Source organism: Acetobacter pasteurianus subsp. pasteurianus LMG 1262 = NBRC 106471, from assembly GCF_000285275.1.
Classification (GTDB): Bacteria; Pseudomonadota; Alphaproteobacteria; order Acetobacterales; family Acetobacteraceae; genus Acetobacter; species Acetobacter pasteurianus.
Map to the genome: position 1 here is coordinate 1 of NZ_CADO01000007.1, position 50,094 is coordinate 50,094.

At 52.8% G+C, this 50,094-nt stretch carries 43 protein-coding genes, 3 pseudogenes and 2 riboswitches; of the genes and pseudogenes, 27 read left to right on the plus strand and 19 right to left on the minus strand.

All coding sequences use genetic code 11. From position 1 onward, the window contains the following. Positions 1-322 precede the first annotated feature (322 nt). Positions 323-1,687, plus strand: coding sequence for a glycosyltransferase (locus APA10_RS02570; protein ID WP_035366805.1), 1,365 nt, complete (start codon positions 323-325; stop codon positions 1,685-1,687). Positions 1,688-1,787: 100 nt separating this feature from the next. Continuing rightward, positions 1,788-1,973: pseudogene (locus APA10_RS15320) on the plus strand (transposase); the annotation flags it as partial. Here APA10_RS15320 and APA10_RS15325 read toward each other — a convergent pair. After that, positions 1,958-2,338 (minus strand): annotated as a pseudogene (locus APA10_RS15325) (type IIL restriction-modification enzyme MmeI); the annotation flags it as partial. The pseudogenes APA10_RS15320 and APA10_RS15325 sit on opposite strands and share 16 nt — an antisense overlap. 149 nt (positions 2,339-2,487) lie before the next feature. Here APA10_RS15325 and APA10_RS14400 point away from each other — a divergent pair. The 3 genes and pseudogenes from APA10_RS14400 to APA10_RS02585 form a co-directional block, all read left to right on the plus strand. Next, positions 2,488-2,649, plus strand: a pseudogene (locus APA10_RS14400) (IS3 family transposase); the annotation flags it as partial. 296 nt (positions 2,650-2,945) lie between these two features. Next, positions 2,946-4,325 carry an ammonium transporter gene (locus tag APA10_RS02580; RefSeq protein ID WP_050923507.1) on the plus strand — a complete coding sequence of 460 codons (1,380 nt, stop codon included), beginning with the start codon at positions 2,946-2,948 and terminating at the stop codon, positions 4,323-4,325. A gap of 132 nt (positions 4,326-4,457) precedes the next feature. Next, a complete protein-coding gene (locus APA10_RS02585; protein WP_174714342.1) occupies positions 4,458-4,985 on the plus strand; it encodes a hypothetical protein in 528 nt (175 codons plus the stop codon). Between the two features lie 54 nt (positions 4,986-5,039). Here the strand turns inward: APA10_RS02585 and APA10_RS02590 are convergent, their stop codons facing one another. From APA10_RS02590 to APA10_RS02600, 3 genes are read right to left on the minus strand one after another with little or no spacing between them, the layout of a single operon-like run. After that, entirely contained in the window at positions 5,040-5,975 is a 936-nt protein-coding gene (locus tag APA10_RS02590) for a retropepsin-like aspartic protease (RefSeq protein WP_035365926.1), read from the minus strand. Next, positions 5,972-6,958 carry a prolyl aminopeptidase gene (gene pip, locus APA10_RS02595; protein WP_003630076.1) on the minus strand — a complete coding sequence of 329 codons (987 nt, stop codon included), beginning with the start codon at positions 6,956-6,958 and terminating at the stop codon, positions 5,972-5,974. Before pip ends, APA10_RS02590 begins: the two co-directional genes overlap by 4 nt. 7 nt (positions 6,959-6,965) lie before the next feature. Continuing rightward, positions 6,966-7,913, minus strand: coding sequence for a tyrosine recombinase XerC (locus APA10_RS02600; protein ID WP_003624534.1), 948 nt, complete (start codon positions 7,911-7,913; stop codon positions 6,966-6,968). A gap of 83 nt (positions 7,914-7,996) precedes the next feature. Between APA10_RS02600 and APA10_RS02605 the strand changes: the two genes are divergently transcribed. Continuing rightward, on the plus strand, positions 7,997-10,267 hold the full coding sequence (locus APA10_RS02605) for a primosomal protein N' (protein ID WP_003630075.1): 2,271 nt from the start codon (positions 7,997-7,999) through the stop codon (positions 10,265-10,267). Between the two features lie 27 nt (positions 10,268-10,294). Here APA10_RS02605 and yajC read toward each other — a convergent pair whose 3' ends face one another. Continuing rightward, positions 10,295-10,660 carry a preprotein translocase subunit YajC gene (yajC, locus tag APA10_RS02610; protein ID WP_014457073.1) on the minus strand — a complete coding sequence of 122 codons (366 nt, stop codon included), beginning with the start codon at positions 10,658-10,660 and terminating at the stop codon, positions 10,295-10,297. A 148-nt stretch (positions 10,661-10,808) separates the two neighbouring features. Between yajC and APA10_RS02615 the strand changes: the two genes are divergently transcribed. The 3 genes from APA10_RS02615 to mutT all read left to right on the plus strand — a co-directional run bounded on the left by APA10_RS02615 (position 10,809) and on the right by mutT (position 13,898). Next, a complete protein-coding gene (locus tag APA10_RS02615; protein ID WP_003630072.1) occupies positions 10,809-11,678 on the plus strand; it encodes an ATP-binding protein in 870 nt (289 codons plus the stop codon). Positions 11,679-11,794: 116 nt separating this feature from the next. After that, complete coding sequence (locus APA10_RS02620) at positions 11,795-12,913, plus strand: aromatic ring-hydroxylating oxygenase subunit alpha (protein ID WP_003624538.1); 1,119 nt, start codon at positions 11,795-11,797, stop codon at positions 12,911-12,913. Then, positions 12,906-13,898 carry an 8-oxo-dGTP diphosphatase MutT gene (gene mutT / locus APA10_RS15490; RefSeq protein WP_003630070.1) on the plus strand — a complete coding sequence of 331 codons (993 nt, stop codon included), beginning with the start codon at positions 12,906-12,908 and terminating at the stop codon, positions 13,896-13,898. Before APA10_RS02620 ends, mutT begins: the two co-directional genes overlap by 8 nt. Before the next feature lie 45 nt (positions 13,899-13,943). Here the strand turns inward: mutT and APA10_RS02630 are convergent, their stop codons facing one another. After that, positions 13,944-15,443 (minus strand): mannose-1-phosphate guanylyltransferase/mannose-6-phosphate isomerase, encoded by a 1,500-nt coding sequence (locus tag APA10_RS02630; RefSeq protein WP_003630069.1) that lies wholly within the window; start codon positions 15,441-15,443, stop codon positions 13,944-13,946. Positions 15,444-15,537: 94 nt separating this feature from the next. Then, positions 15,538-15,617: riboswitch (SAM riboswitch) on the plus strand. Positions 15,618-15,727: 110 nt separating this feature from the next. On the opposite strand from APA10_RS02630, the gene metZ reads away from it, so the two are divergent. From metZ to folE, 3 genes are all read left to right on the plus strand, one after another. Then, positions 15,728-16,936 (plus strand): O-succinylhomoserine sulfhydrylase, encoded by a 1,209-nt coding sequence (metZ, locus tag APA10_RS02640; protein ID WP_003630068.1) that lies wholly within the window; start codon positions 15,728-15,730, stop codon positions 16,934-16,936. Positions 16,937-17,056: 120 nt separating this feature from the next. Then, positions 17,057-17,527, plus strand: a complete 471-nt coding sequence (apaG, locus tag APA10_RS02645; RefSeq protein WP_003624542.1) for a Co2+/Mg2+ efflux protein ApaG — start codon at positions 17,057-17,059, stop codon at positions 17,525-17,527. A gap of 40 nt (positions 17,528-17,567) precedes the next feature. Next, the gene (gene folE / locus APA10_RS02650) at positions 17,568-18,179 is read left to right on the plus strand and encodes a GTP cyclohydrolase I FolE (protein WP_003630067.1); all 612 of its coding nucleotides are present in this window, start codon (positions 17,568-17,570) and stop codon (positions 18,177-18,179) included. Positions 18,180-18,234: 55 nt separating this feature from the next. Here the strand turns inward: folE and APA10_RS02655 are convergent, their stop codons facing one another. Together APA10_RS02655 and moaB are read right to left on the minus strand one after the other, a co-directional pair. Next, a complete protein-coding gene (locus tag APA10_RS02655; RefSeq protein WP_003630066.1) occupies positions 18,235-18,813 on the minus strand; it encodes a DJ-1/PfpI family protein in 579 nt (192 codons plus the stop codon). Beyond that, positions 18,806-19,444, minus strand: a complete 639-nt coding sequence (gene moaB / locus APA10_RS02660; RefSeq protein ID WP_003630065.1) for a molybdenum cofactor biosynthesis protein B — start codon at positions 19,442-19,444, stop codon at positions 18,806-18,808. Before moaB ends, APA10_RS02655 begins: the two co-directional genes overlap by 8 nt. 134 nt (positions 19,445-19,578) lie before the next feature. Between moaB and APA10_RS02665 the strand changes: the two genes are divergently transcribed. Continuing rightward, entirely contained in the window at positions 19,579-21,045 is a 1,467-nt protein-coding gene (locus tag APA10_RS02665) for a carbohydrate porin (protein WP_003630064.1), read from the plus strand. Here APA10_RS02665 and APA10_RS02670 read toward each other — a convergent pair. Beyond that, positions 21,029-23,734, minus strand: coding sequence for an AAA family ATPase (locus APA10_RS02670; RefSeq protein WP_003630063.1), 2,706 nt, complete (start codon positions 23,732-23,734; stop codon positions 21,029-21,031). The two genes, APA10_RS02665 and APA10_RS02670, sit on opposite strands and share 17 nt — an antisense overlap. Further along, on the minus strand, positions 23,731-24,879 hold the full coding sequence (locus APA10_RS02675; RefSeq protein WP_003630062.1) for a metallophosphoesterase family protein: 1,149 nt from the start codon (positions 24,877-24,879) through the stop codon (positions 23,731-23,733). The genes APA10_RS02670 and APA10_RS02675 overlap by 4 nt, the downstream gene beginning before the upstream one ends. Before the next feature lie 313 nt (positions 24,880-25,192). Here APA10_RS02675 and APA10_RS02680 point away from each other — a divergent pair, with 313 nt between their 5' ends. The 6 genes from APA10_RS02680 (at position 25,193) to APA10_RS02705 (ending at position 30,963) form a co-directional block, all read left to right on the plus strand. Then, entirely contained in the window at positions 25,193-27,277 is a 2,085-nt protein-coding gene (locus APA10_RS02680; RefSeq protein ID WP_003630061.1) for an FUSC family protein, read from the plus strand. Between the two features lies 1 nt (position 27,278). Beyond that, positions 27,279-27,479, plus strand: coding sequence for a DUF1656 domain-containing protein (locus tag APA10_RS02685; protein WP_003624554.1), 201 nt, complete (start codon positions 27,279-27,281; stop codon positions 27,477-27,479). Positions 27,480-27,494: 15 nt separating this feature from the next. Beyond that, positions 27,495-28,457: an efflux RND transporter periplasmic adaptor subunit gene (locus tag APA10_RS02690; RefSeq protein ID WP_003630060.1), complete on the plus strand. Its 963-nt coding sequence runs from the start codon at positions 27,495-27,497 to the stop codon at positions 28,455-28,457. 42 nt (positions 28,458-28,499) lie between these two features. Continuing rightward, positions 28,500-29,264: a hypothetical protein gene (locus tag APA10_RS02695; RefSeq protein ID WP_003630058.1), complete on the plus strand. Its 765-nt coding sequence runs from the start codon at positions 28,500-28,502 to the stop codon at positions 29,262-29,264. A gap of 101 nt (positions 29,265-29,365) precedes the next feature. Next, positions 29,366-29,602 (plus strand): DUF3297 family protein, encoded by a 237-nt coding sequence (locus APA10_RS02700; RefSeq protein ID WP_003624557.1) that lies wholly within the window; start codon positions 29,366-29,368, stop codon positions 29,600-29,602. Between the two features lie 101 nt (positions 29,603-29,703). Next, positions 29,704-30,963 (plus strand): NAD(P)/FAD-dependent oxidoreductase, encoded by a 1,260-nt coding sequence (locus APA10_RS02705; protein WP_003624558.1) that lies wholly within the window; start codon positions 29,704-29,706, stop codon positions 30,961-30,963. Between the two features lie 102 nt (positions 30,964-31,065). Here APA10_RS02705 and APA10_RS02710 read toward each other — a convergent pair whose 3' ends face one another. The 6 genes from APA10_RS02710 to ribD all read right to left on the minus strand — a co-directional run bounded on the left by APA10_RS02710 (position 31,066) and on the right by ribD (position 38,341). Continuing rightward, entirely contained in the window at positions 31,066-33,660 is a 2,595-nt protein-coding gene (locus tag APA10_RS02710) for an MMPL family transporter (protein ID WP_003630057.1), read from the minus strand. A 114-nt stretch (positions 33,661-33,774) separates the two neighbouring features. Further along, a complete protein-coding gene (locus tag APA10_RS02715) occupies positions 33,775-34,785 on the minus strand; it encodes a lysylphosphatidylglycerol synthase domain-containing protein (protein ID WP_035365922.1) in 1,011 nt (336 codons plus the stop codon). Between the two features lie 69 nt (positions 34,786-34,854). Next, positions 34,855-35,340, minus strand: coding sequence for a 6,7-dimethyl-8-ribityllumazine synthase (ribH, locus tag APA10_RS02720; RefSeq protein ID WP_003630055.1), 486 nt, complete (start codon positions 35,338-35,340; stop codon positions 34,855-34,857). Positions 35,341-35,376: 36 nt separating this feature from the next. Further along, complete coding sequence (locus APA10_RS02725; RefSeq protein ID WP_003630054.1) at positions 35,377-36,690, minus strand: bifunctional 3,4-dihydroxy-2-butanone-4-phosphate synthase/GTP cyclohydrolase II; 1,314 nt, start codon at positions 36,688-36,690, stop codon at positions 35,377-35,379. A gap of 14 nt (positions 36,691-36,704) precedes the next feature. After that, positions 36,705-37,307, minus strand: a complete 603-nt coding sequence (locus APA10_RS02730; protein WP_035365920.1) for a riboflavin synthase — start codon at positions 37,305-37,307, stop codon at positions 36,705-36,707. Beyond that, complete coding sequence (gene ribD / locus APA10_RS02735) at positions 37,289-38,341, minus strand: bifunctional diaminohydroxyphosphoribosylaminopyrimidine deaminase/5-amino-6-(5-phosphoribosylamino)uracil reductase RibD (protein ID WP_003630052.1); 1,053 nt, start codon at positions 38,339-38,341, stop codon at positions 37,289-37,291. The genes APA10_RS02730 and ribD overlap by 19 nt, the downstream gene beginning before the upstream one ends. Before the next feature lie 99 nt (positions 38,342-38,440). Next, positions 38,441-38,587, minus strand: a riboswitch (FMN riboswitch). Positions 38,588-38,817: 230 nt separating this feature from the next. Between ribD and APA10_RS02740 the strand changes: the two genes are divergently transcribed. The 6 genes from APA10_RS02740 to APA10_RS02765 all read left to right on the plus strand — a co-directional run bounded on the left by APA10_RS02740 (position 38,818) and on the right by APA10_RS02765 (position 44,477). Then, positions 38,818-40,236 carry a cytochrome b gene (locus APA10_RS02740; protein ID WP_035365928.1) on the plus strand — a complete coding sequence of 473 codons (1,419 nt, stop codon included), beginning with the start codon at positions 38,818-38,820 and terminating at the stop codon, positions 40,234-40,236. Then, positions 40,236-41,009, plus strand: coding sequence for a cytochrome c1 (locus tag APA10_RS02745; RefSeq protein WP_003630050.1), 774 nt, complete (start codon positions 40,236-40,238; stop codon positions 41,007-41,009). The genes APA10_RS02740 and APA10_RS02745 overlap by 1 nt, the downstream gene beginning before the upstream one ends. 18 nt (positions 41,010-41,027) lie before the next feature. Next, positions 41,028-41,666 (plus strand): ubiquinol-cytochrome c reductase iron-sulfur subunit, encoded by a 639-nt coding sequence (gene petA, locus APA10_RS02750; protein WP_003630049.1) that lies wholly within the window; start codon positions 41,028-41,030, stop codon positions 41,664-41,666. 184 nt (positions 41,667-41,850) lie between these two features. Beyond that, positions 41,851-42,402: a flavodoxin family protein gene (locus APA10_RS02755; RefSeq protein WP_003630047.1), complete on the plus strand. Its 552-nt coding sequence runs from the start codon at positions 41,851-41,853 to the stop codon at positions 42,400-42,402. 42 nt (positions 42,403-42,444) lie between these two features. Next, positions 42,445-43,032 carry a hypothetical protein gene (locus APA10_RS02760; RefSeq protein WP_003630046.1) on the plus strand — a complete coding sequence of 196 codons (588 nt, stop codon included), beginning with the start codon at positions 42,445-42,447 and terminating at the stop codon, positions 43,030-43,032. 128 nt (positions 43,033-43,160) lie between these two features. Further along, positions 43,161-44,477 (plus strand): outer membrane beta-barrel protein, encoded by a 1,317-nt coding sequence (locus APA10_RS02765; RefSeq protein ID WP_003630044.1) that lies wholly within the window; start codon positions 43,161-43,163, stop codon positions 44,475-44,477. 48 nt (positions 44,478-44,525) lie between these two features. Here APA10_RS02765 and APA10_RS02770 read toward each other — a convergent pair whose 3' ends face one another. After that, entirely contained in the window at positions 44,526-45,884 is a 1,359-nt protein-coding gene (locus APA10_RS02770; RefSeq protein WP_035365916.1) for an NCS2 family permease, read from the minus strand. Positions 45,885-46,109: 225 nt separating this feature from the next. Here APA10_RS02770 and APA10_RS02775 point away from each other — a divergent pair, with 225 nt between their 5' ends. Continuing rightward, positions 46,110-46,352 (plus strand): hypothetical protein, encoded by a 243-nt coding sequence (locus APA10_RS02775; RefSeq protein WP_003624576.1) that lies wholly within the window; start codon positions 46,110-46,112, stop codon positions 46,350-46,352. A gap of 101 nt (positions 46,353-46,453) precedes the next feature. After that, positions 46,454-47,158, plus strand: a complete 705-nt coding sequence (locus APA10_RS02780; protein ID WP_003630040.1) for a hypothetical protein — start codon at positions 46,454-46,456, stop codon at positions 47,156-47,158. Positions 47,159-47,209: 51 nt separating this feature from the next. On the opposite strand, the gene APA10_RS02785 is transcribed toward APA10_RS02780, so the two are convergent. Further along, positions 47,210-48,166, minus strand: a complete 957-nt coding sequence (locus tag APA10_RS02785; RefSeq protein ID WP_003624578.1) for an alpha/beta hydrolase — start codon at positions 48,164-48,166, stop codon at positions 47,210-47,212. Between the two features lie 352 nt (positions 48,167-48,518). Next, on the minus strand, positions 48,519-50,094 hold a 1,576-nt coding region (locus APA10_RS02790), incomplete at its 5' end, for a Hint domain-containing protein (protein ID WP_035367307.1).

The window sequence follows — 50,094 nt, forward strand, 5'->3', positions numbered from 1 at the left end:
TGGGTCAGAAAACTCTTGCATAACGGACGGTAACCACAGAAGAAATCCGCGTCATGATTGCGCCAAAGCTGGATATTCACCCTGACACGCTGTCAAAATGGACCCGTCTGCATGAGCGGGCCAATGCCCCTGCGGTAAGTGGCCCGCCTGATCGGGAGAAAATCAGGTCCAGGAACTAGTGATCAACACGACAAAAACCTGAAATCAGGCGAGTGGGAAATCAATCAACGGTTCTTCAAACCCTCCTCGTCGCCATAAAACAGAGACTTCTATTCCTGTAAAATTAGTTCTATATTGAATAATGTTAAATAGGAGTGTAACAATGCATGTAATAATAAACTGCCACCTTCAAGTTCTTGGCGCTGTAGATAATAAAAGTAACTACAAAGATATAAAATTATATAATATTAATGATGAATTCATACCAATTTTTGTAGATAAGGAAAAATTTTTCTTTTGTGGGGACGAGTATTTTTTTTCAGCTTATAATAAAAAAATTTTATTATCTGACCATCCGGGATGTTTCCCAATAGAAGTGAACTATTGCGGGAAGAATGAAATTTGTTTTTCTATCAATGGTGGGTTTGTTTCATCCAATACAACGTCTCTTTTTGTTCAACATTTTTGCGGAGAATGGGAGCGCTTTTATCTGATTGACGAAGATAATTTAAGAATAATACGCGAAGCTTTTAAAAATGGGGTTTATATTCAAGGAAAAAATACATATATCCCTCCAGAAAAATTAGAATATGACCATAAAAATATTAAATTTGATACTTATTGTTTTGATTTAAAAAGTATTATCAATGCCAAAAAAGTTGGCATGAATAAGTTGATACTGCCTAGAGAAGGTTTAGGATTGTTTATTATAGAATCTTTTAGGCCATTAGCATATTACTCATGTTTTGGGAATGAAGATATAATTTCTTGTATGGAAGAATCTATTTATTCTTTATTTAAATTTGGCAATTTCATTGGTGATATATTAGTTATAACAGATCGGGAAAAAATTACATTTTGTGAAAAACTACAGCCATATTTGAATAGAATACATTTGCAACAAGCAAATGCTTATGATTTTTTCGATTTTACGATATCTAGGTACATGGTCGACAATCTGCCGATAATGAAGAAATATTCTCCAATCATGTACATAGACTGTGATATAATTATAAACAACGACGTAAATAAAATTTTCCATAGTGCTATGGAGACAGATAAAATTTTATTTAGTATAGAATGGAATCTTAATACTGCCTCTCCTTGGTTTGGTGGTATACATTGGCACGAAGTAGGGCAAGATTACAAATTAATGGATTATGGAATAAACTCAGGTATTTTTCTGTTCAAGTCTATAGAAATAGCAAAAGAATTACTTTTTACTGTTGTTCAGTCCATGCTTCACTCTCAAAAAGTAAAAATGACTAGAGAGAAGCATGTTTTAGAAACTCTAGATCAACCCAATCTGAACTATGTTCTGATGGCTCATTTTCCTAATCTTTTTGATGTCGAAATACTCACTCAGTATGTATCGCATGCTGCTAATGAAAATTTCGCTAATATACCACTGGTGGGATTTGCCCATTTTAATGGAGGTCTCGGTAATTTTGAATCACGAGTAGAGCTAATACGTAAATATACGGAATATTTAAGCCTTGACGCGCCCACCGCAAATGCAACCATTTAAAAGTAGAGTCTGATCGAGAAAAATATGGACGAATGAAACGCAGTCGTTTTACGGAAGACCAGTTGGAGAGTTCTAAGAGCCTGTTTGTAAATTCGGCCGGATGGCCAAGATTAGCCGCAAGACGAAACGCTATACGTCCTAACATGACGGACGAAGAATGGGAGCAGATTGTTTACCGTTGATGCCAAGCCCTTGGCGTCGTGATCGTCCACGGGAGGTCAAATTCCGTGAAGAGATCAACGCGGTTCGCTATCTTGTTCATTCAGGTTGCAGTTGGCGGATATTGGGCACACTGGTGTAGTGCATCTTCAGATGCACTACACCGCGCCTCCCCTTCATCCGCAACTACCTAGATCATGGACCCGAAGATATCGGGGTTAATCTGGGCCCAGTTCACCTCACCGGCACGCAGCAGGTAGGTACGGACAGTTTACTGAGTTTCGGGCAATCCGTTGCTCCAAAGAACAGATTTCCGTTTACATACGGAAAATCCCTAGCCCAAAAATTAACCCCGCACTTTTCACGATCGTCATTGCGCGTACCCAAATCCATCGTCTGGAACAGTTCAGCCATGATATCATGCATCTGATCCGTAGCCTCTTCTGTCATGGTCTGGAGGGTTCTGGTAAACAGATTATTAATGAATTGCCCCGGGTTTTGTGGAGATAGAACGACCCGTGAGGTAGAAGTATAGTCATAAGTAACCAATCGAAGCGTTTTCCACCTGAGTTTCGTGAACGTGCAGCCCGCCTGATCGGGAGAAGATCAGGCAACTGGAGCGAGAGAACCGCGAACTGTGGCAGGGACCATGGAAAAATAAGGAAGCTGTTGAACTGACAACGCTTAAATGGGTCAACTGGTTCAATAATCGGCGGCTCCTGTTCTCCATTGGAAACATCCCGCCAGCAGAAGCTGAAGCACGCTTTTATGTGCAACAGAAATCACATGCATTAGCCGCTTAGTTCAGATAAAAAACGTCTCCACAAAACCCGGGGCAATTCAGTCCATCGCGAAAAGCCGCACAAGACATCATTTAACGGTTTTTCGATCAGTCCATCTGTCTGCCCCACACGCTATCGCGTGTTACCCAAAATGTTATTGCCGCTTGAAGCTTACATGCTCCAGACGTAAAAATAATTTATTCCGAACACGATATGTTATTGCCTGCAAGCTTTGAAAACCGCATAATTACATACCTAAAACACAAGGCCATTTCATCTTGGGATCGTCCGCCACCTATTAGGAGTGTAACGCTGCAATGATACAACATCGTTCCAAGTTTTTACGCCGCCCCCTCCTCATCTTAGGGGGCGCTGCTTTATCTTGGTCTGTGCCAATTTTATCAGCCCATGCGGCTGATAATGCACCAGCTATCGATACCGGTGATACAGCATGGATGTTGGTCAGCACCGCCCTTGTGCTGATGATGACAATCCCTGGTCTGGCCCTGTTTTATGCAGGCATGGTACGTAAGAAAAACGTGCTGGCAACGCTTATGCAGTCCTTTGCGCTGTGCTGCATTATCTCCATTGTCTGGATGGTTGCTGGATACTCCCTCGCCTTCACCACTGGGTCTCCGTGGATTGGCGGATTGGGCCGTATGTTCCTGAACGGTATTGGCGCCAACATTCACAATGGTGCGGATATCGGCTTTACCCTTGGCGCAGATTCCCCCAACGCCACGACAATGACCATTCCTGAGAGCATCTTCATGATGTTCCAGATGACATTCGCCATCATCACCCCGGCCCTAATCTCCGGTGCCTATGCTGAACGCATGAAGTTCAGCGCCATGTGCGTGTTCTCCATCATCTGGTCTCTCATTGTGTATGCCCCTATCGCCCATTGGGTCTGGAGCCCTATTGGTTGGCTGGGTGGCCTTGGCACGGCAGACTTTGCCGGTGGCACAGTCGTGCATATCAACGCGGGTGTTGCAGGTTTGGTGTGCGCTCTGGTGCTGGGCCGTCGCAAAGGTTACGGGCAGGATGATCTCTCTCCCTTCAATCTGACATATGCCGTTATCGGTGCTTCCCTGCTGTGGGTTGGCTGGTTTGGCTTCAATGCTGGTTCTGCTGTGGGTGCCAATGGGCGCGCAGGCATGGCCATGGCTGCCACCCAGATTGCTGCTGCTGGTGCTGGCGTATCCTGGATGCTGATTGAATGGCTGCGTTCGGGCAAACCAACTGTGCTAGGTGTCATTTCTGGTGCTGTTGGTGGTCTGGTTGCCATCACTCCTGCCGCTGGTTTTGTGCTGCCGGGCAGCGCGCTGATTATCGGCCTGATTACAGGCGTTGTCTGCTACTGGGGTGCCACATCCCTGAAGCACATGATGGGCTATGATGACAGCTTGGATGCCTTTGGCGTGCATGGCGTAGGCGGTATTGTTGGTGCGCTGCTGACCGGCCTGTTTGCCTATGGTCCGCTTTCTGCAACAGATTCAAATCCCTCCGGCATTACGGGGTCGGTGCATCAGCTTATTGTTCAGTCAGAAGCCGTGCTGGTGACCATTGTATGGTGTGCTGTTGTATCCTTCATTATCCTGAAAGTGGTTGATCTGGTTATCGGCCTACGCGTTACACCGGATGAAGAACTGGAAGGTCTGGATATGTCCCTGCATGGGGAACGTATTAACGACTAATCCTTCCAAACACTTTAGGCTCTACCAGTTATGCAAAGCCCTCTCCCGTCTATTCGGGAGGGGGTTTTGTTTTTCTTATAAAAATAGCATCCCCCATTCATTTCGCTGCCACAGTTTGCGATACTATTATTTATGGGAGTGAAAAACGGCATCGGGTCGTTTTTTGATTCGCCCCTTTGCATGAGGTTTTATTTTATGAACTTTTCTGCACGCACCGGCTTGGCTGCATTACTGCTTGGTTGCGCAACTGCTCTTGCCGCTCCTAGCGCCCATGCACTGACGGCCAAGGAGTGCCACGCCAAATTCAAGGAAGCCAAAGCGGAAAATACGCTTAACGGCCAGACATTTAAAGCATTTAAAGCCGCCAACTGTGATGCCACAACGGCAGAAACAGCTCCAGCCGCCGCCAGCAAACCAGCAGAAACCGCACCAGAAGCTGCCAAACCGGCTGCACCTGCTGCTGTAAGTGCTTCTGGCGCGACCTTCCCTTCTGCGGTCGATCCCCAGTATTCCAAGCTCAGCGCTGGTAAAGCCCGCATGAAAACCTGCCTGGATCAATACCACACCAACAAATCCAGCAATGCCAATGGCAACATGAAATGGATTCAGAAAGGCGGCGGTTATTACAGCGAATGCAACAAGCGCCTGAAAGGCGAATAATCTAAGAGCCAGGAGGCAGGAGAAATCATCTTCTTCTGCCTCTTGTTTTTTATATTAACGGTGCGCCTGCGGTGCTGGCATCACATACAGTGTATGTGTGCGATAAGATATCCAGACACGATGCGCGGCAAACCAGTCTGATCCCAAAAGCATATCTACGGTGTCATGCACGGGAGCAACCGTAAGAACCGGAGATTTTTCCTGTTCCTGCCCAATCTGGAACAGATGAAACTTGTGCCAGTGATAAATCTGCTGGTGCCCATCTACCCCGGTTGTCATTCCACCCGGATCAGCCGCCAAAGCTTGGCGAGAAACACCAATACGCTCAGCCGCACCTATTGAGACAATGCGGGATCGTGCCCCGCTATCCACCAGCGCCTTCAGCTTTGTGCCATCCAGCGTAACTTCCGCCACCACCCGCTGGCCTGCTGCCTGCAACGGCACCGCACGATAAATGTAACGCCACCCTTCCGGCCCATTACACTCTGCTGAATTGGCAGACCAGAAAGACAGTGTTCCTCCCGCGACATTGAATTCCACATCATAGCGGGAGAGCAGATCTCCCCCCATAAGGCCCTCTACTTCAGGCTCGGTTTGAGGCACTGCGGGCAATGTATCTACCGGAATGGAAACAGGGCCAAATTCAACATTCTGCGCACGGAAGGATCTTACGATCGCATTGGGTACAATCCGCCCAATCCCCCCGGTGCCCCGCACAACCGTGTGCACGCTTTTATCCCGCTGGGCAGCAAAAAGTGAGGCGGCCTCTGGTGAGATAAGGCTCCCCTCCGACCCTGTATCCACAATCATGCTGACAGCATGACCATTCACGCTGACAGGAATGTTCAGAAAGCCCTGATCATTCCGCAACGCCACCCGTGCTACCAGCTTATGGCATCCATCTGCGGCATAAGCTGCGGAAATACCACCAAGCGACACACTGGCCCCGCCACCTATTATAAGGGCGCACGCAATTATTTGGCGTTTCATGCCAACTCCCGCGCAAAGCGGTCTGTCGCATTCAGCAACGCCGTTAAAATACCGGGCTCAAACAACGCATGGCCTGCGGCGTCAATTAACTGGAAATCGGCTTCCGGCCATGCTTTGTGCAAATCCCACGCTGTGCGGACTGGTGTTGCCATATCGTAGCGCCCCTGCACAATCACTGTGGGGATATGGCGGATGCGCCCGACATCCCGAATAAGCTGGCCTTCTTCTAGCCAACCGCCGTGCACAAAGTAATGGTTTTCAATGCGGGAGAATGCGAGCGCGTAATCGGCTTCATCATGCTGCACTTCCATTTCCGGGCATGGCAGCAAGGTTAATGTGCGCCCTTCCCACAAGCTCCAGGCCCGGGCCGCTTCCAGACGAACAGCAGGATCATCAGATGTCAGGCGCTTGCGGTATGCCGCCATCATATCCCCACGCTCTGCGGGTGGAATCGGTGCCAGAAAGTCCTCCCACTTATCAGGGAACAGCCAGGAAGCACCTTCCTGATAATACCACAGCAGTTCCGCCCGCCGCAGGGTAAAGATACCACGAAGCATCAGCGCAGTTACGCAGTCTGGATGTGTTTCGGCATAAGCCAGCGCCAATGTAGAACCCCATGAGCCACCAAAGACGGCCCATTTCTCTACCCCGCACATTTCACGCAGGCGTTCAATATCTGCAACCAGATGCCATGTTGTGTTTGCTTCCAACGAAGCATGAGGGCGCGAACGGCCACATCCGCGCTGGTCAAACAGCACAATGCGGTAACGTGCCGGATCAAACAGCCGCCGTTGGGAGGGTGAACACCCCCCACCCGGTCCACCGTGCAGGAACACAACCGGCACACCATCCGGGTTGCCGCACTGCTCCCAATAGATCTGATGCCCTTCCCCCGTATCCAGATAACCATGGGCAGAGGGTTCGATTTCGGGCCACGGTGCACGCAACGCCTGTATCATGCCGGTGTGTTCCTTATTTTGCATTCTGGCCTCATTGTGCACGCGGATGCGCCCGCGTCCAGACATCCAGCAAGCGGGCCTCATCTGCCAGTGTGTAACGCTGTGTGGTGGAGAGACTGGCATGGCCCAGCAACTCCTGAATAACGCGTAAATCTGCCCCACCTTCCATCAGATGGGTTGCAAAGGAATGGCGTAGCGCGTGGGGTGTTACGTAATCTGGCAAGCCGGAAAGATGCCGCCATTCCCGCATGGCTTTCTGGGCGATAGCAGGTTGGAGGCGCTTGCCTCTTATTCCTACAAACAAAGGGGCATCCGGCGTTGGGGCTGGATGGCGTGTGCGCCACGCTTCCAGCGCCTGCTGCACAACAGGCAGCACTGGCACAAGCCGTTCCTTGCCGCCTTTGCCCAAAATACGCAGTACATTGCTGCTGCGCATGACATCCAGATCAGCAATATTCAGATTCAAAGCTTCGGAAATACGCAATCCGCACCCATATAAAAGCAGAAACAATGCGGCATCTCGCTGCTGCTCCATGGGCGTATGTGCCAGATCAGAAATATCTTCCGGAGCAGCCAGAGCCTGATCTTTGGCCAACGGGCGCGGCAGAGGCTTTTTGGTGCGCGGTGTGCTGAGTAACTGGATAGCCGGGTTTTCTACCCCCTGCCTGCGCGCCAGATACTTAAAGAACGACCGCACGGCAGAAACACGGCGTGCACGTGTGCGGGTAGCCTGATCTGATGAGGTTTTGCGGGCTGTTGGTTTGCTGGCCTCGGCTTGTTCATAAGCCAGCCATGCACGAAAATCCCGCAGGCTTATCAAGCCCAAGCCGATCATATCCGGCAGGCCATCCAGATGCGTAGTCATAAACCCCAAAAAACGGGCCAGATCGCCTTGATAGGCCTCAATTGTCAGGGGAGATGCCTGTTTTTCCACAGCCATCCACTCCAGAAATTTCTGAACAGCTTCTTCAGCAGTCATGATCTTCCTCTATCGGGCAGAAAGCTTGATGCGCTCTTTCTCCCCTGTTCTTTCCTTGTGGGCAGCATTACAACCAAATCCTGATGGCGCAGAAACCCTTCCCCAATATACCTATGCAAGATTCTGGCAACTTAACGGCCAGGGCTTGCAGCACCACACGCATTTCCGTGCTGCTGCCCATGCCTTTTGCCGGACCTTTTGATTACCGCGCCCCAGTAGATATGGATTTGCAACCCGGTGATATCGTTGTCGCCCCACTGGGGAAGCGGCAGGAAACCGGTGTGGTATGGGATGCAAGATCTTCACTTCCCGCCGATCTGGCCCCACCAGCCACAGAGAAAAAGGTGGATGCGGCACGCCTGCGCCCTGTGGTCTGCCGGCTTGATCTGCCGCCTTTATCTGCAGAACTGCGCCAGTTCATAGATTGGGTCGCTGCCTACACGCTTACCCCTCCGGGTATGGTGCTGGCCATGACCTTACGGTTGCATATGCGCGCAGCCCCTACCCCCACAATGGGATGGGCCTTGGCAGAAAACCCTGATCTGGAAGCTCTGCGCCTTACCCCTGCACGCCAAAAGGTGCTGGACCTTCTGGCAGATGGCAACCACCGCACCACCACAGATATTACCAATGCCACAAGTGTAAGTGCTGGCGTGGTAAAGGGGCTTGCCAATGCAGGCGTGCTACGCCCTGTTTCCTTGGGGCCAGAGCGCCCATTTGGCCAGCCTGATGCCCACTATAACCCACCCGTGCTGGAAGGTGAGCAGCAAACTGCCGCTGTGGCCTTACGCCAAACTGTTACGGAAAATCGTTTTTCCGTAACCCTGCTGGAAGGGGTCACCGGCTCTGGCAAAACAGAAATCTATCTGGAAGCCATTGCCGAATGTCTGGAACAAGGCAAACAAGTCCTTATTCTTCTGCCCGAAATTGCACTTTCCGCCCAATGGATGGAACGTTTTTCCCGCCGCTTTGGCGTGCAACCTGCTGTATGGCACTCCGAAATCGGGCAACGTGCCCGCAGGCTTACGTGGCTTGGAGCCGCAGATGGTTCTGCCTCTGTCATTGTGGGGGCCCGCTCCGCCCTGTTTCTGCCCTTCCATAATCTCGGCCTGATTATTGTGGATGAAGAGCACGAAGCCCTGTTCAAGCAGGAAGAAGGCGTGATCTACAATGCGCGAGATATGGCCGTGGTGCGTGGACGGCTGGCACGTTTTCCTGTTGTTGTGGTTTCCGCCACACCCAGCCTGGAAACACTGGCAAACGTAGAAGCTGGCCGGTATCGGCATCTTGTTCTGCCCACCCGGCACGGAGGGGCAGAATTGCCAGAAACCCGCGTGCTGGATTTGCGCGATCATCCCCCACCCAGAGGGCTTTTTCTCTCCCCCGAACTGGTGGAAGATATTGGCGCCACGCTGGAACGGCAGGAGCAGGTTATGCTGTTTCTCAACCGGCGCGGCTATGCACCTCTGACACTTTGCCGATCCTGCGGGCACCGTATGGAGTGCCCACATTGCACGGCGTGGCTGGTGGAACACCGTAACCGTAAGGTGCTCTCCTGCCACTATTGCGATCACACAGAACCCATGCCCCCCACCTGCCCGCAATGCGGATCAGACCACAGCCTGACCGCCATAGGCCCGGGGATTGAACGCATTACGGAAGAAGCACGGCAACTGTTCCCCGATGCCCGTTTGCTGGTGATGTCTAGCGATACACTTGGCGGCCCCGCCGCCACAGCAGAAGCCGTTGCCAAAATCTCGCGCCGGGAAGTGGACCTGATTATTGGCACACAGATTGTTGCCAAAGGGTGGCACTTTCCACATCTCACGCTTGTAGGTGTGGTGGATGCAGACCTTGGGCTTGGCGGGGCAGATTTGCGGGCTGGGGAACGTACCATCCAGCTTTTGCATCAGGTAGCAGGCCGTGCAGGCCGTGCGTCCTCCCCCGGGCGGGTTATTCTGCAAAGCTATGCGCCTGAACATCCGGTAATGCAGGCACTGCTTTCGGGGGATTTTGATGCCTTCATGCAGCAGGAGGCCGCACAGCGTAAACCGGGGTTTTGGCCCCCTTACGGGCGATTGGCCGCTTTAATTGTAAGTGCAGATACACCTGTTGCCGCAGATGAAGCCGCCGCCCAACTGGGCCACACTGCCCCTTATGGAGAGGGCATACAGGTGCTTGGCCCGGCCCCAGCACCGCTGGCCGTATTGCGTGGGCGCCACCGTAGGCGGCTGCTCTTGCGCACACACCGCAATATTGCGGTGCAACCTATCCTGCGCCGTTGGCTGGGGATGGTAAATCTGAGCAGAAACGCCAAAGTGGACGTAGATATAGACCCCGTTTCCTTTCTCTGACGTTTCTGCACATTAAGCGGGGAAAGCTTACTTTTTTGCGGTTGCTGTATCGTTTGCGGGCTTGGCGGTGCTGGTCAGCACTGTAGAAATTGTGCCGCGCAGCACCATAACACGCACGTTTGGTGCAATTTCCACTTCCACTTCTTCCGAATCTTCCTTGGCGCGCTGAACAATACCTACAACGCCACCAGCCGTTACAATACGGTCCCCACGGCGGAGGGCTTTCAGTTCTGCCTTAAGCTGCTTCTGCTGCTTTTGCTGCGGGCGGATCAGCAAAAAATACATAATCGCAAAAACAGCCACAAACGGCAGGAAGGACATCAGGCTAGAGCCCCCACCGGCACCTCCGGCACTCTGGGCGTAGGCGGCGGGAATAAGGAAATTGGACATCAAGCAGACTTTCCTGAAAGGCGTGTTGCGAAAACAGAGAAAGTGACCATAATTTTCAATCCTCGTGCGTCAAGCACCTGCGCGGATGAAAACGCCTTACGGCCCGTAATTTTATAACCAACGACCGGCGACAAACAGGATAGATACCCAGATGGATACACCGACACTCCCTGTTCTGGAACGCATTGCCTCTGCTCTGGAGCGGCTTTCTCCTCCACCAGCCACGCTGGAAGGTGTGGATACCGCCGATGCCTTTGTCTGGCTGCCAGAACGCGGGCGCTTGCTGCCTGTGCCACATGTTGCACATGTGCCGGTTGATCTGCTGCGCGGGGTGGATCTGCAACGCAAGATCCTGATTGAAAACACAGAACACTTTGCCCGTGGCCTGCCCGCCAATAACGCCATGCTCTGGGGTGCTCGTGGCATGGGCAAATCCTCATTGGTAAAAGGCGCGCATGCCTTGGCCAATCAGGTTGATGGCAAACCGTGTGCCCCCGGCAAAGGGGCAATCGCCCTGATTGAAATTCAGCGCGAAGATCTGGCAACCCTGCCACTGCTGCTCAGCCTGCTGCGGGAAAACTCGCGCCGCTTTATTCTGTTCTGCGATGATCTGTCCTTTGAAAAAGAGGACCGGGATTATAAAGCCCTGAAATCCGTTCTGGATGGCGGTATTGCCGGGCGGCCAGAAAATGTTCTGTTCTACGCCACATCCAACCGCCGCCACCTGATGCCGCGCGATATGATTGAAAATGAACGCTCAACCGCCATCAATCCCTCCGAAGCCACAGAAGAAAAAGTCTCGCTTTCAGACCGGTTTGGCATCTGGCTTGGTTTTTATGCTTGTGAACAGGATACGTTTGCAGACATGGTGCAAAGCTATGCGCGTGCACGTAACCTGCCCATTGCTGACGAGGACCTGATGGCCCGCGCCAATGAGTGGGCAATTACACGCGGAAGCCGCTCCGGACGTGTGGCTTTCCAGTTTATTGAGGACCTGACGGCAGAGCTGGCAGAACATTAATTTCTGTCAGCCATGCGCTCCTGTCTTGCTTCTTGCGTCACGATGAGTTGAGATAGCATTCGCAACAGCGGCATCAAAACGGCGCCGCACAGGTATTCTTTGTGATTTGAGGCGAAATGGATCAGACCGCTCAGACCGATTCCTCCACCCAAGAACTGGCTGTTGAAGCCAGAAAGGGTAAAATAGATCTGCGGCGCGTCAGATCCAACCCGGACTACTGGTACCCTGTTGCTTGGTCTCGGGAGCTTAAGCCTGGCAAAACCATTGGCACGCGCTATGCTGGCACACCTATTGCCTTGGTGCGCCCGGATGCAGGTCCCGTGTTTGCGCTGGAAGACCGCTGCGCTCACCGGCAGGTGCCGCTCAGCAAAGGCACGGTAGAAGGTGCCTCTGTTAAATGCTGCTATCATGGCTGGGCCTATGGCCGGTCTGGCCGATGCATTGATGTGCCCTATCTGGGCAAGGGCAAACTTCCTAACGGCGTACGCACCTTCCCCTGCCGGGAACAGGACGGCATGATCTTTGTTTTCCCCGGTGATCCGGAAAAAGCAGACACTGTGCCCCTGCCCGCACATCTGGCCCGTGCCAGCAACCCGGCCTACAAAACCCGTTACTTTGGCACCACCATTGGGTGCCATTACAGCTTCATGCATGAAAACCTGATGGATATGAATCATCAGTTCATGCACTCCAAACAGATGGGGCAGATGAAGCCGCGCTTTTTGGGCCAGAAGCGTGAGCCAAAGCTGGTAGAAGCCCGCTACAGCTTTGCCCGTACCAGCGGCAAACAGCCTTTTGGTGAAGCCCTGATTTTTGGTGAACGCCGCGATTCTTCGGAAAAGTTCCAGCATCGCGATGTCATGACCATTCGTACGGAATATCCGTATCAAACCCTGCGTATCCAGACCGGAGATGAAGACCCGGTGATGGATTTGTGGATTGTTTATGTGCCACAAAGCGCAGATGAACTGACCAACCGCACTTTTGGCCTGCTTTCCGTTAAACGGCCCAAAATTGGTAGTTTGTTGGATATCGCATGGCCTTTCCTTGTGGCCTTTACCAACCGTATTTTTGCCGAAGACCGCGAAATTGTGGAACTGGAGCAGAATGCGTGGCGCGAGCTGGGTGGTGACCACAACGTAGAAGTTTTTCCCGTTATCAACGCCCTGCGTGAGCTTCTGACCGAATGCGGCATTCCTCCAGAACCAGCGCAGACGCCTAACCCCAATGCCTGATACTGCCCCGACCGAACTGGAAGCCCCACCCTATCACCTGCGCCCTCTCTGTGCGCAGGATGCCCCTGCCCTCCACCATCTGGTGAATGACTGGGAAGTGGTGCGGATGCTCAGCCGTCTGCCTTTTCCGTACCCGCGAGAACTGGCAGATAGCTGGATAGCTTCCACACAGCAGATGCAGCAAAAAGGTGAAGGGTATCATTTTGCCATTCTGGATAAGGATGGCACTTTTATTGGCTGTATTGGCTTGGGTATTCAAACCCCAGCCAATTCTGCACGCATTGGCATGTTGGGGTATTGGATTGGCCGCCCCTACTGGGGGCAAGGCATTGCCACGCGCGCTGCCGAACGCGTTACCAGTTGGGCGCTGGCGCATCTGGAAATTTCCAGTATCCGCGCACATGTGGCGGTAGATAACATTGCCTCTGCCCGCGTGCTGGAACATGTTGGTTTTCAGCAAATCGGAACAGACAAGCAGGTTTTTGCTTCCCGCGGGAGCGAACAGCCTATGCTGGTTTTTGAAACCACGCGCCACATGCAGGATGCACGCCGCGCATCAACATCAGTTCCCACACCCTCTACCCCCAAAAAGCTGGTTCTGGTTTCCGCCGCAGCACTTATTGATACACAAGGCCGCATTTTGCTCGCCCGCCGCCCGGAAGGGAAAAGCATGGCAGGCCTATGGGAATTTCCGGGTGGCAAAATAGAAACCGGGGAAACACCAGAAGCCGCTTTGGTGCGCGAACTGCACGAAGAACTGGGGCTTGATATGTCCCGCGCCTGTTTGGCGCCGTTTACCTTTGCATCCCATTCTTACCCAACATTTAATCTGCTAATGCCACTTTATGTCTGTCGGCGCTGGCAAGGCACGCCCATCCCCAAGGAAGGGCAGAAGCTGGCATGGGTTACGCCGCAAGATCTGCGCAAATACCCCATGCCCGAAGCCGACCTGCCATTTATTCCGCTGCTTCAGGCATTGCTTTAAAAATATCCAAAACAGATTTCGCCTTTTATAAGCCGCCAGTCATGCCTACTGTCGGCTATACAAATCTTGCACACGCACAATATCGTCTTCCCCCAGATAGGGGCCAGACTGCACTTCAATAAGCGTAAGCGGGATACGGCCGGGATTTGCCAGCCGATGCAGCATACCAACGGGCAGGTAAACGCTTTCATTCTCCCGCACGAGAATTTCTTCATCTCCACGGGTTACAAGTGCGGTACCTTCCACCACCACCCAGTGCTCCGAGCGATGGAAATGCTTTTGCAAAGAAAGCTTCTGCGCCGGGTTCACCACAATGCGCTTAACCTGAAAGCGGTCTCCCTGCGTGAGGCCCTCATAAAACCCCCATGGACGATATGTGCGGGCATGATCTGTTGCTTCTGTGCGGCCTTCCGCTTTCAGGCGCTGGACAATATTTTTAACATCCTGCGCCCTATCCTTATGCGCAACCATTACGGCATCCTGAGTCACCACAATGGTCAGATTTTCAACACCCAGTGCTACGGTCAGCGTGCCATCTGTGCGAATGTAAGAATTGTGCACATCCTCCAGCATTACGTTGCCGTAAACCGCGTTGGCGTTTTCATCCTTTGCGCTGAGTTCCCATAAGGAATCCCAGCTTCCGATATCGGACCACCCAAAATCAGCAGGTACCACAGCCGCTTTATCCGTGCGTTCTGCCACTGCATAATCAACTGAAATGTCAGGGGACTTTTTAAAACTCTCTACATCCAGACGTTCAAAATCCATGTCTGTCTGACGTTTTTCTACAGCTTGACGTACGCATTCATATAATTCGGGTTCGTATTTTTGGAGTTCATGTAAAAACGTACTGGCACGCGCAACAAACATGCCCGAATTCCACAAATACTTGCCGCTTTCCAAAAACCGATGCGCTGTTTGCACATCCGGCTTTTCAACAAACCGGGCTACGCGGCATACACCAGAAAGGCCCGGCAGTAGTGCGCCTTCCTCTATATATCCGTACCCTGTTTCCGGGCGGGAGGGCTTCATACCGAATGTGACGACGTATCCGGCCTGGGCTGCCTGAACAGCACTTTCCAATGCCTTATACAAACGCTGCGCATCCGTTATGGCGGCATCTGCGGCCATAACCCACAATACGGCATCCGGGTCTTTTTCCGCTGCCACAAAAGCAGCTGCTGCAATGGCCGGGGCAGAATTACGGCCCACAGGTTCCAGCACAATGCGCGCATCCTGCACGCCTACATCGCGCAACTGTTCCGCTATAATAAAACGATGTTCTGCATTGCAGATCACAACCGGGCCGCACAGCTTGGCTGCCACGCCACGCAGGGCTGTTTCCTGCAACAGGGTTTTTTCTGTTAGCAGCGGCCAGAACTGCTTGGGGTAGCTCCCGCGTGAAACCGGCCACAGGCGGCTGCCAGAACCGCCAGAAAGAATAACGGGCACAACCTCCTGCGCATTGGCTACATGAACAGAAGTGGCTGTTTCTTTCTTGCCGGACATGCATAAATCCATCAGATTTTTGAAATATTCGTCCAAGTTAAATCACCGCAAGCCTGTTTTGTGAAGGCTGCATGCACAGAACTTGACGATAGCCAATATCCGGGCTTACCCTGCTTGCCAGCAAGGTGTTGAGCCCTGCCCTCGTGATTTGTAAGGCCGGCTTGCGGCGAGGTAAAAGAAACGCGCTAAAGAGGCTCTGACACGGCATTTGGCCGGCTGTCATGGTTTCCACGGTCAATTTAAGAGATTGAGCTGCTCTGGCAGGCACATGGGCCTGTCTGCTGCTTGGTCTGACACGCCAGAACCGGATACAAAGACCCATGAGTGACAACAAGATTGCATTTTCTGAAGCGTGGCGCCCCGCAACCCGTCAGCTCCATGCTGGTGTGGAACGCACGGAATATGGTGAAACCAGCGAAGCCGTGTTTCTGACCTCCGGCTTTGTTTATGACAACGCTGAACAAGCCGCCCGCACCTTCCGCGGTGAGGAAGAACACTATCAGTATAGCCGCTTTGGCAACCCCACAGTTGCTGCGCTGGAACGCCGGCTGGCAGATCTGGAAGGTGCAGAGGCCTGTGTGGCAACGGCTACAGGCATGGGTGCTGTTTCCTCCGCCCTGCTCAGCCACGTTAAAGCCGGAGATCGGGTTGTTGCCTCCCGCGCGCTGTTTGGCTCCTGCCACTGGATTGTTGCCAACCTTCTGCCCCGTTATGGTGTAGAAACCGTTTTTGTAGATGGCTGTAACCCGGACGAATGGGCAAAGGCACTTTCCCAACCCACAGCCGCCGTGCTGCTGGAAAGCCCATCCAACCCCATGCTTGATATTCTGGATATCAAGGCCATTTCAGACCTCGCCCACAAGGCTGGTGCAATTGTGGTGGTGGATAACGTATTTGCTTCCCCCGTGTTTCAGAAGCCTCTCCAGTTGGGTGCGGATGTTGTTGTCTATTCCTGCACCAAGCACATTGATGGCCAAGGCCGCGTGCTGGGCGGGGCCGTACTGGGCCGGAAAGACTGGATTACGGAAACACTTCAGCCCTTCACCCGTAATACAGGCAATGCGCTTTCACCTTTCAATGCATGGGTGATGCTCAAGGGGCTGGAAACACTTTCCCTGCGCGTTAACGCCATGGCAGCCAACGCTGCGGCTGTGGCCGATTATCTGGCATCTGCCCCCGGTATTGTCAGCGTGCGCTACCCGGGCCGGGCCGACCACCCGCAGTATGAACTGGCCAAACGCCAGATGAGTGGCAGCGGAAGCCTGATTGCCTTTGAAGTAAAGGGAGGCCAGAATGGCGCGTTTGCCTTCATGGACGCGCTGAAGCTGATTGCCATTTCCAACAACCTTGGGGATGCACGCTCTTTGGTGACACACCCAGCCACAACCACACATTCCAAGGTGAGCGCAGAAGACCGCGCTGTTCTGGGCATTACGGATGGCGCCATCCGCTTTTCCGTCGGGCTGGAAGACAGTGCAGATCTGATTGACGATCTGGCCCGCGGTGTTGCGGCCCTTCAGGCTATCTAAATAAACCCCTCATTGCCCCTCCTGAACCACCATTAAGGTATCGGGAGGGACAATGCTTGGCATAACAGATGGGTTCGTGATAGGTGCAAGCACCATCCCGTACCATAAACAGGATATTCCATGCCCGACTGGGCCACTTCTCCCCTTTTGCAAGATCCAGAAGAAGCCATGAACGAGCTCTTTTCTTCACTGCCTGTCTATGAGGCTGTTACGGAGAATGTGCGCGTGCAGGTGCAGGTGTTCTGGCTACCAGACCAATCCGAACCAGATGAGCATTCCTATTGCTGGGCCTATCGTATCCGCATTGGTAATGATGGCACAGAGCCTGTGCAGCTTCTGGAACGTACGTGGCACATTACGGATACAGCCGGGCATACAGAATATGTGCACGGTTCTGGCGTAGTGGGAGAACTGCCGGTTATTCAGCCCGGTGCGCTGTATGAATATACTTCCGGGGCATCCCTTGCCACGCCGGGCGGATTTATGAGCGGGCATTATCTTATGCAGGACAAAAGCAGCGGCAGACGGTTTGATGCCAGCATCCCTGCTTTCAGTCTGGACAGCCCTTTTCTGCTCCGCCAGATCCACTAATCCGCCCCATCATATCCCTATACTTTTTCTGGAGTGTGGCATGAGCGTGCCTCCGTCTGATACATCTCAACGCCCAACACAAGCCGAAGCAGAACAGGCTGTACGCACCCTGCTACGCTGGGCTGGCGATAACCCGGACCGTGAAGGCCTGCACGATACCCCTGCCCGTGTTGCCCGCGCTTACACCGAATTTTTCTGTGGGTATGAAATTGACCCCGCAGCCCTGTTACGCCGCACCTTTTCCGAAGTGGAAGGGTATGATGAAATTGTGCTGCTGCGTGATATCCGCTTTGAAAGCCATTGTGAGCACCATTTGGCCCCCATTATCGGGCGTGCGCATGTTGCCTATCTGCCGCGCCAGCGCGTTGTAGGCATTTCCAAACTGGCACGTGTGGTGGATGCCTACGCCAAGCGCCTGCAAATTCAGGAACGGCTCACGGCCCAGATCGCCAATACCATCAATGATGAACTGGAACCGCATGGGGTTGCCGTTATTATTGAATCTTCCCACGAATGCATGACAACACGCGGCGTGCACAAGCCCGGTGTTTCCATGGTCACCAGCACCATGCTCGGCGTTTTTCGGGAAAATTCAGACACACGGCGCGAACTGATGGCAATGCTCAACCGCCCTGCCGCCTGCGAATTCTAAAAGAAAAATCTCTCTCCCATCCAGTTTATGATGGGAGAGAAAAAGCCTTTGAGCCTTAGATGCTCACATTTGCACCCAGCACCTTAAGGAACTGAGCCAGCCACGCTGGATGTGCGGGCCATGCTGGAGCTGTTACCAGTTCCCCATCCGTTACGGCTTCTGTTACCGGAATATCAGCATAAGTGCCGCCAGCCAGTTCCACATCCGGGCGGCAGGCTGGGTAAGCCGAAACTTCACGCCCCTTGATAATACCGGCAGCAGCCAGAAGCTGTGCCCCGTGGCAAATGGCAGCAATTGGCCTATCGGCAAATGCTTTTACAATTTCTAGCACCCGCGCATTCAGGCGCAGATATTCGGGCGCACGCCCACCGGGAATAATCAACCCCAGATACTCATCGGTATCAATGGCATCAAAATCTGCATTCAGCACAAACGCATGGCCGGGCTTTTCACTGTATGTCTGCGCGCCTTCAAAATCATGAATGGCCGTCAGCACCTTATCGCCCGCTTTTTTGCCGGGGCAGATCACGTCCACCTTATACCCCACCATAAGCAGAGCCTGATAAGGCACCATGATTTCATAGTCTTCTACGTAATCACCTGCCAGCATTAGCAGTTTGACATCATCAGTCATGATGACCGTTTCCTTTCAAGCCTTCGCGCAAACGCGGCATCAACTCCACAAAGTTACAGGGCCGGTGGCGGCTATCAAGCTGGAAAACCAGAATATCATCCCAACCGTCCTTCACCGCACCGGTAGAACCCGGCAGTGCAAACAGATACGTACCGCCAGCCACACCTGCCAACGCACGAGACTGAATGGTGGATGTGCCGATCTTGCGATAAGACAGCATACGGAACAGTTCACCAAACCCTTCAATGCGTTTTTCCAGCACGCTTTCAAAAGCCTCTGGTGTAACGTCACGGCCGGTTACGCCTGTGCCGCCGTTTGTAATAACAACATCCACCTGTGGGTCAGCAATCCACTTGCGCAGTTGTGCGGCTATCTTGTCTGCATCGTCCGAGATAATGGCCCGCTCCGCCAGAACATGGCCCGCACCTTCCAGCCGCGCAACAAGCGCTGCACCGGAGGTATCTGTTTCCAGTGTGCGCGAATCCGAAACGGTAAGCACTGCAATACGAACAGGAAGAAACGGCAGGTTGGTATCGATTTTAGACATTGAGAGAATCTTATCTCCATAATTCTGATGCAGAACTGCACCATATGGCCGTAATAATGGCCTATTTTTATATAAAAAATCCATTAAACTGCACAACAGCGTCTACAACCGCATAAAAATTGCTTTAGAAAACGGGAACCGCAGTATCCCGAAACCCAAGGCCACACTTTTTTCTGCTGAAACATGAGGTGGCCGAAAGAAATAAAAATTAAGGGAACATGATTAAACGCCTTCACCTCCATTTTCCTTTTCGCGCCTTATGGCCAACCTGCCTGCTTGTTCTATCTCTTTTCGTTGTTTTACCTGCGCACGCACAGTTGCTGACAGGTGGAAACAGCGCAGTGGGTCTCTGGCCCAGCTTGCAGGTAGATAATGAAGCCGATCAGGTAGAAGATCCCGGCCCGCTATTTTCTGCACCGTATGGCAAGGATCACTTCTTTGGAAACTGGTGGGGCGCACAGCCCTGGCTGCTAAGCCACGGCATTCATATTCTGGCAGACGTGCATGAAGAACTTGCAGGCAACTTTCGCGGTGGCCGCAGGAAAGGCGTGGACGATGCCGGCCAGGTAGGTGTTGAACTGGATGTGGATTGGGGCAAGCTGACCAATGCCGACATCATGAAAGGGTTCTGGACCCACATGATGGTGGTAAACGGACATGGTCGTAACCTGAGCACAGATTACATTGGGGATTCACTGGGCGGCGTGCAGCAGATTTATGGCGCACGTGGTAACGTGGTGGCCCATCTTGTTTACCTGTATGGTGAACACGCTTTCCTGCACAATCATGTAGATATCAGCGCAGGCTGGATTCCGGTTGGCAGCTTTTTTGCCGCTTCCCCCCTGTTTTGTATGTACATGAACGTTGCCATGTGCGGGAATCCGGCTCCGACCAAATATACGGAAGGCGCGCGAGACTGGCCATCCGGTAACCTCGGTTTTGTTGCGCGCGTTATGCCCACAAAACAGACCTATATTATGGCTGGCCTGTTTGCTGTTTCCCCCCATGCGTATAACGGCGGCATTTCTGGCTGGGCATGGGCGCAGGATGGCTTGGGCAAGTTCTCATCTCCGGTGGAAATTGGCTGGCTTCCCTCCTTTGGACGCAACCATCTGGTGGGCCACTACAAGGCTGGGTTTGGCTACGATAACTCCAAATACAAAAACCTGCTGAACGACGTAAACGGCAATGCATGGGTGCAAACCGGTGCTCAGCCACAATACGAAGCTGGCCGCGCAAGTGCATGGTTTATGGCTGACCAGATGCTGATGCGGAATGGTGATGGCCCCACCAATGGCCTGATCGCTCTGGCGGGCTGGATGTGGTCTGACGGTAAAACAACTGCCATGTCTCACCACGTATGGGCCGGTATGACGGAAACCGGTGCTGCATGGGGCCGCCCGAATGATAGCGTGGGCGCCATGTTCCAGTGGATGACCATGAGCCGCGCCTCTGTTCTGCAACAGGAAGCTGCATTGGCTGCTGGCGTGCCCTTCCCCGATAACCAGTGGGGCAAGGTATGGGGCATTCAGACGCACGAAAACATCTACGAAGTGTTTTACAACGCACATGTTGCCAATGGCATGTCTTTGCAGCCAGACTTCCAGTATATCAACCGTCCGGGCGGTTCCACCGTGTTCCACGATGCCGCCGTGATGGCGCTTCAGTTTAACGTGGTGATGTAAAACTTTCCTGCGGGCGCAGGCTTAACATCCTGCCCCGCAATGGTGCGAACAGTTGCGCATGACACGTGAAAATAAGGATCTGGAAGCGCGTTGCGGCTTCTGCCAGCACATCAAACAAACGCTCCAGCCGCATTGGGTCTGCAAAACTGAGTGCATCATCCAGCACCAGAATGGCCGGCACACCGCGCCCATGCAGCATTTCAGCAAAACCCAGACGCACCAGAACAGCAATCTGTTCCCGCGTGCCATCAGAGAGATCTGCCACATCTTCGCGCTGATTGCGTGAAAGGGCAGCCACCCCAAAATCTGCATCCATTTCCAGTTCAGCACCGGGGAACAATGCTGAAAATGCGGGCTGCATGGTTTTTACCAGTGGCCCCATATAGCGCGCTGTTTGCTCTTGCTCTGCCTTGCTTAAAACCTGATCGAGCAAAACAAGGGCAGACCTATCCCGCGTGCAGGCTGCCACTTCCATATTCAGGCGCTGCTGTAGCCGGTCTGCCTCTGCTATACGTTCATCCAGCCCTTCACCTTCTGCACCACGCACACGGGTTTCGCGCTCACGTATATCTTCACGCAGGCGGGCTATAGTTTCTCCATCTGTTTTCTGGGCCTGTTCACGCCGCTGAATGCCGCTTTCCACCACAGCTAAAGGCCGTTCTTTTTGGCGTGCGTGTTCACAATGCTCCACCGCTGCCTGTGCAGCCTCCTGCTCCTGCTGGCATAGCTGCTTACGTTGGGCCAGTGCCACATCTGGCTCCCGGCCCTGCCAAAGAGCCAGTTCTCGCTGCACACGGGTCAACCCGACTTCGTGCTGCTGTTGGGCTGCATTGGCTTTATCCAATGCCGTTTTGGCCGTTATGAGCGCCTGTTGGGCATCACGCTCTTTTTCTCTGGCGCGATCTACTGCTAATGCAGCTTCCTGCTCCTGCTGTACGGCTTCATCTGGCTGGCAGTTGAGATCACACTCATCAGCACTACCAATCTGGCTGGCCAGATTTTGCGCCAAAGTCTGTTTTTTCTGCGCGTAAGCGGCTTCCTCCTTCGCCAGAACATGCCGCAATTCCAGCAGAACCTGATCTGGGTTTACGCCCTTTTTACTGGGCGCCGTGGCGGCAAAAACAGCCTTGGCTTCCTTGAGTTGACGTTCTGCCAGACAGTGCTTTTCATACTGTTGTTCGGCGTCTTCCACATTCAAGCATCCAGCCTGTTGCAAAAGATCGGTTAATGCAGCTTGGGCTATCTGTAACGCCTGCTGCAATTCAACCGTATCCCCCCCAACCGAAGGGGTAATAATAAACCGGCCGATACCTTCAATCTGAAGTTCTGCAGGAGCATGTAACAGGCTTTTACCCGATGCACAGGCTTGGCCATTCAACACAACACGCTGCTGCGCTTGTGGCAGCAAATCCATTTCCAGCACCGTTGCCTGCGCTTGCAAATGTTGCTCCAGCGTTGCCACTTTTTGGGCTGCCTTACGCAGGCGCTGAATTTTGGCCTCATCCATAGGCAATGCATCAAACGCTACCTGCGCCTGCTCTATTTGGGCAAAGCGTTCCTGCACATGCTTTAAGTTTTCACGCTGGCGCAAAAGCGCTGCTTCCATATGCTGCACTTCGCGCTGCTGCATAACATGATGCAAAATAGCGCGCCGAACCTGATGCTGCTGCACAGCCTTCTGGCATTCGGCCTGTGCCGCCTGATACCGCAGATTAGCCGCTTTTTCGTGCTCTGCAAGTTCTGCAAGCTCTTGCGTGCTGGCTGCAATCACCTGCTCCAGCCGCGTGCATTCGGCCCGGTATTCTTTCCGGCGTTCCTCTTCATCCCGAATATTCTGGAACTGCTGCAATGCTGCGGCTTTTCTGGCCTGCGCGGCTTTTTCTTCCGCATCCAGATTTCGCAGACGGTCGCGCTCTTCACGCAGCTTATGCAGTTCCTGTTCTTCCTGCTTTTGCCGTTCTGGATTTTCCTGCTCACGCAACGTGCGCCGGGTTTGCTCAAGCAGAACCAAGTCTTCTTCCAGCGCAGTACGCTTGGCATGTAGGCTTTTCAGATTTTCTGCCGCTTTGGCTTGATCATCCAGAAGTTGCTTATAACGCCCTGTCGGTCTGCCTGTTGCGGCTGTTTGCAACTGCCCCAACCGCGCCTTTACACGCTCCAGCAATGCCCCCGCAGCGGCAATACCAGTAACTTCCTGAACACCTTGCTCCAGACAATTCTGAATACTGGAACGGCCAGCGTTGTTTAAAACTGGTGCAACAAAACTTTCCCCCTGACGCACCAAAAGGGCATTCCACAAACCCGTTGCTTCAGTTCTGCCGTCTTTCTCCAGTTCTAACAGAGCGTTCAGACGTTCTTCTGCTGTGTCCCCATCAAAACGCTCCTGCCCCAAATCGAGGCGCGCAAAAGCACCTTTCATGAAGCGTTTTTCCAACCAGCAAGGCTTACCGCTCCATTCAAACCCCACACCAATATGGGGCGCACCTCCGCCATAAGGCTGCATCTCTTTGACAGGCTGGGCTTTGGAACCATGACGCAGGGTTAGCGCAGCGCGCAGAGCCATCAGCAAAGTGGATTTACCGGCTTCATTCGGGGCGGCCAGCACATTCAGCCCTTTGCCCAAACCTTCCAGACGCACTGGAGAGGTAAACCGACGCACACATTCAAGCTGGATATCTGTCAGAATCACGCCGCGGCACCTTCTACTTCATGCCAGAACAGGAACAGCCTTTGCAGGGCCTCCCTTGCCACAGCACCTTCCTCGCCCCCTTGCTCCACCATCTGCAACAATTCCTGTGCTGCCACCTTTACGGTTGCTGAGGCATCAAGACGTTCCAGATCCTGCGCTCCTGCAGCCAGTTGGGGAGCGCCGGTTATACGCAAGCACGCCACTGCACTTTGTAAGCGCGTGAGAATAACGCTTTCGTATTTACGCAAATCATCCACACCCAGCAGGCCAGAAACTTCCAGCCATGCCATAACAATGCTGGGGTTATCGGGGTTTATACCTCTTACGCGGGCTTCCAATGCTTCAATATCTTCACCATTGGTCAGCACAATGTCTTCCAGCTTGCGCCAGATATACTTGCCCGTGCGGTACCGGGAGATAACAGGCTGCGCACATGGGCCATCTACTGTTACCACCAGTGTTTCCCCACCGCCTGCGCCACCCGTTACAAAGCGGTCCGTTTCCGGGGTGCCGGAATAACAGGTGCGGGCATCAATCTGGCAAAACCCGTGCCAGTCCCCTAACCCCAGATAAGCAAGCCCGGCCTGTTTGGCCCGATCCAGCGCAATAGGATTATGCTTGGCTTCCTGCCCATTGCTGAACCCCACAACAGACCCATGAGCCAACCCAATGCGCAGAGCATCTGGTGGCGTTACCTCATCATTCATGTAATCCGTGAGATCAGAAAGCGTATGGCGGCGCTTGAGCACGGCAGGCAACAACCATGCATTATGGGCTTTATCTATCTCTACCGCCTGCGGGCACGTGTGCAGATGCACATTATCCGGCACAGCATCTTCTCGCCTTAAACGTGCCCACACGCCTTCTGGCGTATCTGCATCATGGTTACCGGGAATAAGGTGCCACTGCACATCGGGGAACTGCCGCATCCGCTCCATAGGCTGGTGCAATGTGCGCCTTTCTGGCGTTTCGTGTTCATAAATATCACCCGCTACCAGCACGCAGGCTGCACCTTCCTGCCGGGCCAGAGCGCCAATATTGCGCACAACATCTACACGCGCAGCCTGTAGCGCGCCCAAGGTATCATCATCTGCAAAACTGAATGTCTTGCCGATCTGCCAGTCTGATGTGTGGATAAATTTCATGAACTCTGGCGCACTCCATCATGCAGCTGGCAGAAAAATTTCACTTTCCCATGACATACCCAGATCGTGAGCTGCCATCCCTTAACCTCACTTCATCTTATCTTATCATTAGGTTAGATATAATTCATACCCTCGCCATCTGGCCTGACCCGCGTTAAGCGCAACCCCCCTCGTCACTCATGGCATCACGCCAAATATTATATTTTATTTTAAGAAGCATGCTGATACTGCGAGATTCGCTTAAACCCGCCCTGTCTGGCTGGAAGTGGCATGCCCCCTGATGTGAAGCAAAGAGGTTAAAAACAGCACAGACATGACAACAGAAACACCGGCAGCATTCCGTATGGGATCTTGGAAGACATTGTTTCTTCCCCTGCCACGCAGCATCTTCGCACATGGCTGGTTTCTGTTTTGTCTGCGCACGTGGCTGTCTGCTGTTCTAGCACTTTCCACCGCTTTCTGGCTCCAGCTTTCCTCCCCTGGTTCTGCTGCCGTTACGGTTATGATTCTGGCGCAGCCCACACGTGGGCAGGTGCTCTCCAAAGCACTTTACCGGCTGGCTGGCACAATTATTGGCGCGTTTGTCGCGCTTTTTCTAACCGCCTGCTTTAATCAGGAACGTGGGGTTTTTCTGGGCGGTGTGGCGCTATGGCTTACCCTATGCACCATTATGGGCACATTGGAGCGAGACTTCCGCGCCTATGCGGCCATGCTTTCTGGCTACACCGTAGCCATTGTGGGCATTAGCTGCATTGATAACCCGGCTTCCATCTTTGATGTGACCGTTAACCGTGTGTCCGCCATTGTGGTGGGCATTGCGGCCACGGCCGCCATTAACGATGTGTTTGGCTCCCCCACCGCGTTTGAAAAACTGGCAGCCAACCTGCGCCGCACAGGTGAAATGGTGCAGCGCATTGCGCGTGATGCCGTAGCCGGCCACGGTGTGCCTGATGACATGACATGCGCTGGCCTTGCGGGCGAAATTATTGCCCTGACATCTCAGGTCTCATTCGCCAAAACTGAGCTTGCTGATGCCAAGCTGCGCCTTGCCGGTGCGCGTTCTGCCATGGTGGCGCTACTAGAAATGCTAACCTGTAGCCGTGCCATTGCCAACGTGCTGCGCCGTGGCAACATTTCCGGCCCCATACTCAAACACATCCGCACATCATTTGGTGACGGCACTCCGGTAGAATCCCCCCTTCAGGCTGTGCATGATCTGGAAGATCTGGCCAAGGAAGCCCACGCAGAGGAAGCCTCGCTTGGGCCAACGCTAGATGAAGCATGGCTGATTGAACGCTCCATGGCGCTTCTGTCTGATGCACGATGGGCGGCAGATGGCATAGATGCGCTCCAACATGGGCAGCGGGCCCGCACACAGGCGCCGGAACTCAAGATCGATCAGCATCATGATGTTATCGCAGCCCTCCTCAACGGCCTGCGAACCCTGATTGGGTTTTCTGTTGCGGCCGGGCTTTGCATTATCTCTGATATTCCTGCCACCTATAGCGCGCTTTCTCAGGTGGCCATTATTCTCACTTTGGCGGCCACCACTTATAATGCGCGCGGTTTCGGCATGGGTGCCCTTATTGGCACACCTTTGGCTATTGCCGTGGCTGCAGTGCTGAACTTTGGCGTATTACCCCACGGCGCAGACATGCCTTTTCTGGCAATGGCCATTCTCCCGATTATCTTTGGGGGTTGCCTGCTGTTAATGAACCCCAAGACAGCCACGATCGGGTTTAACGCAGGCGTTTTCTTCTTTGTTATTCTGGGTGTAGCCAACCAGCAAAACTACGAGCCTTCTGCGTTTATAGACCGCAACGTGCTGTACCTGTTTGCAGCTATTATCATCTTTATTTCACTGGTGCTGCTGCTACCACCTTCCGCTACGGGCAGGCGCTTTAGGGTTGGTATTACCATTGGACACGATTTGCTGCTTCAGTTTGAAGGGCATGGTGAACAAGCCGGTTCTGCCCTGATCAGCCGCCATTATGATCGGCTGTGCCGCATTCTGGAATGGAACCGCTACCTCCCCAACAACAAGGCCAAGCAGCGTGTTTTCTCACGCCTCGCCAGCTTGGATGAACTGAATGTGGAACTGGCACGTGCACGCCGCCACCTGCAACGTGCCGCCACCATTCCCGCCATCCGGCTGGATGCGGAATCTGCCTACCGCGCCACCATTATCTACAACGTGGATTCAGCCCTTTACCGCATGAAGCGCAAGGCACGCGTTTTGCTGGACCATTCCATCAACCTGCCTCATGGCCAGATGGCAACTGCCCTTGCCGCCGTATCTGCCATGGTTGGCGCCATACATCTACTGGAACACAACCGTTCCGCTTTGCATCTGTACGACCTTATCCCTGTGCCAGATCAGCAATGGAAGGCCCGCTAACATGGAATTACGCCCTGTTCTGGACATAGGCGGGCTGCTTGTTTCGTCCTTTGTTGTCCATGCCGGATTGGCTATTGCCACCCTGCTGGCTCTTAACCCGGTTCTATCCAAAGTACGTGCCCGCCGCGTGGTATGGAACCTGCCTCTGGCTGAATTTGGCATTCTGATATGCCTTATCGGCCTTTACACCATTTTGTTGTGAAAGGGCTTTCCGACCGTGTTTGAGCGCGCCCGCCGCGTCCTGCAGTTTATCACAACGGGGACCATTCTTGCCATTGCAGCCGTTGTTTGCTTCGTACTGTGGGATTACTACACAGCCGCCCCCTGGACCCGAAACGGACAAGTACGTGTACAGGTTGCAGACATTGCCCCGCGTGTTTCTGGCCAGATTATTGCTGTGCGCGTGCGGGACAACCAGTTTGTGCATGCTGGAGACATTCTGTACGAAATTGATCCGTTTGACTTCAAAGTCGCGCTGGCAACGGCAACGGCTGTGGTCAATCAGCGCAAAGCGGATATGGCGCTGAAAGACACGCAGGAATTCCGGCGTGACAAGCTGACAGACGCTGCGGCCTCCCGCGAAGAAAAGCAGGTTTATCAAGCCACGGCAGATATTGCCAAAGCCGCTTATGCGCAGGCATTGGCCAATCTTTCCCAAGCCAAAATCAACCTTGATCGTACATATGTGCGCAGCACGGTAACGGGTTACGTCAACAACCTCATCATGCGTGTGGGTGATTACGCAACGGCTGGTAAATCCAATATTGAGGTCATTGATGCCTCATCTTACTGGGTGGATGGATATTTTGAGGAAACAAAAATCCGCTCCATCCATGTTGGAGACCGCGTGCGGCTAGACCTTATGGGGTATCGTGAACCCATGTGGGGCCATGTGGTAAGCCTTACGCGCGGCATTGCCACGGCCAACGCAGCTACTGCAACACAGGGCCTACCATCGGTTGATCCGGTTTATACATGGGTGCGTCTAGCGCAGCGTATTCCCGTACGTGTGCAGATAGACAGCATCCCCCCCGGCACCCAGTTGGCCGCTGGCATGACTAGCACGGTGACTGTTGTGGGCAGCAAAGGCAAACGCGCACACGATACACTTACTGAAGCACTGGACCGTATGCACGATGCCTTAATGGGTGGTACAGGTGGCAGTGGGCTACGCCATTAAAACAGGATAGACGCACCCCTCAGGCACTGGCAGAAAGAAGGCATGCTGTATTCTTTTTTTCGTTCAGAAGTTTGCGCTGCAACGGCTCTCTGCCTAGCAATTTTTCTGCCCTCCGTTGCCTGTGGGGCAGAAAAAAACCAAAGCCCAACGCTTAATATTGCAGCGCCCTGCCTGAACAGCCTGCATATCCGCGCCCAAAAAGGCGTAACGCGGCCTGAACCAGAAAATGGCCAATGGCCTACGGGCATTCAACTAACTGCCAACCCGGATGGCAGCCTATCTGTTACAGGGCAAAGCTGTCGGGCAGATACCAATCTTACGCTCACCACCGCACCTAATATGCCGCTGGTTATTACCAGCACAGGCAAAGCATCCATTCAGGTGGATGACCGTAAAGGCCCTGTTTTTCTTCAGGCTGGCAGCGGAGCCGTAACACTAGGGCGTGCTGCGGAACTGAATGTTGTGTCTGATTCCACAGGAGCCATTACCATTCCTGTATTGGCGGACTCTGCACGCTTGCGTTCCACGCTTTCTGCCCCATTCAATATCGGGAAAGTGCAAGCTCCGGCCCTGGCTGTTTATATTGGTGGCTCTGCGGCCTTTACGGCCCAGCAAGGCACACTGGAAGCATTGGAAATTACATCCAACAGCACAGCAGATGCTGTATTTCACGGCGAAACATCCGTGGCGGCCCTGCATGTTGAAAATGCAGGCAATATTTTAGTGGATAAAGCCACCGGCACCTTGGCCACAGAGCGTGACGGCAAAGGGAAAATTGTTGTGACCTCAACCCAAGGCAACCACTAGCCCGCATTCTGCGCTGTAAATGCGGATCGAGCATGGTCTTTCAATATGAAAGCCCTTAAAACGTCGGTGCACTTTTAACCGATATATCAAGGACTCTCTAAATGTCTGATACCCTGCCCGACCGCCTTTCCGTAAACCCGGAAAGCCCTTTTTATAATGAAGACCTACTGGCCCGGGGCATTGGCGTGCGCTTTAAGGGCGTAGAAAAAACAAATGTTGAAGAATACTGCATCAGCGAAGGTTGGGTGCGTGTGGCCGTAGGCAAAACGGTAGACCGGCGTGGCAACCCCCTTACCATGAAGCTGAGTGGCCCGGTTGAAGTGTGGGTCAAGGACTGACCTGCCCTCCACACATATCCCAAATACAATTAAATACTTTATTAAATTGTAGATGTTTGGGATAGTGCACCCACGTCAACGTGAGATTCAGGGAGACTTCCATGACTCAAACAGAAAACTCCACAACACCAGATCTACGCTACACTGTTGTTGTCGTGGGTGGTGGATCGGCCGGTATTGCCGTAGCAGCCCGCCTGCTGCGTGAACGCTCCACACTTGATATTGCCATTATCGACCCCGCAACCACCCATGCCTATCAGCCAGGCTGGACATTGGTTGGTGCCGGCGTAATGAAGCTGCGGAGCACGCTGGATCAGGAAGGTGGCGTTATTCCCAAAGGCTGCACATGGCTGCGTGCTGCTGCGGCATCCTTCCAGCCTGATGATAACATGGTGACGCTGGAAGATGGCCGCACCGTTGCTTACAACCGCCTGATTGTTTGCCCCGGCCTCCAACTTGATTGGAACAAGATTGAAGGCCTAACAGATACGCTGGGCCGTAACGGCGTGTGCAGTAACTATTCCAAAGATACCGTGGAATATACATGGACATGCATTCAGTCCCTTTCCGGCGGCACGGCATTGTTCACCCAGCCGCCCATGCCTATCAAATGCGCAGGCGCACCGCAGAAAATTGCCTATCTGGCATCTGATTACTGGCGCAAGCAGGGCACGCTTAACCGTACCAATGTAGATTTCTGCATGACCGGTGATGCACTGTTTGGCGTTGGTTACTATCGCCCCGGTTTGCAGGAAGCCGTGGACTATTACGGCATTAACGTGCTGTACAAACACACGCTGATTGCCGTAAACGGGCCGGAACACAAAGCAACCTTTGCCGTTACCGGGCCAGATGGCAAAGTTACAAATGTGGTGAAAGAGTTTGACATGCTGCATGTCACCCCACCACAGAGCGCTCCGGACTTTATCAAGAAAAGCCCCTTGGCAAATGAAGGTGGCTGGCTGGATGTAGACCCCAGCACGCTCCAGCACACCAAGTATCCGTTCATCTTTGGTATGGGCGATGTTATTGGCACCTCCAACGCCAAAACCATGGCCGCTGCCCGTGCGCAAACCCCGGTAGTCACAGCAAACGTTCTGGCATCTCTGGATGGCAAGCCACTGACAGGCAGCTACGATGGATACGGTGCTTGCCCGCTGACTGTTGCTTACGGCAAGGTTATTCTGGCGGAGTTCCTGTACGGCGGCAAACCTGCCCCCAGCTTCCCTTACGATCAGCGCAAGCCTAGCCGCTTTGCCTGGTTCCTGAAGACAACCGTATTCCCACGTGTTTACTGGGATATGATGTTGAAGGGGCGTGATATTGAAATGCCGCACCATCCTGAATGGGTGAAGAAGTAAGCACCTCCCTTTCTGATTTTTCTTTCAGAAAGCGGACATAAAAAAGCCTCCCGATATTTTCGGGAGGCTTTTTTGTTACCCAGTTCTTGGGGCCTGCTTTTATCAGGCCTCGTCTATAGGCCGCTTGGGCAGCAGGGCTGGCACAAACACAAGCGTGGCCAACAGCGTGCAACCCAGAGAAAGCAGCAGCAACCGCCCCATGCTCGCCGTGCCCGGATGGTGCGAAAGGGCCAGCGAGCCAAAGGCCGTGCCTGTTGTAAGGGCTGAGAACAACACAGCACGCGCGGTCGGAGAAGCCAGCGGATACTTCACACCATCCCGCCAGTTCATGACGAAATAGATGTTGAAGGAAACCCCAACCCCCAGCAGCAGAGGCAATGCGATAATGTTGGCAAAGTTTAGGGTTTCGGGCAGCAGCACAATCAGAATAACCGTCATCAAGGCGGAAAGCAGCAGCGGTGCCAGCACCAGCGCCATATCCTTAACGCGGCGCAGAGCCAGCATGAGAATAACGGCAATCATCACAATAGCTGCACCGGCTGCCTGTTCAAACGCCTTCACAATGGAACGTGCGCTTTCCACAATATCAACCGCTGTGCCAGCCATTTGCGGCTCTACTTTCTGCAAAGAAGCCACAAATTTACGCAGCGCGCCGGAATTGGACATCACACCCTTAGGATGCACTTCCACCAAAGCGCGACCATCTGGCAGCAAATAGTCATCTGCAATTTCAGCGGGCACGTCCTTAATGCTTACAGGCGTTGCCTGAAGCATGGTGCGTAGCTGATCCAGCTCTGTCGGCAGAAAGCGGACCAATGCGGTATTAGCCGCCTGCACTGTGGCATCTGGAGCTTCTGCCAATTTGGTCAGAGCAGCCTGAATACGACGTAACGGATCCTGCGCTGGCAGCTTATCCAGCACACCCGCCAAGGCAACAGATGTATCATGCGCGGATTTACGCAGATCATCCGCTGTTGGGGCTGCTTTTGGCTGTGGCACAATAAGCGTTGGCAACAGAATGGAAGCAGCGTCCTGAATAAGGGCCAGTTTCTGCTGCTGCTGGGTTGGTACAAAGGAACCCAGCCACATCACATCATTCACATCAGGCAGGCCAGAAAGACGCGTGGTTTCTTTTTCTGCATCCGCAAGAGAATGCACCAGAAGTTCTGCACTGTAAGGAGATGTCTGTGGGTTGTTGATCAGCAGTTTAAGGGCACGCATCCCTTCCGAATTCGGATTTTTGGTATGCAGCGGGTCACCATCAAACTGTAAGCTAGGCACCAGAGCCAAACCCACCAGAGCCACCAGCGTAAAGAAGCCCAGAAGCAGCTTGCGCGTATGGCGGATTTTAATATCCACCGGCTTCATGAACGCATAGCCCATGCTGGGGCAGTTAAGTGGTGGATGGCAGATTTTCAGCAACGCAGGCAAAAGCGTGGTGGTGCAGATAAAGGCCACCAGCATGCCAATACCGGCAATAAGACCAAGCTGGGCAACACCCAAAAAAGCTGTAGGCGTAAAGGCCAGAAACCCAGCAGATGTTGCCAGAGCCGCGACAAGAATCTGATGCCCTGTTTCCTCACCCGTCAGGCGCAGGGCTTCAAAAACGCCTTCTTCACCCGGCTGCGTAGGTGTTTGAGCACGGAAGCGCACAGAAAACTGGATGGCAAAATCCACCGCAATGCCAACAAACAGAATAGCAAATGCCACGGAAATCAGGTTCAGCGTACCAACAGCCACCGCAGCAAAACCGGTTGTCAGCAACAGGCCCACAACAAGCGTGACCACAATAGGCAGCACCACACGCCATGTTCTGACAGCAAGCGTCAGCCACAGGGTAACAAGTGCCAGAGAACCCAGAAGCCCTGCCACCATGCCTTCTGCCACGGTTGCAAATTCTTCATCATCCAGCTGCACCTGCCCGGTCAGATAAACCTTGGCGTGCCCATTTTTAACAAATTCCAGAGAACTCACAGCCTGCCGCATGGCATCTGCCGCGGCGCCACCCGGCTGAAAGGACCCGTAATCCAAGATCGGCTTGGTGATAACAAACTGGTAGTTACCAGCCAGATCAGAAAGCTTGCCGCCCAAAAGCTGCTGCCAGGACATAGCCTCAGCATGCCCAGCCACAGCCTGTTCCAGCGTATTGGCAAACCCAGACAAAGGTGCCTGAAAGCCAGACAGATTGGCCTGATCCTGTTTTACACCTTCTGCCATAAGGGAGAGAGCACCAAACAACCCACGTGCTGAAGGATCCTGCGCCAACGCCGCCAGGAATGGCTGCGCTGTAATGGTATCATTCAGCACCTGAGAAAGCGGTTGAGGCTCCAGAAACATCAAGCCATTGCGCAGCAGATACGGGTTGGCATCTGGCCTATGCGCAAAAGAAAAATGTGTATGGTCGGCACTTATCTTGGCAGCCAGTTCCCGCGCTGTTTCCTGCCCTTCTTCTGGCATTTTGGCCTGAATAACAGCTACCAGAAGGTTTTCCTTCTGGGGGAACAAACGCCCCATTTCATCGGAACGCTGCTTCCACTCCAAACGGGGGGAAAGCATTTTGCTGGTATCTGTCGTTACTCCCAGACGGGTCATGCCAGCGTAAACGCCTGCCCCCGAAAGCACGAGAAACAACGCCACAACAGCCCAGGCATGGCGGGCGCAGAACGTAATGAAACGACCTATGGGTGCAAACAGCATGATGAACGACAGGATCCCAAAATAATCACAGCCCAAGCAGACAGGGCTGTCATGGTTTGCCCAACCCCCCAGCCAGAAGCAAGTGATGATGTAAGCAGGGCTCTGTTTTCCTTTTTACAGACCCGTGCGGGAAAAGGGCATTTTGCGCAGGCGCTCGGCATAAGGGCGCCACGAATGCTCAAGCCATTGCCACAATATAAGGGAGGGCAAACCCCAAGCAATTTCACGCAAACGTTTGATGAGAGAAAGCGCAATGGCAACAGCAGGCGGCATACCAAAAAGGCTGCCAACCATAATGTAACCCCCTTCTGACACACCAAGGGCACCGGGCACGGCAAACCCAGCCGATTTAGCTGCTTCCCCCACACCTTCGATCACAAATCCGGTAGCAAGAGAGCACCCATGCCCCATGAAGTGCAGAATCAGCCACACCTCAACAGCCCCTAAAGCCCATGCACAAAACTGCAATATCAGGCCCGTAACCGCATTGCGGCCTGATTTATACAGCGCGAGCACTTCCTTATTAAGGCCGCGAATACCATCAACACCACTCCACCCCAGATGAGCGGCAATGCGAATAAGCAATTTTTCTATGAAAGCCACGGCCCCAAGCCATTGGCTGATAAATACGCCGCCACCTATGGCCAAAAGCACCAGTGCACTTTCCAGCAGGCGGTCTGTCACGGCAGTGCGTTTGACCAGAAACAACAACATGACCAAGCCGCCAAGGGTGAATACCACTTGGCTGAGCAGCTCGATTGTCAGATCGCAAATTGTTGCGGCTGCCGCATGCTTCAGGCCCAAACCACGACGGGCCAACAGGCGGGAGGACATAACCTCCCCGCCAACCTGCGCAACGGGAAGAAGATTATTTATGCCCTCTCGCACACAGCGGAGCATAAAATAGGCTCTTAACGGCAGAACCGGGCCAAAAGTGCGGCCTGCAATGGTGCGCCAAGCGGAAGCAGAAAGAAAAACCTGCACACTATGAAAGGCAATGGCAGCCAAAATGCCCCAACCGCCTGTCATAACCAGAGAAAAAATGGAGGACACCCCAAACTGGGCCAGCATCCATAGGGTCAACCCCAAACCGAAAATCCCGGCAATGAGAGTGACCCGCTTCATGCTTCCTCCATCCTTTTTTGGCTTGGCTTTTACACTTTCGGTTGGTGCAGCCTAACACAACTCATTTTTTCAGCCTTTGATCTGGCGCAGTAAGGCCAGGGATTCCACACACGCAGCAGCGGCTTCGCGCCCTTTGTTGTGGATATCATCAGCAGAGCGTACCTGTGCCTGCTCTTCTGTATAAGTTGTCAACACACCAAAGGCGATAGGCGTTTCCGTAGCCAAAGAGGCCTGAAGAATGCCCATTGTGGCGCCTAGGCTGATGAATTCAAAATGCGCTGTATCCCCTTTTACAACGCAACCAAGGCAGATAACGCCTTCATAGTTGCCTGTTTTGGCAAGTGTCTGTGCCAGAAGTGGCATTTCAAAGGCACCGGGAGCCGCAAATACATCACCGTCTTTCACAGTAATGTTATGTTCAGCCAGCCACGCAATAGCACCATCACGCAGGCCGCCGGTTACAACTTCGTTAAACCGGCTGACAATAATGGCCAGACGCGGTGCAGGAGAAAGTGCCTTGAGATCCGGCAAGGAAACGGGGGAACGTGTACCCATTAGTCAAACACCTTTAATCATTCACTTATTTAAAAATCAGACAACCGCATCCGGTTCGGCATCAACGGCAACAAATTGCCCAAGATGGTGCCCCATGCGCCGGCGCTTGGCTTCCAGATAGGCGCGATTATGCGGTGTAGGTGGAATTTCCAGCCCAATCCGGCGGCGCACCATAAACCCGCGTGTCTCCAGAGCGCGCACTTTATCCGGGTTGTTCGTCAGCAAATCCAGTTCGCCTACGCCAAGGCTGCGCAATATGCCCGAAGCTGCGCGCCAATCTCGGGCATCGGTTGCAAAACCCAGCCTATGGTTGGCATCCACCGTATCCAGCCCGGCATCTTGTAGTTCATAAGCGCGGATTTTGTTGACCAGCCCGATGCCGCGCCCTTCATGCCCGCGCACATAAACCAGCACGCCACATTCCGCCTTCCCTATGGCTCGAAGGGCCGCGTGCAGTTGTGAACCGCAATCGCACCGCAGGGACCCAAGGGCATCACCTGTCACACATTCAGAATGCAGGCGCACCAGCGGCACAGCACCTTTGCGGCGCACATCACCTTTTACCAAGGCCACATGCTCTACGCCGTTTTCATCCTGATACGCATGGATCACCAGATCATCCCCACCGTAAGCACTGGGTAAGGATGCCTGCGCCAGATCTGGCACGGCTGGTTCTGGCGCACCTTCTGGATTTGCTTCAGCGGCCTGCATTGCCAAGGATGACAGGCCGTGAGCTTTAATCCATGTCACCAACTCTGCAATGGAAACAATCGGCAGATCATGCTGGCGGGCAAACACCTCCAACTGTGGCCGACGCGCCATGGTGCCATCTTCATTCAGAATTTCGCAAATCACAGCGGCTGGCTTTAACCCGGCCAGACGCAGCAGATCTATCGAACCTTCCGTATGGCCAATACGCTCCAGCACCCCACCGGGGGCGGCGCGCAGCGGAAAGATATGGCCCGGTGTGGCAATATCCGCAGGTGTTGCGTTTTCTGATGCCGCTACACGCACGGTATGCGACCGATCTGGCGCAGAAATACCTGTGCTCACGCCTTCCTTGGCCTCAATGGATACCGTAAACGCCGTGCCATACTGAGCTGTATTATCGCTTTGCCGCACCATCATGGGTAGACCAAGACGATCTACCTGTTGAGGTGTGAGCGGCAGGCACACAAGGCCACGGGCATGGGTGATCATGAAGTTCATGGCTTCTGGCGTCATGAACTCCGCAGCCATAACCAGATCGCCTTCGTTTTCGCGATCTTCATCATCCACCATAATAACCATACGGCCAGAACGCACGGCTTCTACCGCCTGCAAAAGCCTTGCCGATGCCTTAGCTGCCACTGGGGCTGCTGTGTTTACTTGGTCCGGCATTGTGCCTCCACATATTTGGCAATGATATCCACTTCCACATTCACGGCATCACCAACTTTTAGCGTGCCGAGCGTGGTGTGCTCCCATGTGTGCGGAATAATCATCAGTTCGATGGGAAAGGTCTCGCCGTTTGGCTCACCCACTTCATTCAGCGTCAGGCTAATGCCCGCAAGTGCCACAGACCCTTTGGCTACCATGTAGCGACGCAGCTGGGCTGGCACTTCAAACACCACGCGCCGCGCATCACCAGACTGGGTACATTCTGTAAACCGTGCCACGGCATCCACATGACCTTGCACAATATGGCCAGAAAGACGTGTGGCAGGCGTAACGGCGCGTTCCAGATTGACCCGGCACCCAGCCTCAAGCGCGCCCAATGTGGTGCAATCCAGTGTCTCGCTGCTCACAAAAAAGCGGACAAGACCTGTTGTTGAAGGCTCTACAGCAGTCAGGCACACACCGTTTACGGCTATGCTTTCCCCCTCCGCCACATCGTGCAGCCCTGTTTCCACTTCCAGCATAAGAGACTGGGGGCTGCGCTCCGCCTTAGCCACATGGCCGAGAGATTCTATGATACCGGAAAACATACCTGCTCCTGCGCACACCGCACCCACTCGGGAAAAAGGGAAAGAGGTGTGACATCATGTTGGGTTGAAACAGCAAGATGATCCTGCCCTGAAGCACCCTGACGAATGGTCAGCCAATCATCCCACAAATTATGGGTTTTAAGGGCCTCAAGCAGAGTTGGCCCGGCTTCTACCAGCACCCACAGCGCATCGCTTTGCGCCAGAATATCTGGCAGTTGCGCAATATCGGGGCAGAAGCGCACATCAAACGTGGCGGAAACGCTGTCCAGCCACTCAGCCGGTGCATGTTTTTCCTGCCCACACACCACCAACAGGCGGCGGCGTTCAGGGTGATCTTCCACATGCCTTACGGTCAGCGTGGGCCGATCAGCCAATACGGTGCCTGTCGCTGTCACAATGCCATCTGTGACACGCCGCAAAGTATGCGCCAGCCGGAGGGATGCCGGGGTTGTAAAGGTTTTTTGCCCTTTTGGGGGCACCATGGAGCCTTTGCTATCCAACGCCTGTTTAACGGTTACCCAAGGCCGCCCGTGTGTCATGCGCATGGCAAATGGGGCCAACAACGCACGGCAGCGTGCATATGTGGCCGCAGCATTCATGCACTGCCACAAACGGTTAACCGTAATACCTTCACGTTCCAGCCGGGCAGCGCCCCCACCCTGCACATGCGGGTTAGGGTCTGCACAACCAATCCAGACGGTTTTAACAGGGGTAGAAAGCAGTGCTTCCGTACACGGTGGGGTGCGACCGGTATGATTGCAGGGCTCCAGCGTAACAACAGCGGTATCAATCCGCTCCACCACCCCAAGAGCACGCGCCTGCTCTACGGCCAGCCTTTCAGCATGTGCAGTGCCTGCCTGATGATGTGCGGCCACAACCAACACATCACCTTGCGCATCCAGCAGCACACACCCTACCGGCGGGTTGGGGGCTGTACGCCCTACAAAGCTCCACGCCTCAGCCACGGCAAGATGAAACGCCGCACCAATGCGTTCTGGCATGATCTGTCGGGAAATCTGTGAAAAGCTGTTCACCCTGTTTCTGCCCGCGTTCTCATAAACCAGACGGACTCAGGGCATAAGATAGCCTTGCACGCACGTAATTCTGGACGAATCACGATAACGCACCAGTCTTTCTGTTCTCTTCCATCCGGACTGTAACCGTCGGCCCCGGAATTGCACCGGATCTGCTGACCCCGCCATAAGCGGGCGCTCGCGGGCTTACAACGCTGTGCGCTGCTTACCGCCGGTAGGGATTTTCACCCTGCCCTGAGAACATCACACCCACAACATGCGAGTGATAACAACTATGATGGCCCTGCCTTTTGCCTTATGCAAGAGCAAATGCCTTCACAGTTTGTTAAAAACTGCACCCACCTTGCCCAAATGTTTCGGCAAAGTTATGATGCCGCCGCATCTATCTGGATCAGGTAAAAGGAACTTATTGCTTCTTAATCTTGGTCATTCTGATAGCAATCTATGGCAGGTTTTTATGGCACAACACCAAGCACGTGCGTTTTGCATCATATGTAGGCAGACGAAACGACTTTAACCTGCATGCCCTTCATATCTCATCTGAGCCATGGATTCCGCATATCGCTTTTGGGTATGCGTTGCCTTTCCTTACAGCCACAGCGGAATACGGAGCACTGTCTGCCCCTGTTTCTGCCAGCCAACATGGATTTACCATGAGCATACCCGACCAGAAGCAAACATCTGCTTCTTCCACACCACCCTATTCTGGCCTGGCTGGCTGGATTAACAGACGCCTTCCGGTCATTTCTGCCTTTCGGGCTGAATATGTTGATTTCCGTGTACCGCGCAATCTGAATGGCTGGTGGAATTTTGGGGCTATTCTGACGCTTGTTCTGGGGCTGATGCTGGCCAGTGGCGTTTTTCTTGCCATGAACTATACCCCCACAGATGCAGGGGCTTTTCTTTCTGTTGAAGCCATAGAACGCCAGCTTTCTGGCGGATGGCTTTTGCGTGCCATGCACATGACAGGCGCAAACCTGTTTCTGGCAGCTTTGTATCTGCATCTGTTTCGTGGGCTTTATTACGGATCTTACAAAGCCCCGCGTGAACTGCTGTGGCTGACCGGCCTTGTGCTGATGCTGATGGTTATGGCTACCGCTTTTGCAGGCTATCTGCTGCCGTGGGGCCAGATGTCCTATTGGGGCGCAGATGTAATTACCAAAGCCGTGGGTGCCATACCGGGTATTGGCCCAACGCTGGAACACATCATGACAGGCAGCGACCATCTGGGAGATATCTTCCTCCATCGCTTTTTTGTGCTGCACTTTGTTCTGGCATTTCTGATTGTGGGTGTTGTGGGCATGCACGTAGCGGCTGTGCACGTTTCAGGCTCCAACAACCCCACGGGTGTTGAACCACGCACCCCCAAGGATACGGTGCCTTTCTACCCTTACTATGTCAGCAAGGATCTGGTTGGGCTTATTCTGTTTGCAATGGTGTTTGCAGCCCTGATGTTCTTTTGGCCCAACATGCTGATTGAGCCAGACAACTACACCCCGGCAGACCCCATGCACACACCAGCAGACATTGAACCTGAATGGTATTTCCTGCCGTTTTATGGGCTTTTGCAATCCGTGCCATCCAAATTTGGCGGTCTTGTAGCTGCCGCTGGCTCCCTGCTGGTTCTGTTTGCCTTGCCGTGGCTTGATCGCTCCCCCGTGCGCTCCATGCGTTTTCGCCCCCTGTGCCGTATTGGGCTTCTGGGCGTTGTGTGTGCATTTATTGTGCTGGCAGATGCAGGCAAGCACCACGCACAAGGTGGCTGGCTAATTGCCGCCCGTTTGGCTGGGCTTTATTATTTTGGGTATTTCCTTGTGTTCCTTCCCCTTGTTTCCCGCACGGAAAAAACGCGCCCTCTCCCTTCCTCCATTGCTGCCTCACAGGGAGATGCCTGATGCGTAAGCATGTTTTTGCAGGCTCCTTGCTGGCAGCGTTTACCCTTGCAATGCCCGCACTGGCCAGCACGCCAGATAAAGCTCCGCCGCATCAGAAATGGAGCTTTGAGGGTGCAACCGGCACCTATGATAAAGCCAGCCTGCAGCGCGGCTTTTTGGTGTATGATCATGTATGCGCCAGCTGCCACGGCATGCGCAGCCTGACATATCGGGATCTGGAAGGCATTGGGCTAAGTGATCAGGCGATTACAGATCTTGCCCATAGCAAGCAGATTGCTGGCCCGGTTGGCATCTCCGGCATGCCCACAATGCGCCCCGGCTTGCCGGATGATCACTTCCGCTCTCCCTTCCCCAATGATGCCGCAGCGGCTGCGGTTATGGGTGGGGTTGCGCCACCAGATCAATCTCGCTTGGCGGCTGTGCACCCCGGTGGAGCAGATTGGCTTTATGCCTTTCTAACAGGTTACCGCATGCCCCCACCGGCTGATGCCCCTGTTGTGCCGGGCAAATTCTATAATGATTGGGCAGAAGGCCATATGATTGGTATGCCCCCGCCGTTAATGAACGGTGCCATTCAATACCCAGATGGCACACCGGCAACTGTGGAGCAGCAGGCCAAGGATATTACCACATTCCTGGTCTGGGCTGCAGATCCACACCGTAATGAGCGCCACCATATTGGCAAAGGGGTTCTGGCTTATCTGGCTGTTCTGCTTGTTCTGGCTATCGCATGGAAGCGGAAAATCTGGAAAAACCTGAAATCGCACGGATAAACGGAAAGCACGAACAGCATGACACGCGAAACCGAAGAAACCGCAGCAACAGAACAAGCCCCCGGACGCCGTGACTTTTTGGGAATTGTAACCACGGCTGGCACAGTTACAGGCTTGGCGGCCTGTGCTGTTCCGTTTGTGCAAAGCCTGAAGCCGCAGGACAGTGCATCCGCCCATCTGCCAGTGGATGTTGATATTTCCAAGCTCACCCCCGGCCAGCAGATGACGGTTGTCTGGCAGGGCAAGCCTGTCTTTATCATGCGCCGCACGCCGGAAGAAATTGCTCTGCTGCAAGACCACGCTCTGGCCGAAAAACTGCGGGATGCAGAATCCACTGCAAACCAGCAGCCCGCTTATGCCCGCAACTGGCATCGCTCCCTTGTGCCGGAATATGGCGTTTACGTGGGTATTTGCACGCATTTGGGCTGCGTGCCGGGCCTTAACCAACCTACGGGCAACACGGCCGATACATGTGGTGGCTATGGCTGCCCGTGCCACGGATCAAAGTTTGATCTGGCAGGCCGCGTTTATAAAGGCGCACCGGCTCCGTATAATCTGCCTGTGCCGCCTTATTCCATGCCCTCGCCTACCAGCATCAGGCTGGGAGAAAACCCCAAGGGGCAAAACTTCGATTTCTCAACAATCGAACAGATTTAATCTTCTCTACAAACGCCGCATTCACCCTGCGGCGTTTTTTATATCTGCATAGCAGACCGCCTCATCTCACTCTGAGAGTGTGAGATGAATTGTCAAAATTCACCCTTATCGAGGGAATGGAAAACCGCCAATCTGTGTTGTGGTTGCTTTTTCTAACCAGCTTGATTGCAAGGGTGTAAAATAGATGTCTGATATTGTGGTGGTTTATCATTCTGGGTTTGGTCATACCCGCCGGGTCGCAGAATACGTTGTCAAAGGCGCCAACGCTACACTGCTGGAAATTGATCAAAATGGTGATCTGCCAGAAAGCAGTTGGGAAGCTTTGGACAAAGCCAAAACCATTGTGTTTGGCACCCCCACCTATATGGGCAATGCCAGTTGGCAGTTTAAAAAGTTTGCAGATGCCACATCCCGCATCTGGTTCAATCGTGGGTGGCAGAACAAGCTGTTTGCCGGCTTTACAAACAGCGCCAGCCCGGTAGGGGATAAAGGTTGCACCATGGCATGGCTTCAGGTTCTGGCGGCGCAGCATGGTGGAATCTGGATCAGCCTTGACCTGCTACCCTCCAACACCAAAGCCGCTACAAAAGCAGATCTCAACGTGCTGGGGGGAGCCGCTGGCCTGCTGGTGCAAAGCCCATCTGATGCCAGCGTAGATGAAATTCCCAGCGGGGATCTGGATACAGCAACGGCTTATGGCGCACGTATTGCCGACATAACTTCTCGCTTTAAATAACAGACACTTAGCCAGCATGTTTCCTGCTGCCGAATAGCAGACATGCTGGCTATACCTTTTTCAGCCAGCCCCTCAAACGCTAAAACATCCCCAGTATCTACCGCAAACGGGGACGTAATGGCTGTTTCTTGGGGGGATTTTCAGGCTATCATCCAGCTTTCCGCTGGCTTGAATGTTGCTATTCTCAGCTTTGTGGATATCAGCATCCCCGCCATCAAGGAACGCCGCCGTGTGTTTTCCAAAGCGCGGCAGGAGCTGGAAATCTACCGCAAAAACCCACACAAAGTGACAACAGAAGATAAAGCAGCCCATGCCGGCGCGGTGGGAGAAATAGACCGCCAGCTTTTTGACCTGTGGCGTGAGACATCAGAGTTTGAAACCGTGGAAGATTCCATGATTAAAACAACAGGTGTTTTTGGCTTTATTGGTGCAATCGTAAGCATAAGTTTGTTGTGGTATTCTGGCCTGCATTACGATGATCCAATTAGAACATCTGGCGAGTTGCTTACGTTACTTTCGTTCCTCTCCTTGGCCGCAGCATTTTTCATTAACTTTATTACCGCGTTTAAAGCCGCGCATTATACAAAACGCTGCAATGACCTGCGCCAGCAAATGCGGCAAAAATTATAGCCGATAGTTCGGCACCGCAGATGAATAACATTCATCATTTCTTTTTTATTTCTTTATCGGAATGTTTATGCCTAGACTGCCAAACGCTCTGGCCATGTAACAGCCGCACTGAAGGGGAATAACCCTCCATGACGACGCTCCAAAAAAAACAGAAAGTTCTGCTGCTTCTTTCCGCTTCTTCGTTGCTGCTTCCTGCCTTGCATAAAACGGCACATGCGCAGGTTCTGCCCTTTACAAGCCTGAAAACAAGTAGTTCCAGCTTGGGCCGCTGGCTGTCTGACATTACCCTTACGGGGCAGATTGAAGGCGGTATCATGGCCAATCCGGCACGCCCCAACCCCGGCTATAACTATGGGGACTTCCTGGCTGATCATGCCAACCAGGTGCAGCTCAACCAAGCTGAATTCACCATTTCCAAAGCCATCGACTCCAGCCTGAACGAATACCAAATCGGCTTCACGCTGGAGGGACTGTATGGTTCCGATGCCAGATACTACCATGTGCTGGGTATTTCGGATCAGGAATGGAAAGCGCGTTACCAGCTTATTCCCGCCCAAGCGCATGTAGATGTGCACCTGCCGTGGCTGACAAAAGGTGGGCTGGATATGCAGGTTGGTATTCTGCAGGCCCCTATGGGTGTTGAAGGGTTGGACCCAACATCCCGCGCTTTTTATACGCTTGCCTATACATCTGAATATTCTGTACCGTTTGAGCATATCGGCGCCATGTTTAACTGGCACGTAACGCCTATGGTGGATGTAACTTTCGGGATTGATACCGGCAACCAGACATCCTTTGGTAGTTCCGATAACAACCACATGCCTGCGGCCTATTTTGGTTTTAACCTCAACAACCTCGCACATGGCAAACTACGCATTGTAGAGCTCAGCCGTGTTGGACCAGAAAACTCTTGGCGCGCAATCGGACATTATGAAGCAGACCATGCGCAACGCTTCTGGAACGATATCAACGCCACCTATGAGATAAATGACAAGCTCTCTGTGACCGCCGAATTCAACTATCTGCATGATGAAGGCGTGCGCGGTATTGGCGCGCGGGGGCAATTTGCTGGCGCTGATGCAGAAAGTTTTGTCAGCTTCCTCAGCTATAAGATCAACAAGGAATTCACCTTCAATTACCGTGGGGAAATCTACCGCGATAATAACAACATGATGGTGGCCACCTTCCGCGGCAACAATTCCTATATGGAAGCTCTGGCTGGCACAGGGGGAGAAACTGTTGCTGGCCCCTCTGGCCACGGCACCACGTATGGGGACCTCTCCTTAAACGTCGTGTATCATCCAGATTTGGGGCACCATGTGCGCGTATTCCAGCTTCGGCCGGAAATACGGTTTGATCGCTCCCTTAATGGCACTACACCTTTTAATGGTGGCCGAAACAACGGCATGTTCACCTTTGGTGGCGATGCTGTTATCGGGTTCTGATACACTTAGGCACAGGCTGCCATATCCGTGGCAGCCTGCTTTACCTTTTTAGCTACCCAATCTGGATGAGAGCACCAGATACAAAATAAACACACAATCCAACCCACATAGCATCAGGGTAAGTTCTGCCCATTTGCGGGTTGTCAGCACAAAAGCTGTATGCAGCAGCAAACCAAACGCCAGACTGACCATAAAATCACCTGTCAGCACGGTAACAAGCAGCATAAACAGCGGAATAACCCGCTCCTGCACAGCCAAAGCTTTCAGGTCTGGCAGGCTGCCAAGCATACCCAAACCTACCAGAATAAGAGCCGGTGCCGTTGCCACAGCAGGCACGCAGATAATAAGTGGCCACAAGATGGAGGACACCGCAAACAGGCAGGCCACCACCAGTGTTGTCAGTCCGGTGCGTCCCCCCTCTTCTACCCCCACCAAAGATTCCAGATACGCTGAAACAGTGGATGTGCCCAAAGCAGACCCAATAACACTGGCCGTTGCATCTGCCACAAAAGCCGACTTTGCCAGCAAAGGCTGCCCCTGCTTATCCTTCAGACCAGAACGCTGCATCACAGCCATCATGGTGCCCGTGGCATCAAAAAAATCACCCAAAAAGAAATAAAGAGTTATGGGCAAAACCAGAAACAAATTGGCAAACAGACCGTGAAAATCATACGGGAATAACATGAACCACGGGTAAGAAGGCCAATCCACCCAATGCGCAGGCAGTTGCGTCACCTTGCTGCCATCTGGATGCGCAACCCACAGCCCGGCAATGGTTACTGCAATAACAGACAGCAAAATAGCGGCTGGCACGCGCGCCCATTTTAACATCATGGCCAGAAAAACCCCGGCCAGCGCCAACAGCACAACAGGGTTGGACAGTTGCCCGAATACCAACCCCTCCCCGCCCTTGGTTACCAAACCACCATTTACGATGCCGATATGAGCCACAAAGGCCCCAATAGCAAAATGAATGCCCTGTTTGACTGAGAGCGGGAATGTTTCAACAATTCTGCGTCGCCACGGCGTGAGGGAGAGAAACAGAAAAGCCAGCCCACCCAACAGCACCATGGTAAAGGCCTGAGCCGGTGGCACCCCCATGCGCACAACAACAATCTGGGCAAACACCACGTTGCTGCTCATAACAGGTGCCAGTGCTATAGGCAGATTGGCCCCCACAGCCATAATGAAAGACCCCACAACAGCAGAGGCTATTGTGGTGATAACCATGGCATGCTGGTCTAACCCGGCTGAGGCCAAGATATTGGGGTTAACGGCCATAATATAGGCCATAGCCCCAAAGGTGGTGATACCCGCCACAACTTCCTTGGGGATGCTGGACCCGCGGCCAGAAATATCAAAAGCACGATCCAGACATGCACGCATGCCTGACCATAAATATCTCATCCATTCCTCGGCAGTGCTGCTAGGGCCAGTTTCTGCTTTATCTTACGGATGTACGACCAAAAATAACACCAGCGAAATAAAAGTTTTCCTGCACTCACGGATGTAATCTGCGCAGCACATAGCAGCCATCCGGCCTGCCCCTGTAGCCGAATGCTGGGGGCATCCCCATTTCGTAAAATGAACAAATGCTTAGGTTTAAGCATCAAAGCAAAAAGGATATTTTTTATGACTGATAAAGCACCGCACGAAACCAGCTCCCTTTTCCATCTGGCAGAACGCGCCCTTAAGCAGCCCAAACTGGCAACCAAGGAAGAAGTGCGTGAACTGGCAAACTATGTGCTTAAAGGCGGCGTAAAGGCTGGTGAAGCCGAACGCGAAGTGGCTAAAAAAGCAGAGCGCAACCCAGAGGGCGTAGAAGCCTCTGAAATTGAATCTCTGGCAAAAACCGTTATTGCCGCACATTCCTGAGAATTGCGCAGGCAGGTGGCCCAAAACCACCTGCCACCAAAATGTAAACCGGGACTCCCTCTTCTTCTCTCCGAAGATATAATTGCGGACAAAGAAGGGAGATGAATTTGAAAAAGTTACTTCTGGTTGCCATGCTGATATGGGCAACGCCAGTTATGGCATCTTCTGCGCCGCAAACTGTTGATGATGCCTACCCTTATGTTGATGCCGCATCCATTTTACTCACCAATGATATCAAAACATTTCTGAGCGGCGGCAAAAGCCTTATAAATTGGGCACCAGTTTTTCCGCACCCAACTATGGTAACGGCTCAAGCTTATTGGGCACAATGGAAATCCAGTTCCTCTACTGCCGCAAAAGATTTTCCCATGGATAAGCCTATCTATATTACTGGACAGGCTCTCTCTGTTTCTCAAACAGGGGAAGATTTTTATGTTGATTACGCCTCATCCCCATCAGGCATAGATGATGTACAAGCCTATCTTTCCAATAATGGAGTGAATGCAGCTTCATCTTATTCTGCCGGAAAAAAAGTTTCTCTGCTTTGTTTTCGCGCAAAAAACATGTTCCAGCCAACAGATTTAGGCGGCTGTGAAGATATTGGCAGTGTTGCACAAAGTATTTTTGTAGATGCGTATAAAGATCTCGCTCTTGTTGCTGCGGGCAAAAGTGGGGGCAGACTACCCTTTTCTGCCAGCGCGCAAAGAATGATTATTTCTGCGCAAAGTTGTGCCTTGCAACTTCGCAAGGCTGCATCGGAAGCGGTTTCTACCAGAGAAATGGCTTCATGCAGAGGTGGTGGCTAAGTCCAACACCATAGCCTGACAGGCTAAATACCCTGTCAGACACTATTGGTATTACAAATTTAATGTGCGTTTCAGAGCTGCACAGTAGGCATCCATAAACCTGCGGGAAAGTTCGGCATCTGGCACATACATATCAAACACATGATACGCCCCCGGCACCACCATAACTTCCGTTGGTACGGCCGCAGCCATCAGGCGGGTTGCGTAATCAAGGTCTTCTTTCAAAAACAGATCCATTGATCCCACACCAATAAAGGTGGGAGGCAAACCTGCCAGATCTGTTGCACGGCCAGCAGCTGCATATGGTGGCGTTTGTGGGCCGCCCGCTTTATCGCCCAAATAAGCCTGCCATGCGTATTTGTTGGCAGAACGTGTCCAGACAAATTCGCCAAAATTGGCGCCCGGATCGCTGTTGATTGCCGTGCGATCATCCAACATGGGGTAGATAAGCAGTTGGAAAGCCAGCTTGTATTCTTTTTTGTCACGCGCCATCAGGCTCAGTGCAGCACTTAAACCACCACCCGCACTTTCACCCGCAACAACAACCTTATCGCGCGAAATACCAAGCTTACTGGCGTTTTCATGCACCCATTTCAGCACGGCATAACAGTCTTCAATCGCACCGGGGTATTTGACCTCTGGCGCCAGACGATAATCAACTGAAAAAATCTGAAAGCCTAGATCACTGGCCAGCTTTTGGCATTTAGGGTCATCCACTTCTGGGTGGCCAGAAACGAGACCGCCACCATGAATGTAAACCATAGCAGGCGCATTGGGCTGCACTTCACGCGGCGTATAAACGACCACGCGCACATCTGGGGCGTTATTCAACCCCGGCACATATTCTTCCCGCGTGATAACATCTGGCAGAGGCCGACCTTCTATAAGGCGCACAGATGTTAGAAAAACTTCTCGCACTTCTGGAAGTGAAAGCGATGAAAGACCATCAAAAGATGGCATTTTCTCAAGAATGGGAAGAAATTCGGGATTAACTACTGATTTTGGCATAGTAACTCGCCTCCTATTTTGCGGCTGGCATCACAGACCGCGCCGCAAGACAAGTGTATATACCTACATACCTTAGAATTTATTGATTGGTATCAATATAAAAATACAATACTCAGATATTTTATATGTAATTTTTACATAATATATTATGTTTATACACGTTATAAGTTTAATTTATTAAAAGATATGCTATTTAAGAGTGATTGAAATTCATAATATATTTTATTTTTTCTATATGAATATAAAATTCACCCAACAACAGGCATTCTAAAATACCCACCAACCTGTTGCTCAGATAGATTCATGGCCAGCCTGATTAGCACCAGACTGACCATGAAAATACCTTCTCTAATTAAGCAAAATTCTTTTCGCTATCAGCTTGTTTCTCAGTGTTTGCAATGTAAGGCCCTGCTGCACGGATTGTGAGGGAGAGCAGCCCCATTTCGTGGTCGATGAGATGGTCTTCCAATGGCAACAAGGCATTGCCATTTGTCCATGCACAATCTGCCCAATCCGTTTCATGCCAGCCTTCGGGCTTGTCCTGCTTGAGATGCGCGATGATGTCATGCTGCTTTCCGACTGCTGCAAGATGCACATCCGCTACAGCAACACCCATAACCCGACGATCATCCACAAAAGGCCCAATGACATCGGCAGGCCGTGCAGCGCGGGAAACAACACGCACAAAGCGTGTGCCTGCACGCAGCATAAAGCTATACCGCTGGCCGTTACGCCGCACAGCACGCACAATGGCACCTTTATCGGTCACCAAGTGCAAATCAGGTTCCTCTGTAAGAGCCTGCGATGCTTCAGCCACCAGATGCCCTGCAATACCTGCTGAGCGGTCTGCCAATTTGCGGAACAACGGTTCCACAAAAGCCCGATCCACACACAGATCTACTGCAGCGTCTTCTTCCCAGCTTTTGACTTTTCCACCCATGCTCATGACAGATCCTGCCTGACGGAACGCCCGGCGGTTACCGGTATCCAGGTAGCTTTCTGTCAGCATACCATCTGCCGTGATCACAGAATGTTCTTCTGTTTCCACATGATAGTAATCGTAAGAAGTGATGGATTTATCATAAAAGATGGAAGATCCATTCACCAGCATGCGCACAGGCACAAACTTGCCATCAAAGAACAGGCAATGCTCTGATGTAATCAGCATATCCTTGTAAGGTACGCCATCTGCAATGGCATTCTTGAGGATACGTACTGGATAACCTGCCTCATCATCCGGCAGACCAGCTCGCACATTTGCATGTGCCTTACCTGCCCATGTCACTTTGCGAACACTGCTTTGGCCATCTGCAAATGTGAGAACTTCATCCCCCAGTTGCAATGTTTCAACCGCAACATCACCGGACGGTGTGCGGATCATGGAGCCTGCAAGGAAACACACTTCATAAACGGCATTACCATCCGCATCAGAAGAAAGCTCGTACCCATACGTGCTGACATCATCAATGTGCAGCGTAACAGATCCGCCCTCGTTAAAGGACAAAGTGACATAGTTGCCATCTGCTGAATAGCTGGTGGAGGTAATATCGGCTGCCTTAACCCCGGAAAGCACAATACCGTCCGAGTTTCCGGCAGCACTTCCGTCAAAACCGGTTACTTCTGTCGTAACGGTTGTGGCAGAAGATGTATCAATACCATCCAAGGTCAGCCCCGTATTAGTGCTACCTTCCAAATCAACAACGCCACCGGCTGCAGCCCATATGGTGGCCTTGGCCCCATTTTGCAGAACTTCTGTACCACTCAGCACACCACCGCTTTGCACATTCAGCTTGCTGCCGCTTTCTACAGTAACATTATTTGCCGTGCCACCTGCATCAACAGTCAACTGCGCACCATCCGTAACCATGGCGCCACTTTCAACACCACCGTTATAGACTTCCTCTGTCGCCCCTTTAAGGGTGGTCCCA

Excerpts from the sequence above, each read along its gene's own strand:
- APA10_RS02570 (WP_035366805.1), top strand. The coding sequence starts at position 323 with ATGCATGTAATAATAAACTGCCACCTTCAAGTTCTTGGCGCTGTAGAT.
- APA10_RS02580 (WP_050923507.1), top strand. The coding sequence starts at position 2,946 with ATGATACAACATCGTTCCAAGTTTTTACGCCGCCCCCTCCTCATCTTA.
- APA10_RS02585 (WP_174714342.1), top strand. The coding sequence starts at position 4,458 with ATGGGAGTGAAAAACGGCATCGGGTCGTTTTTTGATTCGCCCCTTTGC.
- APA10_RS02590 (WP_035365926.1), bottom strand. The coding sequence starts at position 5,975 with ATGAAACGCCAAATAATTGCGTGCGCCCTTATAATAGGTGGCGGGGCC.
- pip (WP_003630076.1), bottom strand. The coding sequence starts at position 6,958 with ATGCAAAATAAGGAACACACCGGCATGATACAGGCGTTGCGTGCACCG.
- APA10_RS02600 (WP_003624534.1), bottom strand. The coding sequence starts at position 7,913 with ATGACTGCTGAAGAAGCTGTTCAGAAATTTCTGGAGTGGATGGCTGTG.
- APA10_RS02605 (WP_003630075.1), top strand. The coding sequence starts at position 7,997 with ATGGCGCAGAAACCCTTCCCCAATATACCTATGCAAGATTCTGGCAAC.
- APA10_RS02615 (WP_003630072.1), top strand. The coding sequence starts at position 10,809 with ATGGATACACCGACACTCCCTGTTCTGGAACGCATTGCCTCTGCTCTG.
- APA10_RS02620 (WP_003624538.1), top strand. The coding sequence starts at position 11,795 with ATGGATCAGACCGCTCAGACCGATTCCTCCACCCAAGAACTGGCTGTT.
- mutT (WP_003630070.1), top strand. The coding sequence starts at position 12,906 with ATGCCTGATACTGCCCCGACCGAACTGGAAGCCCCACCCTATCACCTG.
- metZ (WP_003630068.1), top strand. The coding sequence starts at position 15,728 with ATGAGTGACAACAAGATTGCATTTTCTGAAGCGTGGCGCCCCGCAACC.
- apaG (WP_003624542.1), top strand. The coding sequence starts at position 17,057 with ATGCCCGACTGGGCCACTTCTCCCCTTTTGCAAGATCCAGAAGAAGCC.
- folE (WP_003630067.1), top strand. The coding sequence starts at position 17,568 with ATGAGCGTGCCTCCGTCTGATACATCTCAACGCCCAACACAAGCCGAA.
- APA10_RS02655 (WP_003630066.1), bottom strand. The coding sequence starts at position 18,813 with ATGACTGATGATGTCAAACTGCTAATGCTGGCAGGTGATTACGTAGAA.
- moaB (WP_003630065.1), bottom strand. The coding sequence starts at position 19,444 with ATGGATTTTTTATATAAAAATAGGCCATTATTACGGCCATATGGTGCA.
- APA10_RS02665 (WP_003630064.1), top strand. The coding sequence starts at position 19,579 with ATGATTAAACGCCTTCACCTCCATTTTCCTTTTCGCGCCTTATGGCCA.
- APA10_RS02675 (WP_003630062.1), bottom strand. The coding sequence starts at position 24,879 with ATGAAATTTATCCACACATCAGACTGGCAGATCGGCAAGACATTCAGT.
- APA10_RS02680 (WP_003630061.1), top strand. The coding sequence starts at position 25,193 with ATGACAACAGAAACACCGGCAGCATTCCGTATGGGATCTTGGAAGACA.
- APA10_RS02685 (WP_003624554.1), top strand. The coding sequence starts at position 27,279 with ATGGAATTACGCCCTGTTCTGGACATAGGCGGGCTGCTTGTTTCGTCC.
- APA10_RS02695 (WP_003630058.1), top strand. The coding sequence starts at position 28,500 with ATGCTGTATTCTTTTTTTCGTTCAGAAGTTTGCGCTGCAACGGCTCTC.
- APA10_RS02700 (WP_003624557.1), top strand. The coding sequence starts at position 29,366 with ATGTCTGATACCCTGCCCGACCGCCTTTCCGTAAACCCGGAAAGCCCT.
- APA10_RS02705 (WP_003624558.1), top strand. The coding sequence starts at position 29,704 with ATGACTCAAACAGAAAACTCCACAACACCAGATCTACGCTACACTGTT.
- APA10_RS02710 (WP_003630057.1), bottom strand. The coding sequence starts at position 33,660 with ATGCTGTTTGCACCCATAGGTCGTTTCATTACGTTCTGCGCCCGCCAT.
- APA10_RS02715 (WP_035365922.1), bottom strand. The coding sequence starts at position 34,785 with ATGAAGCGGGTCACTCTCATTGCCGGGATTTTCGGTTTGGGGTTGACC.
- ribH (WP_003630055.1), bottom strand. The coding sequence starts at position 35,340 with ATGGGTACACGTTCCCCCGTTTCCTTGCCGGATCTCAAGGCACTTTCT.
- APA10_RS02730 (WP_035365920.1), bottom strand. The coding sequence starts at position 37,307 with ATGTTTTCCGGTATCATAGAATCTCTCGGCCATGTGGCTAAGGCGGAG.
- APA10_RS02745 (WP_003630050.1), top strand. The coding sequence starts at position 40,236 with ATGCGTAAGCATGTTTTTGCAGGCTCCTTGCTGGCAGCGTTTACCCTT.
- petA (WP_003630049.1), top strand. The coding sequence starts at position 41,028 with ATGACACGCGAAACCGAAGAAACCGCAGCAACAGAACAAGCCCCCGGA.
- APA10_RS02755 (WP_003630047.1), top strand. The coding sequence starts at position 41,851 with ATGTCTGATATTGTGGTGGTTTATCATTCTGGGTTTGGTCATACCCGC.
- APA10_RS02760 (WP_003630046.1), top strand. The coding sequence starts at position 42,445 with ATGCTGGCTATACCTTTTTCAGCCAGCCCCTCAAACGCTAAAACATCC.
- APA10_RS02765 (WP_003630044.1), top strand. The coding sequence starts at position 43,161 with ATGACGACGCTCCAAAAAAAACAGAAAGTTCTGCTGCTTCTTTCCGCT.
- APA10_RS02770 (WP_035365916.1), bottom strand. The coding sequence starts at position 45,884 with ATGAGATATTTATGGTCAGGCATGCGTGCATGTCTGGATCGTGCTTTT.
- APA10_RS02775 (WP_003624576.1), top strand. The coding sequence starts at position 46,110 with ATGACTGATAAAGCACCGCACGAAACCAGCTCCCTTTTCCATCTGGCA.
- APA10_RS02780 (WP_003630040.1), top strand. The coding sequence starts at position 46,454 with ATGAATTTGAAAAAGTTACTTCTGGTTGCCATGCTGATATGGGCAACG.
- APA10_RS02785 (WP_003624578.1), bottom strand. The coding sequence starts at position 48,166 with ATGCCAAAATCAGTAGTTAATCCCGAATTTCTTCCCATTCTTGAGAAA.